The sequence below is a fragment of the Corynebacterium sp. LaCa_23 genome, assembly GCF_058182375.1.
Genome location: NZ_CP190825.1, coordinates 1,075,036 through 1,132,706, shown reverse-complemented (window position 1 = coordinate 1,132,706; position 57,671 = coordinate 1,075,036). Strand labels below are relative to the sequence as shown.

Sequence of the window (57,671 nt, the reverse complement as noted above, 5' to 3'; positions counted from 1 at the left end):
CAACGCCGTCCACGGGCACATGAAGTGGCTCCCCATCAACCATCAGCTCACGGATTCGACTGGCTTTGAATGCATGCTCCTGCGAGTCAGCCGGACGCTCTCGGCAGATCCAACAAGTCTCGATGTCACAGCGAGGAAAGGGGTTCTTTTGGGAATATTTAGGAGTCATGCCTCGCATCCTAGTAAGCAGCGCGGACACGGACCCCTAAACCACCCACAGCCCCTCGCCACGTCTGTTTCCGTGAAAAGCCCCACACCGCCACCAAATCCTTATCTGAAGTGTCCCAGGTTTTGTTCCGTTTGAGTAGATGGGAAAACCTGGACCACTTTATACCGCCGTGGACGTAACACGATTGAAAGCCAAAACGCTCTTCTCAAGAACGGGCGTATGGGGTTGGGCGACAAGAGTCGCAGTCTCGTGCGGGGATTCGCTAACGCGACCCTCGTGACTGCACTCGGCATCGTGGGTGTCAACATTCACCTGATTCAGAAGTTCCTTCGCCGAGTCGTATTCGACTTGAGTACGAATCCCAGCGACCCGGTTCCAACTCAGCCGTGTAAGCGAGTCTCCGACTGGAACACGTTCGGTAACGTTGCGCCACAAGCTCCCCCAGCCGCAGCCTAAAGACCAACGCCCGTACGGGCCGTGGTCTACAGGTCGTGGACAGCTGCCCATTTAGTCAAAATTTCGCTCGATCTCTGTTGCTTTAAGCGCCAGGAATCGGGAAAACAAATCAAAACCCGATTCTCATTGCCGAGAATCGGGATTACTTTTAACGGTTCGTAGTTTCGTGAACTTTGCAGGTCAGAAACGTGAAACCACCTATATTTGTACCCCGTACGGGATTCGAACCCGTGTTACCGGCGTGAGAGGCCGGCGTCCTAGGCCTCTAGACGAACGGGGCATAGAACTAGTGAGCCTGCTTTAAAAGCATTTTCACTGCTGGCCTACCAGGACTCGAACCTAGAATGGCGGTACCAGAAACCGCTGTGTTGCCAATTACACCATAGGCCATTTGCTCACTCGCTTGGAACCGCACCGTTACCGGCTGTGCTCCCTTGCTCGCTGCAACGTGTTATAACTATAATGATCGTTGCCCAATGCACCAAATCGCCAGTACAACCGACATTTTTAGACGTTTTCCTTGAGATAAAATAAAGCGGCGGATGACATCTGTGTAAGTTCGATGTTCATCCGCCGCTTTAGTGGGCTTTCTCCGTCAGGCTTCGGACGGTTCCGGTATTACTCGGCGGCCGGAACGTACGGAGTTACCTCACGAGCAGCGCGCAGGCGCGCCAAGGTGGACTCTTTGCCCAGAAGCTCCATGGACTCAAAGAGCGGCGGCGACACCTGAGCGCCGGAGATGGCTACGCGCAGCGCGCCGTAGGCCTTACGCGGCTTTAGCTCTAGATCCTCGATGAGCGCTTTGGACAGCGCTGCCTCGATAGCGTCGGTCTTCCACTCCTCTACCCCTTCAAGGGTGTCAATAGCCACCTCGAGCGGCTGGACGGCATCGTCCTTCAGGTTCTTCTTGGCAGCCTTCTCATCCAGGGTGAGCTCAGCATCGGGGGTGATAAGGAAGCTGAGTAGCCCGTAGGCATCGGCAAGCGTCTTAATGCGCGTTTGCACCAAGTCCGCGGCGAAGGCGAATTTCTCGCCGTCATAATCGGCTGGGAAGTCCGTGTACTCCGTCAGGTAGTTGCGCAGGCGGAAGGCGAACTCCTCGGGCTCGAGCAGGCGAATGTGATCGGCGTTGATGGCCTCGAGCTTCTTCTGGTCAAAGCGCGCGGGGTTACCCAGAACATCGTTGACATCGAAGTTCTCAACCAGCTCGTCCATGCTGAAGATGTCCTGATCCGCGGACAAAGACCAACCCAACAGTGACAGGTAGTTGAGCATGCCCTCCGGGATAATGCCGTTATCGCGGTGATTGAAGAGGTTGGACTGCGGGTCACGCTTGGACAGCTTCTTCTTCCCCTCACCCATCACGAAGGGAAGGTGTCCAAACTCTGGGGTAAATTCCGCGATGCCAATTTCCTTCAGCACCTCATACATGGCCAGCTGGCGCGGGGTGGATGAAAGCAGATCCTCGCCGCGCAGCACGTGGGTGATGCGCATCAGCGCGTCATCCACTGGGTTGACCAGGGTGTAGAGCGGGGCGCCGTTGGAGCGCGCCACCACATAGTCAGGCTGCGTTTCGGACTTGAAGGACATCTCACCGCGTACAAGGTCGGTCCAGGACCAATCCTTGTCCGGCATGCGCAGGCGCCAGACGGGCTTGCGGCCTTCGGCCTCGAAGGCATCGATCTGTTCCTGCGTCAGGTCGCGGTCGTAGTTGTCATAGCCCAACTTGGGATCGCGGCCGGCGGCCTTGTGCCGCTCTTCTACTTCTTCCGCGGTGGAGTAAGCGGGGTAGACATGTCCGGCATCGATAAGCTTATTGAGCACATCTTTATAAATGTCCATGCGCTGAGACTGCCGGTACGGTTCATGCGGGCCGCCTACATTGACGCCCTCGTCCCAGCCCAATCCGAGCCAGGTCAAGGAATCAATGATGGCCTGATAGGACTCTTCCGAGTCGCGGGCAGCATCAGTATCTTCGATGCGGAAAATCAACTTTCCGCCGGTGTGGCGGGCATAAGCCCAGTTGAACAGGGCTGTACGCACCATGCCAACGTGCGGGGTGCCAGTGGGAGAAGGGCAAAATCTAACGCGAACTTCAGTCATGGCCACCATCGTAGTGGAGGCGCGGGACACAGTCCGCACCAGCCCAAACCAGCGCCTCACTTACATACCTAAAAGTGTGCCCCGGCTACGTGAATACACGCAAAAGGGGGTAGACGATAATGGTATTCATTATAAACCCACAGGTAAACGGGAACCGGTTTCACTTGATTATCCAGTAATAGGAATCATTTTCTATAGTTTCGGGTGAACTACTGACAACTGCAGAAAGGTAACGCGCTGGTGGCTTCTCCTCGTATCCGCTTCATGGCCGCGCTCAGCACAATCGCGCTGATTACCCCGGCTACCGCCTACGCCGGTCCAGACGATGGCAAAAACATCGCGACCCAAACCCACGTCGACTCCCCCAAGAGCTTTTGGGAAAACGACAACTTCCTGCTGAAATCCGAATTTTCCGGTCAAACCCCGCTTATCGATGACACCGTTGCCTGGGTAGGCAAAGGCTATTCCCGCGAAGACGAAGACGGTAAGCGCCACCAGAACTTTATGTATTCCCTGCCCCAAAACGGTACGCAGGATTACATCGGCGACCCAGGCACCACGTACTACACTGCCCCGTACCAAGCCTCCGCCAACCAAGAGCCCATCTGGATCGGTTTCGGTGCAGACACTGGGCTTCCTGTGAAAGGTTTCCGCGATAACATCGCCTTTCTCGATCTTTTAAGCGTGGATGGCCCAGGTGACGTGGAGCTTTTTACCAATAAGGACGATAAGGACGGCGCCGAGCTCCATCGCATGCTGGGCTCCTTCCAAGGCTCGCCGCACTCTACGTATCTCAACGCCGGTACCCATACCCATAACGCCACGCTCTTTACCAAGCCCGGCCGTTATCGCTTGACCTTTCGCACCACCGCGCGCACGGCGGATGGGCAACTCGTGGCCAGTGAACCGCAGACCACCAGCTACCAAGTGGGTGGTCAAAAGCCAAAGGATGAAAAGACCCCGAGCCTCAAGGAACGTTTCGATAAATCCTCCTCCGGTGATGCCGCCGCTGCTGGCTACAGCCTGAGCATGGACAAAAAGCAGAACCTGGAAAAGGACGGTGACGATAAGCTCACCACCATTTCCTTTGATGCAAAGAATAAGGCATCCGGTACGCTTACGCTGCTTATCGATGGCTACTTCCTCACCGATCTGCCCGTCACCGATGGCCACGCCGAGTGGGATGAGTACATGGGCCCAGAATCGTCCAATATCCAGGCCGTCTTTACCCCAGAAGACGATGCACCGCGCTGGATTTCGCAGCAGGTGAAATTTACCCCCGGCTCTCCCGCCCACACCGATTCTTCCACTACCGAAGAGAAGTGGGAAGAAACCGAGAATCCGCGCCAGCTGGCTCCTACCGAAGAGGTAACGCTGCAAGAAACCGGCTATACGGTGCGGATGCGCAAACAGGGTGAAGAAGGAACCAAAATTATCATCGACATGGATGATAAAAACTTCAGCGGCGTAATGACAGGTGGCCTTTACAACCGCAAGGACCTCGAAAAACCCGATGGCCCGGTGGAAGCTCCGATTACCAAGGGGCACGGAGAAGCTACTATTACCAACAGTAAATACTTTGAGAACACGATTGCCAAAGTAAACGTCTTCCCGCACTCCACCGTCAAGGTCGGCCACGGCAGTACGGTGCTAGCCGAGCCCTTCGAATTCGGTGAAAACTACGAAGCGACAGGCGAGCTTTCTACCAGCGCAGATGAAAGTTCCGCGACCCCAGGCGAAAAGCCTGGGGCTGGCGATTCACCCGCGCCCAGCGATACGCCTGCGCCCGGCGATACGCCCGCCCCATCTCAACCGCCACAGGACGAGGAAGCTCAGCGCTGCAGCGAAAAGCAGGTACTTGACCGTGGGCACGTCGATATCAAGGCGCTTCCTACTGACGATGGCTTCCGCACCGTCCTTCGTGATGACACAGGACAAATTGATAAGAACTCGGTAGACCGCTCGCTGGATGACGTAGTGCTTGGCGTGCACAATAACGCGCTTACTCCTCGCGGCCAGCAGCTGGGTGATAAGAAATTCGACTTCCTTGGCAATATCGGTGACCGCTTCTACCACCTGCCACAAACGCAGAACCAAGCCATCATCTGGCCGGGGTATAACACCGAAAAATTGGACTACTCCAAGATGAAAGATGGCAAAGTCAATTTGAACCTCAAGCCCAAGCACACGCCAGAGGGCGCTGAATGGGGCGCATATATCGATAAGGACAGGGGTGTCGGATATGACATCCTTGCCAATTCTGCGGAAAACGACCACACGATCGAGACCACCTTCGCATCGCATAGGCATACCCATTGGGCTTTTACCAAGCCGGGCATCTACACGTTTGAGGCAACCTATACGGCAACTACCACCGACGGCAAAGAACTTGCGTCGGAGCCACAGACGTTGACCTTTGCCATTGGTGATGACGCGGTGAAGTCCTGTTCTACGGCCGCGCCATCCGATGCCCCATCGGATAAGCCTTCCGAGAAGCCGTCCGACAAGCCTTCGGACTCGGCAAAGCCATCCAAGCCCTCGAAACCTTCCAAGCCATCGAAGCCTTCTGAGCCGTCCAAGCCGTCTGCTCCCGCAGGCAACTCGTTTAACCCTTGGGCCTTGGTCTTGCCGGCGGTCCTTGGCATCACCTTCAAGGCCTTCTACAACTTCTTCCGCGACAACCAAGATCTCATTCGTGAGCGCTTTGGCTGGCGCATCTAATAACTAATCCGCAGCTAATGGGAACCCCACCCCAAACGCTTTAAAGGAATATCAACCATGGATACCAACACCACTTCGCGCACCAGAGCCCACAGGCCTGGCAGCCGCATCATCGCGGCGGTGATTACCGCCCTCATCGCGTTTTTCGTTCCGGCCACACCAGCCTTGGCCTTCGAGGACGTCTTTGACTCCGGCCATATCGATGCGTTCTACGTCACCGCGCCGGATGGCCAGCTGCACCTATCCATGCAGGAAGATGTCACTGGTTCACACGTCCAGCGTCCTGGCGATGACGTGCTGCTCCAGGTCGTGGAATCGGCATGGTCCGATGCCACCGAGGCCGTTCCCGAGATTGGTCAGTCAACCTACTTCCTGCCCCAGACCCAGGACCCGAATATCATCTGGCCGGGCTGGGATACGCAGCCAGCCCGCGATGGCGGCTTTACCAACATTGACTTCGAATTCACCAATATCTCCGGGCCGGGTTCGGTCTATGTCTTTGAAACCACTGGGTTTGGCAACGTCGGCGCCGTGACCAATTCCGGTTCGATGGAGCTGACCAGCGGCGAGGTTATTAACCAGCCGAGTCCTGCACACCGTCACGTTAACTGGGCTTTTAGTGAGGCCGGTACCTATGAGATGACAGTTCAGGCCTCCTCCAATGGCCAAACCAGTAATGCAGTGACCTATACCTGGCAGGTGGGCGAAGGCGGAGAGGCAGTCTCCGGTCACCGTTCTGCCGGCGGTTCTGGCGATGCAGACAACTCCGGCAATGACGCTGGACACGGCAATTCCGAGGGCGGCCAAGGCGGCAACGCTGCAAGCGGCGGACAGTCCACGGACCCAGAATGCCGTCCGGGTATTATCCCGAAGATTAAAGACGATACGGTCTCGCCACCGCAGTGGCGCGATGCCGATGGCGCGACTTTCTACCTCTCCGATAATTCCGGCGTCGAGCTGCCAGAAGATGTTGGACCCGTTTCGGCCGGCCAGGCGTGGATGATCGGTTCTACGCAGGTCGATGGCGTGCCGTGGCTTGGTGCGAATACCCAGAGCCCCTCCATGCGCGAGCACATTCCGGGCGACGTGACCTGGGAACTCGTAGACATGAAAGGCCCTGGTGCCATGATGGTCTACAGCCAGGGTGGCCTGGGCAAGATCGTCGGCGATGAATGGTTCCGGGGCGCCAACGGCGCCGTTGAAGGCAGCTACAATATCGCGCCCAATACCCACGTGCACCCTAACTGGGTCTTCGAAAAGCAGGGCGCCTATGACGTGACGATCCGCCAGGTGGCCCAAACCTCTGCCGGCAAGCAGGTGGCCGGCCAGGCAACGCTGCACTTTGTCGTCGGCGGTGGCAGGCCAGAGGGCTCCTTCGATAATGGCCACTTTGACCTGGGCGCGGAAGTGAACCCGGATGGCGGCGACTGTGGTGTTGGCGCCGCAGCCGGCGCGGGCTCTAATGGTTCCCGTTCTGGCCAGGATGGCGCTGGCGGTTCCGGTGCGAACGCATCCGGTAAGGGCGGCAACGCGGCTCTTGCCAATACTGGGACCCCCACCATGCCGCTTGGAATCGGTGTGCTCGGCCTGGGCATGCTGTTCCTTGGCCTGGGTATTGCACGCCTAGCTGTGGCGAGGGCAAAGAATTAATGCCAGTGCCCCACTACCGTTTCGTACCGCGCGGGCTGCAGGCCGTCGGGGTGCTCTTTAGCGTCTCCCTCCTTGCGGCAGGCTGCACGACCTCGGCAGCGGTGGATACCTCAGATCGCTTCAGCGTGGTTGCCACGACGCCCATTTTGGCGGATATGGCCCGCCACGTCGCAGGCGAGGATGCCTCGGTCACCGGGCTTATCCCGAGTGGAAAGGACCCGCACACCTTTGAGCCCACGCTGCGTACGGTGCGCAACGTGGCCAATGCGGATCTGGCCTTGAGCAATGGATACCTCTTGGAACCGCAATCGCTGATAGATACCTTGCACGAGTCCACGGACGCGCCCGTGGTGGAAGTCGCTGACTCCGCCTCCACCCGCGGCGCTACCCTCGTGCCGCTGGTAGAAGATGTCTCCCTGGATGCCATCTGGTTGGGCCTGCGCATCAGCGGTGCTGAACAGCGCAACTCCGGCGTCGATTTCCGCATGGTCTCTGCCGAGGGGCCAGGCGATGTCGCAGCCTACGTGGTCTCCACCTTCGGTACGCCGGAAGTGCTGTTTAATAGCGCCGATGGCATCGACGCCGGCGATGATGCGGTCACCCTCCCAGCCAATGCGCACACGCACGTCTCGTGGGGTTTTTCTGAGCCGGGCATCTATAAGCTTGGCTTTCAGGCCGATGGCACGGAGGTAGAGCACCTCACCGTCGCGGTGGGCGTGAACCCTCCGGAAGATATGGATGTCATTGATTCCGGCCACGTGGATATTGCCGCTGATGTGGCTAAGGGATCTATCGATCTGCGCGATCAAGACCAGCATTTTGATCCCGCGCATACCGCGGTAGCGGTCCCCTCCTCGGTCCTGCAGCCCATTCCGCCGGATCCCGCTTATCGCTTCTTGGGCACGCCCGGTGCGGATACGTACCTGCTCCCCCAGGCGGTCTTGGGTAAACACATCCACGGCGAGGTGGATCCGCACCTGTGGCACAACGTGGACAATGCCATTGCCTATGTCGATGTCATCGCTGAAGAAATGGCGAATGCGGATCCGTCCCACGGCGCCGATTACCGTTCCCGTGCCGAGTCCTATATCGCAGAACTGCGCGAGCTTGACGGGTACGTAGACCGCGCAATCTCTTCCATCCCGCAGAGCAACCGGCACTTGGTCACCACCCACCACGGCTATGCCTACTTAGAGCAAGGCTATGGCCTGTCGGTGGCTGGGTTCGTGACGCCCAATCCCGCCATTGAGCCTTCGCCGCGGGAGGTCATTGCCCTGCGCCGGACGCTGGAGAACCTCCACCTTCCCGCGGTCTTTGTGGAGCCGGTGGAACAGGCCAGCGCCAGCACGCTGAAGGAGGCCGCCGCGCAGCAAAACGTGGAGCTATGCCCCATTTACGGCGACACGCTTGATGATGCCGTGCCTACTTATATCGATCTCATGAAATTCAATGCTGACTCGCTGCAGCGTTGCCTACATCCTTCGAATGGAGATAACCATGCTTAACATTGCCTCTCGAACCGTTACCCGCGCGGCCACTCGCACGGCAGCCTGGATCGTCACCGCCGACTTGGCCGTATCCGCAGCGCCCGCTTGGGCCGGCGACCTCGCGCAGGTGGTCGGCGCGGATGAAACCGTGGCGCCAGAGGGCGAAGAAAAGGTCATCGATGCGGGCCACGTTGACATCGGCACGCTGCTTAATGGCTCTGATGCCGAGCTATTGGCCCGCGATGATGCAGGCGATTCCCCGGTGTGGCGTCACCTTGATGACCTGGTGTTCTCGGTGGGCGATGCGGCTCAGCAAACCCTGCCGGATACCGATGATTTTAGCTTTGTGGGTGCCCAATCCGGCGAGGATGTCTGGGTGGTACCGCAAACAGAACAGGTCGGCGTCCCGTGGCTGGGGTGGAATACCCAGGCGCCTTCGCTTGTCGATAATGCCGATCGCGGCGTCACCATGGAATTCCTCGGACACTCCGGCCCAGGGGATTTTTCCCTCTTCTTGCAAAACGGCGGCTTTGAGGCACCCCAGCTGCTGTGGTCTACGGCAGAAAAAGGCGAGTCTGAATTCTGGGTAGACCTTAATACGCACACCCACGCCAACTGGACTTTTACGGAGCCGGGCACCCACCAGGTGGGCATCCGGATTAAGGGCGAGACCACAGACGGCGAGGAGTTTAGTACCGACGGCGTGCTGACCTTCGCCGTAGGCGATGGCGCAGACATCCAGGCCGCCCAGGATGCGGAGTGGAACCCAGCAGACGCCACAACCGAGGATTCTTCCCTGCCGGTATGGGTGTATGTTTTGGTCGGCGGCGGAATCATCGTGCTGATCGCCGGTGTTGCCGTGCTCGCGAAATCCCGCAAGCGAGGCGATGGCCATGTCTAAGCCGTGCATTCAGGTGCGCGGATTGCAGGTAGCCCTATCTGGCCGCACCGTGATTGAGGACGCCAACCTCGAGGTAGGTACCGGTGAATTCATTGGGCTTCTAGGCCCCAACGGTGCTGGTAAGACCACGCTGATGCGCTCTATTTTGGGCCTCATCCCCTCCTCTGGCACGTGCACCGTCACCGGCTCTGTGGGCTATGTTCCCCAGCGCCACGAGGTGGAATGGGGTTTTCCCATCAACGTGTACCGCACCGTGCTCAGCGGGCGTACCGGGCTCATCGGGTGGTTCAAGCGCCCGAGGAAAAAGGATCATGCCGCCGCTGCAGAAGCGCTGCGCTTGGTGCATATGGAGGAATTCGCCTCCCGTCCCATCGAGGAGCTTTCCGGCGGCCAGCGCCAGCGCGTACTGATCGCCCGCGCCCTCGCCATCCAGCCAGAGGTCTTGCTGCTCGATGAACCTTTCACCGGGCTCGACGCCCCGAATACCGAGGCGCTTTTGGAGCTTTTCGCCGAGCTTGCGGAGCAAGGAAAATCCATCGTGATGTCTACCCATAACCTGTCTGAGGCGGCGCACACGTGCAAGCGCCTGGTGCTATTTAATCGCACGGTTATCGCAGATGGCCCCGCCGATGAGCTTTTGGCCGACAAGGATCCGTGGACCCGCGCGTTTGGCGTCAGTGCCTCGTCCCCGTTGCTCGCTGCGATTGGAGTGGCTGCATGATTGATATCTCATTTATCGATTTCCTGCGGGATTTAACCAATCCCCACCTCGATTTCCTCGCCCGGGCGGTGGGCATTTCGCTCATCGCCGCCATCGTGTGTGGAGTCATCGGTTGTTATGTGGTGCTGCGTGGCATGGCCTTTATTGGCGATGCCGTCTCGCACGCCGTGTTCCCGGGCCTGGCCATCGCCTTTGCGCTGCAGACCTCGGTCCTGCTGGGCGGGGCGGTTGCCGGTGCGGTCGTCGCGGTGCTCATCGCCGCGTTTTCGCAACGCAACCACGTGCGCGCCGATTCCATCATCGGCATCTTTTTCGCCGCAGCCTTTGCCTTGGGCATGGTGATTATTTCGCGCACGGATGGCTATAGCGCATCGCTGACCAGCTTCCTCTTTGGATCGCTGACCGGCGTTTCCCGCACAGATATCACCGTCGCGGCAAGCGTCTGCCTGGTGGTCCTTGCCGTAGTCGTGGCTTTTGGCCCGCAGCTAAATGCCACCTGCTTGGACCGGGAAACCGCCCGCGCCATGGGCCTGCCGGTCTTCGCCCTAGATATCATCCTCTACCTGTGCGTGACCGCCGCGGTGGTCATTTCCGTAAGCACCATCGGCAATATCTTGGTCCTCGCCCTGCTGATTACCCCGGCCGCCACGGCGCGCCTGCTGACGGCCAACCTCACCACGATGATGTTCCTCTCGGCCATCATCGGCGCAGTGTGCAGCTTCTTCGGCATCTATTTGGCGTGGGCCATCGATCTTCCCGCGGGCGCGACCATCGTGTTAACGCTCACGGTCCTCTTCCTCATTGTCTGGGCCCTGCATCCCTTCCTGCGCTCTCGCCGCAAACCGGGCCACTCTTCTCCTCGCGTGCCAGCTAACGCTTCCGAGAACACCCCACGAAAGGAAACCATCGAATCATGAAACCTTTGTGCCGTACCGCTCTTGCTCTAGGCACCGCCGGATTCCTCAGCGTGGGAACCCTCGCCGGTGTGGGTCTACCCTCTTCCGTTATGGCCACCGCGCATGCCGCAGAGACCTGCAGCGCCGAGGACTTTATCCGCATCACCGAAGGCCACCAAGACATGGCGCTCAAGGATGAAGGCGGGGATATCAGCTTTGTGGTCAAAGACGACCAAAAAGAAAAGGAATACCAGTCCGAAGAATTCGCGGTAGAGGTAGCGGAGAAGAACAAGCAGCGTATTTCTGATCTCAAGATCCCTTCCCTGCCCGACGAGGGATGGGTGCTCCCGCAAACCCAGATTAAAGACGTTCCGTGGTTGGGTTTTAATACCCAGGAACTCTCGGAGGAATACCTCGGCTCGAAGCAGACCGCGACCCTAAGCATGGCCATCGCGTCTGGTCCCGAGGATGGGCGCATCGTGGCCTTCCAGAATGAGGGCATCGGCGATCTCAAGATCCGTATGGACACCGAGGACGGCACCGCTTGGGATTATCCGGGCAGGTCCCACTCCCACCCTGCCTTCGCTTTTACCAAGCCGGGCACTTACGCCGTGAGCTTTACCTTTGAGCTTCCCGATGGCTCCCGCCACCACCTGCACGCCGGATTCCTCGTGGGCGATGACGCGGATCCAGCAGAGCTGTGCGGCGTGGACTACGACGAGTCCGATGATGCCGAAGGGAGCGTTCCTTCGGGCGGAACTTCCCGCCCAGATCAGCTGGCCAAGGACATTAAGGGAGTAGATAAGGCCATCGCGGGCCTGGATAAGGAGCTGGAAAATACTCTGAAGGAAGGCCAAAAATTCCTCGAGGGCGATAAAAAGAAGGACAAAGACTCCAAGGATAAATCTGGCGATAAGCCGTCTAAGCAGGGCCAGTCCGGTGGATCCGGCGGCTCCGGTGGAAAGGCCGCAGAGAAAAAATCTGGTTCGAAGCAGGGATCCGCCCAAGGCTCTAAGTCGGGGTCAAACTCCGGATCCAACAAGGGATCGGCCCACGGTTCTGGGGCAGGCTCTGGTGCTGCGTCGCGCAATTCGGGTGGGGGCTCATCGAAGGGATCATCGTCAAGCAGCGGCTCTCGCTCCGGTTCTAAGGCCTCGCAATCCAAGTCCGGCGGAAGTTCTGGCCAGAAATCCGCGGGCAAGTCCACCCCGCAGTCCAAGAGCAGCAAGTCTAAGGACAGCAAATCCAAGGGCACTAAGTCCGAGAACCGGAGTACGGCGCCAGCGCCCAACGCGTCCGCGGGCGGCAAGGGCCAGAACAATGAGGCGCTTGCCGATGCCGCCTATACCGCCTCGCTGACCAAGAGCAGCTTCTGGGCAGGCATCTTGGCTGGGCTCGGCGCATTCGCGCTGGTGCTAGGAATTGGCCTTTTGGTCTATGTCCAATTCTTCCGCAAGAAGGGCGCCGGCGAGCAGGCTGCACAGCCCGAGCAGCCAGCGCAATCTGTACCGCCGCAGGCCGATGATGCCACGACGCAGATCCCGCGCGTGCGCTAATGCTGCCCCGGGTTGCGCCCGGGCCGCTACACGCGGGTTTTAGTGGCTAAAAAGTCCCACACAATGTTTGCGGTATCCGGCTGCCAGAACCACGTGTGGTCGCCGGGTACTTTGTACAGTTCCACGTCCTTGGCGCAACCATTGAAGTTCAGCCGCTCGGAGTCACCGGCGGCGGGGCGGGCCTGAAAGGTCATATCGCAGTGGTTGCGGTGCAGATAGCCGCCTAAGACGGTGCGCACGGGAAGGTAGCCGGATTCATGGCGGGTGCCACCCTCATAGGTGAGCATTTTATCCCTGGTGCCGTGCATGATGAGCGTGTGCATCGGCGCATCAACGCAATTGGTTTCCACTGGGGTATAAAACGCTCCGGAGACCATCGCTACCGCCGCGAACATATCTTGGGCGTGGCAGCCCAATACTGAGGTAAAACCGCCCCCATTGGACATTCCCATGGCGTAGACGCGGTTGCGGTCCACGTGATAGTCCGCATCCACAGCATCTAAAATGCGCTTGATAAAGCGGATATCCTCGCCGTCGCGCGTCTTTGCATAGGGCGCTGGCTCCCAGGCGCGTTCGAAGCCTTCTGGATAGACGATGATCGCATCATCGGTGGCCTTAGTCGTTCCCATGCGCGCGTAGCCAGAGAACTCCTCCGGGGAATCTCCCCACCCACCAAATCCAAAGAGCACCGGTGTAGGAGCCTCGGGCGAGTAATTATCTGGGATGCGCAGGAGGTAGCGACGCTTTTTGCCTTCATGCTCCATCTCCAGCGACCGCATGTCCCCAGGAGCAATGGGCGGATGGGGGTTGATGCTGGCATCAGGCGCTGGGCGCGCCGGCGCCACGTCTGGGGCTGGGGCCGGCGCAGGTGCTGGCTGGTTCGGCGTGGATTCCTCAACGCCTTCTGGCAGCAGGTGGGAGTCATCCGGTGCCGGTTCCGGTGCAGGGGCGGGAGGGGCCGGTTTCTCGGGAGCTGCTGGCGTTTCTTGCGCAGAAGCCAATGCCGGGGCAGAGAACGCACCGCTAGCAATCAGGAGCGCTGCAAGGAGATAGCCGGCCCGTAGGGAAAATTTAGTAACATTAGCCACATTGTTAACACTAGCCACAGCCGCCGCGCCAACGGGTGCCCACACGCTTGGCGGAGGGCAATTTCTACCAACTTTTAATAAGGCACTAAGCTAGATCCTCATGCACGAAGACAGACCAAGCACCGCCCCCGATTTCTTGCTCTCCCGAGCAACGGGGTCTGTCCGTACCCAAGGTGCGCGGGCAACCTTTACCAGTGCCGAGGCCGCGGTTGACGCCTTGCGCCGCGGCGACGCCGAGATGGTAGTTGGTGCCATCCCCTTCGACTCCGATACCCCCGCCGCCTTGACCGTTCCAGAGTCAATCATCCGGGAAGACGGGCCGCTAGAACCCCACGCGTTCTACCGCAACCAATCGCTCAATTCCCGCGTCGTGGGCTTTGACCCAGAGCCCGAGGAGCACCTGCGCCGCGTGGAGGCGGCCATCGGCACCATCGAGACCTCCAAACTAGAAAAGGTGGTCCTCGCCCGCGCGGTCGATATCGAATTTGCCGCCCCCATCGACCCCCGGCTCGTGGCCGCGCGCCTTATCAATCTCTCCGTCAACCGCGACGGGTTCATTGCGGATCTCTCCCCCGCAGGCCGCCCAGGGGCCATGCTGGTTGGTTCCTCGCCGGAGGTACTCATCAAGCGCCAAGGCTCGACCGTGTCTGCATTCCCACTCGCCGGCTCCACGCCACGCCGAGCCAATAAAGCGGCAGACCACATTGCCAGCCAAGACCTCTTGCACTCCGCCAAAGATCTGCTCGAGCATTCCTTCGTGGTAGAACACCTGCGCAGGATATTAGAGCCGCTGTGCAGCAGCCTCGATATTCCCGAGACCCCGCAGCTCATACACACCAATGAGATGTGGCACTTGGGCACGCCGGTCACCGGCACGTTGCGGGATAAAGACCTCACCGCCCTGGAATTGGCAGAAGTAGTCCACCCCACCCCTGCAATCTGCGGCACGCCAACGGAAGCGGCGCAGGCGCTTATCGAGACCGCCGAGACCGACCGCGGCTTCTATGCCGGCACCGTCGGCTGGTGCGATAGCTCCGGCGATGGTGAATACATGGTAGCCATCCGTTGCGCAGAAGTTGCCGGTGATGGCCTCTCCGCCCGCGCGTGGGCCGGCGGCGGCGTGGTCGGTGCCTCCAATGCCCAAGCCGAGCTGGAAGAAACCACCGCCAAGCTCCAAACAATCCTTCGCGCGCTCAGCCTTTAAAAGCGCGGTGTGGCTTAGCGCCTCTTCGCTACCAGGACCACATCACTGGTGTGATGGGCGCCTGCGCCGCTAGTAACATGGCGCGGCGATCGCCGCAGGGTCTGCACCGTCAATTCGGTAAGATTTTCTGCCAGCCATTCCGGCCTAGCAATTTCTTCTGATTCCATGTCGTGGTGGACATAGAGCAAGGTTCCACCCGGGGCAACGAGTTTTTCTAGCAATGCTACTTCCCCTGCGGTGGCGCGGACGCTGCCGTAGTGGACTGTAACCAGATCAAAGGGGGCGTGGCTAAATTCATCAAAGGTGGCAACTTCGGCGGGGACTCCACGCGCCTTGGTCCGCGCTACGGCCGTGGGAGCAAAATCGATGCCGAGCACTTGCCAGCCACGCTCGTGTAACCACTGGGCGTCAGCGCCTTCCCCGCAGCCGATATCGAGGGCGGTACCGGCCGGAAGGTCGCTGACATGGTCCACCAGCGTCGCATTCGGGCTCCCTGACCACACCTGTGCGGTGGCGCGGTAGCGCTCCTCCATCTCCTGCGCGCTCGGCGCGGACCCGCGGTGGCCTTGATGCGAATGTTCCGGCACGCCGTTCTCCTTCTACCAGTACCTCACCAGCGGCAGCTGCATTGCAGTGAACCTACTGCGCCCTGGCAATCGTATTGCGCAGGGTGCCAACCCCTGGAATCTCAACCTCAATGGTATCGCCCGGCACCATTGGTGCGGTTCCTGCAGGCGAGCCGGTAGTGATGACATCGCCAGGCAGCAAGGTATAGGCGGCAGAAATCTCTTCCAAGATGCCGCCCATCTTGACGATCATCTGATCCGTATTGGAATCCTGCTTCTGCTCCCGGGAACCATCGTGGGTCAGGTACGCATTGATCTTCTGATCATCAAGATCCAAGCTCTCTAGGTCCGTTTCAATCCACGGGCCCAGCGGGCAGAAGGTATCAATGCCCTTAGCGCGCGCCCACTGGCCATCCTTAAATTGCAGGTCACGCGAGGAAACATCGTTGCAGATGGTGTAGCCCAAAACGTGGTCTTTCCAGTTTTCAGCCTTGATATTCTTCGATGGCTTGGAAATAACCACGGCCAGCTCGCCCTCAAACTCCACGTTGGTGGCGTAATCGGGAATCTTGATGGCCTCATTCGGGCCGATAACCGCGGTCGATGGCTTCAAGAAGATGGTTGGCGGCAGCGAATCCGAGGACTTCTTAAAGACCTCCGCGACGTGGTCGGCATAGTTCCGGCCGAGCGCTACGACCTTGGTAGGCAGGGTCGGCGCCAAGAGCCGCACCTCGCCCAGCTTCCATTCACGGCCGGTGGGCTCCGGTGGGGTAAATGGCGTGCCGGAGATTTCTTTAGCTACAAGCTCCTCCATCGGGGCATCTTTCGGCCCGTCAATGATGGCAAAGCAAATTCCTTCTGGGTGTGCAATTCGTCCTAAACGCATAACGGCCATCCTACTAAACGGTAGCCTTTACATGTGTGCAAAGTTTGCGGTGTTAATTTGCGAAGATCCTTTAGGTCCCCTCCGGAACCGGATTCGCACTCAGGATTCCTTACGCTTAAGCCTTCAGGCTCCCCGCGATGCGGTCTCCCACCTCGACGGTCTTGATTGGGGCATCGCCACGCTTGGCGATGTCCTCCGCCACCGCCTTTTCAATCTTCTGCGCATTGTCTTCATCACCCAGCTGCCGCAAGAGCATCGCCGCCGACAAGATGGCCGCGGTTGGATCCGCGATGCCTTGTCCAGCAATATCGGGCGCCGAACCGTGCACCGGCTCAAACATGGAGGGGTTCTTACCCGAGGCATCGATATTGCCCGATGCAGCCAATCCAATTCCGCCGGTAATAGCGCCTGCTAAGTCCGTTAAGATATCGCCGAAGAGGTTATCGGTAACGATGACATCGTAGCGGGCCGGATCCGTCACCATGTAGATGGTCGCGGCATCGATGTGGTTGTAGTCCACTTCCACCTGCGGATATTCTGCCGAGACTTCTTCTACCGTGCGGTGCCACAGATCGCCGGCATTGACGAGGACATTCGTCTTGTGCACCAGGGTCAGGTGATTGCGGCGCTGCGATGCCCGCTCAAAAGCCTCCCGCACCACGCGCTCTACCCCAAAGCGGGTATTTTGCGAAACCTCGCTGGCTACCTCGTGCGGCGTACCTTCCCGCAGCGTGCCGCCATTGCCGCAGTACAGGCCCTCGGTGCCTTCTCGCACCACGACGAAATCAATCTCGCCCGGGTTAGCCAGCGGCGAGTGGGCCGTGGGATACAAGATGGAGGGGCGCAGGTTCACGTGGTGATCGAGTGCAAAGCGCATCTTCAATAACAGGCCGCGCTCCAGAACACCTGGGGGGACCTCGCCGGGTGCACCAATGGCGCCCAGCAAAATGGCATCGTGCTCGCGCAGGCTGGCCAGGTCCGCGTCCGTTAAAAGCTCGCCATTGCGCAGGTAGCGCCGCGCGCCCAGGTCATAATCGGTGGTTTCAATATCGCTGCACACCGCCCGCAATACCTTCAGGGCTTCCGCCGTTACTTCTGGCCCAATGCCGTCGCCGCCAATAACCGCTAATTTCATTAGATAAGATTCCTTTCTCACATAGTGGATTAAACATTAGCCTACCAAAGGAAACCCGCCCATCGCAGCAGAAATCTGTGCGATGGGCGGGCACACGTACGCGGTTAGGCCACTCTCCTAACCTGCGCTGAGGTTATTCATCCATATCGAATTGCTGGCACGTAGCGCCAAGGGCCGAGTTGATCTCCTCGATGAGAGAATCTGGCACCTCGGACTCCACGCGCAAGATGAGCACGGCATCGGATTCCTGCTTGCCCTGCGTCAAGGCCGCGGCGATGATGTTGATACCTGCTGCACCCAGCTTGGTACCCACGGTACCCAGCGCGCCTGGGGCATCGGCATAGCGGAAGAAGAGGTTGCGGCCCTCAGCCCGCATGTCCACGCCGCGGCCATTGATGCGCACAAACTTTTCGGTCCCGTCGATGCCAATGAGAGCACCGGTAAGCGAAGACGTCACGCCCTCTGCGCTAATGACCTTGACCTGCAAGGAAGAACGGTGGCCCTTGGATTCTGGGTTGGTGGATACCGAAACCTCGACCCCGCGGCTTTCGGCAATCTTCATCGCGTTGACGAAGGTAACCGGCTCTGAGGTCACGCCGCTAAACAGGCCGCGTACGACGGAAAGGCCCAGTACGTCCACGTCCTCAGTGGACAGCTCGCCGCAAGCCTCGATCTCCACGGCGACGGGAGCCTGGTCCAACAGGCGTCCGGCCGTAAGGCCCAGCTTGCGGGCGAGGTCGAGCCAGCCGGCAACCTCTTCTCCCACCGTGCCGCCGGAGACGTTGACCGCATCGGGAACGAACTCGCCGGCCAGAGCCTTGAGCACAGATGCGGCGACATCGGTACCCGCGCGGTCCTGTGCCTCCACGGTGGACGCGCCCAAGTGCGGCGAGACCGTGACCTGCGGCAGCTTAAACAACGGGGAATCCGTGCACGGCTCCGTGGAGTAGACGTCAAAGCCCGCACCGCGGTGGTGGCCGGAGGTAATGGAATCCGCCAAGGCCTGCTCGTCTACGAGGCCGCCGCGGGCGGCGTTGATAAGAATCTGGCCTTCCTTTGCCTTGGCCAGAAGCTCCGCGTTGAACATTCCGGCGGTCTCGGGCGTCTTTGGCAGGTGAATGGTGACAAAATCTGCCTGCGCCATCAGCTCTTCCAGCTCGACCAATTCCACGCCAAGCGCTGCCGCACGCGCCGGATTGGCATAAGGATCGTGGGCAATAATCTTCGTTTCAAAGGCGCTTAACCGCTGGGCAAAAAGCTGACCGATGTGGCCGAAGCCGACGATGCCAATAGTCTTACCGTAAACCTCGACGCCCTTGAAGGAAGAGCGCTTCCACTCGCCCTCGCGCAGGGACTGATCCGCCGCAGGAATCTGGCGGGCAGTGGCCAAGAGCAGGGCAATCGCCTGCTCGCACGCAGAGTGGATATTGGAGGTGGGAGCGTTGACCACCATGACGCCCTTATTGGTGGCAGTGTCAATATCCACGTTATCCAGTCCCACGCCTGCGCGGCCCACAATCTTCAGTTTGGGCGCTGCTTCTAAAACTTCAGCGTCGACCGTGGTGGCCGAGCGCACGAGCAGCGCATCCGCCTCTGGAACCGCGGCAAGCAATTCCTCGCGGTTCGGGCCATCTACCCAGCGCACCTCGACGGAATCCCCCAAAGCCGTCACAGTGGATTGGGCCAATTTATCGGCGATAAGAACTACCGGCTTCGACATATCATCCTTCGTTTCACTTCGTTGTGCATTACGCGACAATAACCGCGTGTGAAGGAAGTGTAGTTCAGTTTGGGGTGCCCTGCCGTATTTTTTCCTTAAATTCTTTCACATGACCGAATTCCGGGCCCAAAGCGATAAGCGAGCCCTCATCGAGCCCTGCCACCATGGCCATACTCCGCTTATCTTCCAGCGGATCCGCCGTCGGCATCACCAATACCGAGCCACCATAGGCCGCGGCAGTAATGACATTGGCTACCGGACTATCCGCCGTGGCCACGATATTGGGCGCCATCTGGCCATCGCGCCGCGACTGTGCCGGGACGGCCGGCAGCTTTTTGCCATCATCGTCAGGTTCGCCCTCATAAGGAATCCAGGCAGGACGCAACTCAACGTAGGGTGTTTTATCCAGCCGCGCGATGTCCTTGACCACCTGGTTCGGCGAGGCAACCACCTTGGACTCGTACTGGAAGGCCGTAAAATCCCCCAGCGCTTCATGCGTTCCCGGATCCTTGATGACAGTGAAATCACCGCTGGATTGCGTCCACGGGATATCGCCCACGATGACGAGTCGTTTTACCTCCAAGTCTCCGACCAAGTTGAGGATGTCACCGCGGCGCGAAGGATCGTATTCCACGGCTGGCAAGTGCTGGTTAATCGCCAACGTTGCCGCGCGCAACACGGATTTATCATCGGGCGCAAAGAGCACCATGGAATCTGAATCATCGAAGAAGGCCCGCGCGGCGTCGATGCCACTCGGATCGTCGATGATGTCCAGCTTGCCGGCGAATTTGGGATCGATAAGGCGGTTTTGATTCTCTGACTTGGCGCGCTCAAGCTCAACATCGGACTCGGAGAGATCCGAAAGCCCACGCTTAACAAGCTTGGGCTCCTGCAAGGCATCACCGCAGCCAACAAGTACGAGGGAGGCTGCGATAACCACTGCAGCCGCCCGATACCTCTTAGCGGCCAAACGCATGTGGCCCCTCTTCACCGCCGGCCAGGTTTGCTTCATCGACATCTCGAATGACGGGAATGCCTAAGGTTTCTTCCACTAGATCCACGAAGCGATGGCGACGATCAGCCAAGAATTCCTGAATTTTTGACTCCCTCAGGTTAGCGACATCGAGGTCGTGCGATGCCAGGACGGCATCAAATTCCTCGTCTTCCATGATGGACTTGGACTGCACGCGAGGCAGGTAGCGGTTCGGCGCGAACCCATCGAGGACGACCTCTGTGCGCTTGCCCATCGGAGTGTAGTTCATGACCGAATGGGCCAAGACCGAATCCACCCCGTGGCGCTGGCACCAATTCAGTGGGAATACCGGGAAAAATCCGGGCTTCAATTCTTCAAAGGTGTGGCGAGTAAATTCGCTGCCCGTCCGCCAATCCTTCGCGCCGCGGGCCATAAGCAGGGCGTAGATTCCGTGCCACACCCCATCGTTTTCATCGACCGAAAGCAGGCGGGATTCCCGGAATCCTGCATCCGCGACCGTCTTGGGAACATCGTCGGTGGCCCCGGCAACCCACTCGGTCACCTCGTCCACGTCGCGCGCAGCGCGCAGCGGCACCGCGGAAGAACCGTAGAGCTCGCCAAAGACGCCACACCAGAACCACTGTTCAATGCGATCCCATGCCTGCTGGCTGGAAAGGGCCCCAGGCCGCTTGGCCAGGCGCGCGATGATGACCGCCAGCGGCACGATCTGTTCCGTATAAGGAACCTGATCGAGGCTTAAAATGCGGCGCTGCGCCAAGAATTCGGCAACCTCGTGGAAGGTAATGCGCAGGTCGTGCGCGGCCGCCTTGTACTCGGACAGGGACAGCTTCAAAATGTCTTCGCGCTGGCCGCCGGCATTGCCCTTCTCCCCTGTGACCAAGAGGGATACTGCGGAGAGGAATTCATTACGTCCGATGCCATCTAGCGCAGGAGAATCCCGCAGATCCTTTTCCACCTGCTGCCAATCGTTGGCAAGGTGGAAGGTCGGATCTTCGGAGGCAAAGACGGCGGTTAAGAGATCGAAGACATCCATCTGTAAGCCTGCGGAATTTGCCTGGGCAAAGATGGAACCGATTCCGGAGCGCTCCGTTTCGCGGGATAGCCGGATCATGGGGATATCGTAGCCCGCTAAGGGGCGCACGATGCGGTTATTGAACGCGGCAAGTTCGGCGCTGTATTGCTCGTGTGTGGCGGCGAGCTCGAAAAGCATGCTGGTGCCTTCCTCGCTGAGTAGCGAGGCCACGGGGATGCACATATTGTCCAGCCCATCCTGGCGGCAGGTAATAGCCCCATCAACGTCGGGGCCGAAGTGCGAGCAGATCTCGCCGTTTTGGTCGACGGCGAAAATGGCGTCATCGGCAAGCAAGTCCCCGCTTACCGCGGCGCGGACGTCGATGAAAAAGCGGCGGTGGACCTTCTTTTTCCGGAAGTCAGTGGTCTTGACAAAACCCTCGCCATTAAAGCAGTGGTACAGGGAGGTAAGGCGCTGTTGGCCGTCCAAGAGCAGCAACCCGGGCTCGACGCCAACCTCGGGCGCACCCGCCAGCACCCTGGGGCGGAAACGCATCTTTTCATTGCGGGTATCCAGGGCCATCAGCGCGCCGATGGGGTATCCACGCAGGACCGTAACGATAAGTGAGCGGATGCGGTCTTCATCCCAGGCGTAGCTGCGCTGGAAATCCGGAAGCTGGATATCGCCCCGGTCAATCCGCGAAAAAAGGTCCTTGAGATCATAGCTTGGCGTCGTAAAACCCATAGGGCCAATACTACCCGCAACATCTTCGCGATACCTCACGGGCGTAGCGCTGGAATCCAAGGTACAAGTAAGAAAAGCGGCCCACGGGGAGTTTCCCGCGGGCCGCACTGGATTCAGCTATTGACTAGGCAGTAGCGTCCAAAGGATTCTTGACCCAGCTCATGAGATCGCGCAGCTTGGTGCCGGTCTTTTCGATCTCATGCTGCGCAAATTCATCGCGCAGGTCTTCCAGTTCCTTGTTGCCGCCCTCAACGTTGGCGAGCAGGCGCTTGGTGAAGGTGCCGTCCTGAATATCGGACAGGACATCCTTCATGCGCTGCTTGGTATCGGCGTTGATGATGCGTGGACCGGAGATGTAGCCACCGAACTCAGCGGTATCAGAGACCGAGTAGTTCATGTTGGCAATGCCACCCTCGAACATCAAGTCCACGATGAGCTTCATCTCGTGCAGGACCTCGAAATATGCCATCTCTGGCTCGTAGCCGGCCTCGGTGAGGACCTCGAAACCGTTGCGGATGAGGAACTCGACACCACCACACAGGACGGCCTGCTCACCAAAGAGGTCGGTGACCGTCTCTGCCTCGAAGGTGGTAGGGATAACGCCGGCGCGGGCGCCACCGATGGCAGCGGCATAGGACAGGGTCAGGTCATGGCCCTCGTTCTTCGGATCCTGCTCAGTGGCAATCAGGCAAGGAACGCCCTTGCCGTCAACGAACTGGCGGCGGACCAAGTGGCCCGGACCTTTAGGTGCGACCATACCGACGGTGACGGACGCAGCCGGCTCAATCAGCTTGAAGTGGATATTCAGGCCGTGTCCGAACAGCAATGCATTGCCGTCCTCCAGGTTTGGGGCGATGTGCTCTTCGAAGATCTCCTTCTGGGAGGTATCCGGTGCCAAGAGCATCACGACGTCGGCCCACTTGGATGCCTCCGCGACGGACTTGACCTCGAAGCCGGCCTCTTCTGCCTTGGCTGCAGACTTGGAGCCCTCGCGCAGGCCGATAACAACCTCGACGCCGGAATCGCGCAGGTTCTGGGAGTGGGCGTGGCCCTGGGAGCCGTAACCGATAACCGCTACCTTGCGGCCCTGGATGATCGACAGGTCAGCATCGTCGTCGTAGTAGGTATCAATTGCCATTTCAAATCCTCAATTCTTTGGTAGGAAAAGCTGTAATGAAGCGTCCTAACGCAGAGTATATACCACTGCGCGAGACATTGTGTTCACATCGTGAGATTTTATTTACTTTTTGGGAGCCGTAGCCTTCGGGCCGCGCCCCAAGGCTACGTGGCCCGATTGCACGAGTTCGCGAATGCCGAAGGGCTCGAGGACCTCAAGTAGCGCCGCGAGCTTGCCCGGCGTACCGGTAGCCTCCACGATGACCGATTCCTTTGCCACGTCCACCACGCGGGCGCGGAAGATATTTACCGCATCCACCACCTGCGCGCGGTTAGAATTATCAGCCGCCACCTTTACCAACATGATGGCGCGGGCGACGGTGGAATCTTCCTTGAGTTCCACGACCTTGATGACCGGAATGAGCTTATTGAGCTGTTTGGTGACCTGCTCAATAATGACCTCAGAGGCATCCACGACGATGGTCAGGCGGTTAATCCCTGGGGTTTCCGTGTGTGCGGAGACCAAGGACACCAGGCTGTAGCCACGGCGGCTGAACATTCCCACCACGCGGGCGATGATGCTTTCTACATCCTCGACTAATACCGATAAGGTATGGCGAGTTACCTCGTTGTGCGTCATGGTTTATGCCTCCTGGATGGTTTCGTCGATCTCAGCCGGGGTTTCCGCGGCGGATTCAGCTTCATCAAAAAGCGGGCGCAGGCCGCGGGCGTACTGGATTTCCTCATTGGAGGCACCGCCGCCGATCATGGGCCAGACTTGCGCATCTTGGCCGACGATGAAGTCAATGACAACTGGCTTATCGTTAATTGCCTGCGCGCGCTTAATGGCCGGAACGACATCCTCTTCGCACGTGACCCGGATAGCTTCGCAGCCAAGAGCCTCGGCCAAGCGGACGAAGTCCGGGGTGAAGGCGTGTTCTTCGCGCAGCTTGGTGTGCGAATAGTGCCGATCATAAAACAGCGTCTGCCACTGCCGGACCATTCCCAGGTTGCCGTTATTGATGACGGCAACCTTAAACGGGAAGCCCTCCAAGGCTGCGGTGGTAAGTTCCTGATTGGTCATTTGGAAGCAACCATCGCCGTCGATGGCCCAGACTTCTTTATCTGGGCGCGCCGCCTTTGCACCCAAGGCAGCGGGAACGGCGTAGCCCATGGTTCCGGCACCGCCGGAGTTGATCCACGAACGCGGGTGCTCAAAGTCCAAGAACTGCGCGGACCACATCTGGTGCTGACCCACGCCCGCACAGTAGATAGCTTCCGGCCCAACGGTCTCGCTGAGCTTTTCTAGGACGAATTGTGGGTTCAACAGGCCATCATCGGTGGGCTCATAACCGCGCGGGAAACGCTCCTGCATACCGCGCAGGTAATCGTGCCACTGTTTCACATCGGCGGCAGGCTGCACGTCCTTCTTGCGGTACTCCTTGCTCAACGCGGTCAAGCACTTTTGCGCATCGCCGACGATGGGGACCGCAACTTCCCGGATCTTGCCAATTTCTGCCGGATCGATATCGGCGTGGATAACCTTCGCATTGGGCGCGAAAGTGGAGGTATCACCGGTCACGCGGTCATCGAAGCGGGCACCAATGGCGATGATGAGGTCCGCGCGCTGCATGGCCGCGACGGCTGGGACGGTGCCGTGCATGCCAGGCATTCCCAGATGCAGCGGGTGGGAATCTGGAAAGGAGCCCAGGGCCATCAAGGTGGTAACCACGGGGATATTCGTCAGCTCTGCAAACTCCAGCAGCTCCTGGGAGGCGTTGGCTTTCATGACTCCGCCGCCGACGTAGAGCACGGGCTTTTCCGCATGCGCCATCAAATCCACGGCCTGGGCCACCTGCCGGTGGTGCGGCTTGGTAACCGGCTTGTAGCCTTGCAGGTCAAGCGTTTCCGGAAAGTGGTAATCCAAAAAGCCGTTTTGCACGTCCTTCGGGATATCCACGAGCACCGGACCGGGGCGGCCGGTAGAAGCCAAGTGGAAGGCGGCCGAAATAGCGGAAGGGATCTCTGCGGGATCCGTCACGATGTAGTTGTGCTTGGTAATCGGCATGGTGACACCGCGGATATCGGCCTCTTGGAAGGCATCGGTGCCCAAAAGGTTGCTGCCCACCTGGCCGGTGATGGCGACGATGGGAACGGAGTCCAGGTTGGCATCGGCAAGCGCGGTAACCAGGTTGGTCGCACCAGGACCGGAGGTAGCGATGCACACGCCCACCTTTCCGGAGGCCTGCGCATAACCCTCGGCGGCGTGGCCGGCGCCTTGTTCATGGCGGGTTAGCACATGGCGCAGCTTGGTTGAACCATGCAGTGCATCGTAGAGCGGAAGCACGGCACCGCCTGGAATACCGAATACGAGATCGGTGCCCAGATCTTCCAGCGTGCGGACAATAGCATGAGCCCCACTCATTCGCTCCGTGGGCGCAGCGGTAGTCGCAGCGGCCGCGGAACTAGGCGTGGGCGAGGATGTCGTTACCACGGTGTATGTGCTCCTTGGGTTGGTCTGTCATGGAAACTGATCATCGGAAAACGCCCTAGTTACAACTAAAGCCCCCGCGGGCCGGTGGTCTGCGGGGGCGAAAGCGTCGACGTTCAGGAAACGCCGCGGTCACCGCCGCGCTCGCACCACCTGAAGTCGAATAATGATCATATTTCCAACTATATACCGATAGAATTATATCTGGAAGCGGTTACCCCCTTTTGGAAAAACTTTCCCACATGTTGAAACGCGGCGGAAAAATGGTTCGCTTCCCCACCGCATGGTCAATTAGGCTGGCTGATTATGACCCCACCAGCACAGGACAAACAACCTCGTCAGTCCACCTCCCAGGCAGAGGTCTTCACCCCTTCCCGCGACCACATCTTGGGCATTTTAATTCTGTCCACGATCGCCTTGTTGAGCATCGGCTGGGCGCCCAAATACCTGGGATGGCTGCTCATTATCCCCGTCATCGGCCTATGGTGGGTCCTCAAGGCCCGCACGAGGGTCTCTGAGAAGGGCATCTCCATTTCCTATGCATTCCGCAAGAACGTCTCCATTGCGTGGGATGACTTCGCCGGGATTGGGTTCCAGCGCGCCCGGGCCTTCGCACAGACTAAAAATGGTGCGAAGCATAACCTACCTGGCGTAACCTTCAACTCACTGCCCCGCTTGGCACAAGCATCCCGCGGACGCATTCCCGATGCCCTCACCCAGGGCCGCGAGGCAGCCGATGACAAGGTCGTCATCGTGCACCGCGACGGGCAGCAGATCCTCTTAAGCAAAGAGGAATATGCTGCATACCTAGAAAAACACCCCGAGCTTAAAGATTCGGCAGATAATTAAATTTACTTTCTCCTCCTCCCCATCTGATTAATCTATAAGGAATGGTGACTTAAACCATGTTCCCGCTGCGCTCTAAAGTAACTACCGTCGGACGCCAAGCCTCCGGTGCGCGTGCCTTGTGGCGCGCTACCGGCACCAAGGAAAATGACTTTGGCAAGCCGATTGTCGCCATCGCCAATTCTTATACGCAGTTCGTGCCTGGCCACGTGCACCTGAAAAACGTCGGCGATATCGTCGCCGATGCCGTCCGCGAAGCCAGTGGCGTGCCCAAGGAGTTCAACACCATTGCTGTGGATGACGGCATTGCCATGGGACATAGCGGCATGTTGTACTCTTTGCCTTCGCGCGAGATCATCTCCGATTCCATCGAGTACATGGCCAATGCGCATACTGCCGATGCCCTCGTCTGCATCTCCAACTGCGATAAGATCACCCCGGGCATGCTCAATGCCGCGATGCGCTTGAATATCCCCACGATCTTCGTTTCGGGCGGGCCGATGGAGGCCGGCAAGGCCGTCGTGGTCGATGGCGTTGCCCATGCACCGACCGACCTGATTACCGCAATCACCGCATCCGCGAACGACAGCGTTAGCGATGCCGGTTTGGCCCAGGTCGAAGAATCCGCCTGCCCCACCTGCGGTTCCTGCTCCGGCATGTTTACCGCCAACTCCATGAACTGCTTGACCGAGGCTCTCGGCTTGGCGCTTCCGGGCAATGGCACCACCCTGGCTACCCACAGCGCGCGCCGTGAGCTCTTTGAAAAGGCCGGCTCCACCATCGTGGATATGTGCCGCCGCTACTACGGCGAAGAAGACGAGTCCGTCCTCCCCCGCAATATCGCCACGAAGGAAGCCTTTACCAATGCTATGGCCCTCGATATGGCCATGGGCGGATCCACCAACACCATCCTGCACACCCTCGCCGCAGCGCAAGAGGGCGAAGTGGACTTCACGCTGGATGATATTAATGACATCTCCTACCGCGTGCCTTGCCTGTCCAAGGTCGCGCCCAACGGCACCTACCACATTGAGGATGTGCACCGCGCCGGCGGCATTCCGGCCATCTTGGGCGAGCTGCGCCGCGCGGGCCACCTCAACCTCAAGGTGCACACCGCCCTCTATGACAATGCGGAGCAGTGGCTCGATGATTGGGATATCCGCAATCCCCGCGTAACCGATCAGGCCCGCGAGCTGTACTACGCCGCCCCCGGTGGCGTGCGCACGACGGAGCCGTTCTCCCAGTCCAACCGGTGGGATGAACTGGATACTGACGCGGTCAATGGCTGCATTCACGATGCCGACCACGCCTTTTCATCCGACGGCGGACTGGTGGTCTTGCGCGGCAACCTAGCGCCGGACGGGGCCATCGTCAAGGCGGCCGGCGTGGAGGAAGAACTGTGGACCTTCTCGGGCCCAGCCCGCGTGGTGGAGTCCCAGGAGCAGGCCGTGTCCATCATCTTGAATAAAGAGGTCCAGCCCGGCGATGTCGTCGTCATTCGCTACGAGGGCCCATCCGGCGGCCCCGGCATGCAGGAGATGCTCCACCCGACGTCCTTCCTCAAGGGCGCAGGTTTAGGCAAGGCGTGCGCCTTGATTACCGACGGCCGCTTTTCCGGCGGCACCTCCGGGCTCTCCATCGGCCACATCTCCCCGGAGGCCGCCCACCAGGGCCTTATCGGACTCATCGAAAATGGCGATACCATTTCCATCAATATCCATGAGCGCGAGCTCACGCTCGACGTAGACGATGATGTTCTGGAGCGCCGCCGCGCCGCGCAAGAACAACGCGAAAAGCCGTGGACCCCGGTGGACCGCAACCGTCCCATTACCAAGGCGCTGCGCGCCTACGCCGCAATGGCGACCTCCGCGGACCGCGGCGCGGTGCGCGTGGTAGACGGCTTTGTGAACTAGCACAATTGGCTGCTAAATCGCTGTGACCTCGGTGGGGGTGCGAGCTCTGTAGTTAAAAATCGCGTAGTTTGTATCGCGATGAAATTCGCTCGTACCCCGTTATTCCGATATACCGTGGCCCTGCTGGGGTTCCTTTTCGGCGCCTGGAAGGTCGTTGAAGACACCTGCATCACAGACTTCCCCATCGATATGGTGGTCTACCGCGAGGGCGTCAAGGCCTTCCTCGAGCACCGCTCCGTCTATAGCGCGCCGATGCCCGCCGGCGATATTCAGCTGCCCTTCATTTATCCGCCCTTTGGCGCCTTGGCGATGGTACCGCTGACGGCCTTCGACGCCATCGACCACACCCTGGCCGGCAATATCATGGTTATCCTTTCGGATCTCCTTGTGCTCGTGTGCCTTTACTTCGTTTTCAGGGCGGTGCTCAAGAAGCCAGAATTCCTCTTACCCGTAACCGCCATTACCTGGGCCATTGTCTTACACTTTGAGCCGGTTGACCTCAATAACAACTATGCCCAAATCAATATAGTGGTCATGGCGCTTGTTATCCTCGACCTCGTTCCGCGCAAGCAATTCCTGCCGCAGGGAATCCTCATCGGCGGGGCGGCCGCCATCAAGATCACGCCTCTGGCGATGCTGCTGTACTTCCTTGTGCGCAGGGAATGGAAGCAGATTGCCACCGCGTTGCTCTCCGCCGTAGCGGCCACTCTTCTTGCCGCGGCCTTCCGCTGGGAGGCGTTCGTGGAGTTCTTCAGCTCCACACTGCTCGACATGGGCTCCGGCCGTGACTTCGGCGTGGGAACCGACTATCAGTCAAATAGCTCCATCAAGGGCGCCATTCAGCGCATCTATCCATCCACCGAATCCATGGAGGCGAATGGCCTGACGATAGGCCTCGCGTGGATCGCGGCGTCCCTTATTGTCATCATCGTTGCGGCATGGCTCATCAAGCGCTTATGCGCGGAGCAGTTGCTTGTCGATGCCCAATTGGTCACCGCCCTCACCGTCCTGCTCATCTCCCCTGTTTCTTGGTCCCATCACTGGGTCTGGCTCACGCTCATCATCCCAGTCTTCGCCTACCGCGCGTGGAGCTGGCTTTCTACCGGATGGGCTGCCCGCAGCCTCCTGGCCGTGCTCATCGCCTGGGCAGCCCTGCTGCTCACCGTTCCACCGAAGTGGTGGTGGGGAGATCAAGTCGATATCCATGCCATGAACCACTTCCAGAAATTCTGGATGGATGACTTCGTCTGGCTCACCGTGTTTACCGTAACGCTGTATACAGCCGCGTTCATTGCCGCCCAGCGCAAGCAGACCACACGTAGCGCTACTCCTGCTCCGCTAGCGACTTAAGCGCGGCGAGGTGGGCATCGAATGCGGACTTGCCGGTAGCGGTGAGCATAACCCACACGGTGTCCTTATCGCGGGAAGACCCGTACTCGCGGAATCGGCTGATATAGCCTTCCTTTTCTAGGGCGGTTAATTGTTTGGATAAGGTGGCGGCCGATTGCCCCACCTCTTCCCGCAGCGCCGCGAAGCGCATTTCGCGGCGCACCTGTCCCTCCACCGCACCTCGCGCGTTTAATACCGCACAGATTTTGAAGCGATTGAGCGGATAGATAACCGGGTCAATATCACTGAGCACTACGGCCCTCTCCTTGCCGCGCTGCAACGTCCAAGGCTCGAGATTGCAGCACCCAGACCATTGCCACTGCCCACACCGCGATGAAGATTACCAGAGCCCACATGTGCTCACGCAGCATGTTGGTGACAAAGATCGGGATAAGTATTACTGCCATCCCCGCGTAGTATTTCTTATCGGCCTTGGGCTGGGTATACGGATCCTGGCGATAGCTGGTCCGCACCTTGCCCTGGTAATGAAGTAGCGCCCACACCATGAGTCCTATAAGGACAAAGTAGAAAATCAGAAACGCGACGGGGTGCATTATCTCTGCGAATACGGTCATTCCCACATAGAACGCTGCCAATGCGATCACTAGGAGGATATTTTGCACAAGCCGCTTTCGCTCAGCGCCTTGATCCTGCAGGCTGTCATTAAACTCGAGCGACTTCTTTAGCTCATCTTCCATCTTCTACCACCATCTCCAAAATCCAGGATTCCATACTTTCCGTTATGGCAATTCTTTCACTTTCCATAGCGGAAAGCAAGGGTGGAAGGAAATCCCCACCGCATTAACTGCGGCGGGGATTCACTTACACGGTAGCGAGTAACAGGCTAAGCAATGGGGTTTACTGCCGCGCCAAAGAACCACACGGCAACCAAGATGGCGATACCGACCACCACAAAGACCCACGACGTACCCAGTGGGCGCCGCGCCCAAGAGCGGCCAAAGTCCAAGGAAATAAAACCAGGACCGGTAAATTGCAGGCCAATCGCGACCACAAAAAGTACCAGCGATAGCCATACCGAGTCCGGCCAGTCAAAGACCTCCAGACCAGCACCCGATTCCGCCAGCTCGTGCAATGCGGTGAAACCGGTAACGACCAAGCCAAGCATGGCCGCAAGCGGGCTAATCAGGCCCAAAAGGAGGAATGCTCCGGCGATCAGCTGCACGGTCGGCACCGCTAGGGCAAAGGAATTAGCCCAAGCGTACTGCGAGTAATCGCTTTCCAAGCCGGAGACTCCGGCGCCATCGCCCAGCGAGAAGAACGTGGCTACGCCGGCAATCATAAGATAGGCGCTCATAGCCAAGCGGACAAAAAAGAGACCAAAGTAAATGGTGCCACGACGCCCATAGCGCTTATAGCCTTCCTTATCCTCCTGCTCCTGCTGAAGCTTGCGCTCTTGTTCCGCCAGCTCTTCAGGGGTTAGGGAAACATCTTCTGCCGCAATACCTTCGGTCTGCGCCGCCGCTGCGGGATCCAATACCGCGGTATCCTCACCTGCGGATTGCTGGTTTCCCTGCTGTGAAGCCCCATTAGCGGCAGGGTTGGACAAAACTTCCGTCTCCGCCGCCTCTTGCTTCTGCGGCCGAATTTCTTGCGGTTCGGCGCGCCCTGCGCGGGCAAAGACATCGGGGTTATCCTGCCGCATGGAATCGTAGGCTGGGACATTAAGATCCTCGTCTAAGGGATTGGCTTTATCCGGTTGCTGCTTATCGCTCATATGACCAATTTAAGACAGTTGCCTGCAGTTTTGCGGTACCGTTAACGGCGCGCCGCAATTGTTCCCGCACCCCTCTTCCCCTAGCTCCCATCTTGTCGTAATATCAACAATGTCATATAGTTGACGTATAAACATTAATTGTCGGCGGGATACTTCCCCCGCCTTATGAATCCACCAGAATTGGGAATGACTCGATGACTTCACACGACTCCGACTGGGCAGGAGATGCCCGCAATGCGTCACCAGATGGCGAGTTTATTCGCGATACCACCTATATCGAAGACCGCATTTCACCTGAAGTATCCGAGGTAACCGCGCAGGACGATGGTACCTTTTATTGGCCCATGGAGGCTGGCCGTTACCGCCTGGTTGCAGCCCGCGCTTGTCCGTGGGCGCACCGCGCGGTCATCGCTCGCCGCCTGTTGGGCTTAGAGGACTCCATTTCCTTGGCCCTCGCCGGGCCCGTGCACGATGCGCGGTCCTGGACATTCGACCTAGACGAGGGCGAAGTAGACCCGGTTTTGGGCTACAAGCGCCTGCAGGAAGCCTACTTCGAGCGCTTTCCGGACTATCCCCGCGGGATTACCGTGCCCGCCCTAGTCGAAGAATCTACGGGCCGGGTGGTCACCAATGATTACCCCTCTATGGTGCGCGATTTTATTGAGCAGTGGACCAACTTCCAGGCAGAAGGCGCCCCCGATCTCTTCCCTAAGCAGCACCGCGAGGAGATGGAGGAACTCAACGAGTACATCTTCCACGGCATCAATAATGGCGTGTACCGCTGCGGTTTTGCCGGCTCGCAAGAAGCCTACGAAGAGGCCTATGACCAGCTGTGGGAGGCGCTCGACTGGGCCGAAGAGCGCCTGGGCACCCAGCGCTATATGGTTGGCGAACACATTACCGAGACCGATATCCGCCTGTTTGCCACCCTCGTGCGCTTCGATCCGGTGTATTACTCACACTTCAAGTGCTCACGCCACAAGATCCAGGAACTGCCCAACCTGCGCGGCTACCTGCAGGAACTATTCCAGCTACCGGGCTTTGGTGATACCACCGATTTCACCGAGATCAAGCAGCATTACTTTGCCACGCACACGGAAATCAACCCCACCCGCATCGTTCCGGTGGGACCGGATATGTCTTGGTTAGCAGAGCCCCATGACCGCGATCGCTTTGGCGGCCAACCCTTTGCCCCCGGCGTGCGTCTCCCGGGTCCCATTCCCTCCGGCGAGGAAGTAAAGAATCCGGAAGACTTGCAGCTTAAGCTCTTCCCAGCCCCGCAGCCGCGTTAATCACGGACCGCGTCAGATCGCTTAAGACCTCAGATTCTAGGCGCCAACGCTGCCAGTAGAGGTCGATGTCGAGCTGGCGGTCATCGAGAAGCAGCAGCTCTTTCGATTCCACCAGTGGCTGAGCCTGAGCCTGCGGCAATAGCCCCCACCCCAGGCCCACGCGCACGGCCTCCAGGTAACCTTCCGAAGAAGGAATCTGCGAAACCCTGGCGCGCACGACGTGAGAATCAATAAAGCGCTCGCGCATAGCATCATCGAGCACCTGATCATTGGGACCATAGCCCACCAGCGGCATCGTCTCCCAGGTAAACCGCCCTGAATGAAAGCCCTCCGCGATATGCGGGGCGGCAACGGCGAAATAGCGCATGGTCCCCAAGAACGTGGAATCGCACCCGGATACCGGCGAATGCTCCCTCGTTACCGCACCCAAGACATCGCCGCGCCGCAGCATCGCGAGCGTGCGGGCCTCATCCTCAATGCGGATGCGCAGGGCAACGTCTCCCCGCTGCGCGGTATCGCTTAATACCTGCGTAAACCAGGTGGCGAGCGAGTCGGAGTTGATGGCCACCGACAAGGGCACGCGCGCTAGGCGCTGGCCCAACCGGGCATCGGTTTCCGCCTGCACCAACGCCATACGCCGTGCCGCCTGCACCAGGATCTCCCCGGCTTCCGTCGCCCCCACCGGATTCGCCCGCCGCACCAGCACGCGGCCGGTGCTCGCCTCCAACGCCTTGATGCGCTGGCTTACCGCAGACGGAGAAATCCCCAGGACCGAGGCGGCGACCTCAAAGCTTCCTTCTTCCACGATAGCCAGCAAGGTTTCCAAATGTACCGGGTTCATGAAGCTATTCTAAACCATATGAAGATAGATTAACTGGACTTATTTACCGCTTAGATTCACACTAGAGGCATGTCCATCGTGCTTGCTGGTTTTGTGCTTGGTTTGTCCCTCATCGTGGCCGTCGGCCCCCAAAATGCGATGCTGTTGAAATACGGCATCCGCCGCGATCACATCGGGCTCATCATCGTGGTGTGCGCGCTTTCCGATGTCATCCTCATTACCTCCGGCACCGCCGGTGTCGGCTACCTGGTTGAGCGCTTTCCCAATGCGCTTGAGGCGCTCAAGTACATCGGCGCAGCATACCTCGCCTTTTTCACCTTCACCTGCTTCCGCGATGCCTTCAAAACCAAGGGCGAGGCCATCGACGTGGAATCTACTTCCCCGAATTCGACCGAGGAAGTAGCGACCTTCGACGGCGACGGCGACAGCACGGGTGGGGCCGGCACCGAGCACGGTTCTGTCGCCACCGCTACCGCCACCCAACGCCAAGAGATCAAGCGCTCGCCCTCTTGGGTCAAGCCGCTTCTTACAGCGCTGGCGCTAACCTGGCTCAACCCTGGTGCCTATGTCGACGTTTTGGTCATGCTCGGCGGCATCGCCAACCAGTATGGCGACCCCGGCCGGTGGCTGTTCGCCGGCGGTGCCATCGCCGCCAGCTTTACATGGTTCCCCGTCATTGGCTTTGGCGCTGCCCGCTTCTCCCACGTTCTCTCCCGCCCCGAGGTATGGCGCTGGATCAACGTTGGCATCGGCGTCATCATGATTGGCCTGACCCTCAAGCTCCTCCTGCTGTAATCCCCTAGCCCAGCTCCAGCCCCAAGCGTTAAAAGGGGGCATCGGCAAGCACAAGGTATAGAAAATCCCTCCCCCGGGAAATCCAGGGGAGGGAAATTTATTGCTCTAAGGCGAGATTACTTCTGGGAGCTTTCGGCTTCAGACGACTCATCGTCTTCCTCTGGGTCACCGATAGCACCGGTTTCTTCGATCCACTTTTCAATCTCTTCCGGCGAGCGGTCGTGCTCTACGCCCTCGCGTTCGATGTAGTAGGTGTGATCGTCCTGGTTTTGCTTCTCAAATTCTTCCTTATCAAAGTCCACATCGTCATCACCGTCGAGCTTTTCCGTCACCTCGGTCACGAGCTCTTCATAGAGGGACTCACTATCCATATTGGAATCCTCGAGGTGCTGGCCAATCTCGTCGTCGTAGCGATCCGCGTCGTATTCCTTGTTCGGATTCAGCTTCAGGTGCATCAGCGAACGCACGCGCTCGCGGCGCAGCGCCTCGTCCTGAATCTTGGACTGGCTGCGGAACCATGCAAAGACCAAAACGGCCACCATCGCAATACCCATGTAACCGATGACCGGGTAGACGTACTGCATCAAGGTCTTGAAGCCGAAGAAGGAGACGCCGAAGCCCGCGAAACAGCCAGCGATGAAGATAACGCGGAACTTGGCCTCATTGCCCGCGGAAAGGCGCTTACCCAATGCGTAGAACATACCGATGGCGGTATTGAAAATCATCAGGTAAATAACGATGGCCATGATCCCGCCCAAGACTGGGTTGACGCTATCGACCAAGGACAGCATCGGGATATCGGAGCCCTCGATCTCCTCGGCGTTCATCAACAGCGCAAAACCTGCCAGGCCCATCATGACGGAGTAGACGATGCCACCAAAAATACCGCCCCAACCGGCCTCGCGCGGGCTAATATTATCGCCGCCGATAACCAGGGACATGGATACCGCCAGCATCAAAGCCAGACCGTTGTAGTTCAGCGCGGAGACCAACCAGTTGCCAATCGGGGTATCGATTTGGCTAGAGGCTTCCATCGCTGCGCCAATATCGTCCGGCATATGGAACATGGTGTAGATGGCCACGCCAATGACGGCGATGATGATGGACGGGGTGAGCATACCGATGACCTTGGACACCTTATTGACGTCCATCATGCCGACGGCAATCACGAGCCCCAGCATCAGCGTCGAGCCGATCCAAGCCGACCAACCAAATTGCTGCTCCATATTGGAACCTGCACCGGCCAGCATCACGAAGCCGATGGCAAAGAGCGTGATGATAACGGCCACGTCCAATAGCTTGGACACGATGGGATGGGTGACTTTGCGGAAGACCGTGTTGTGCTCAGTGGCGTGGAAATAGCTGCCCAATTGCAAGAACACGGTGCCCGCCAGCGTCATAATGGCCGCTGCGACAATAATGCCGGCAATACCCCAGGAGCCGAAGGCGGTGAAATATTGCACGACCTCTTGGCCCGTAGCAAAGCCTGCGCCTACCAGCAGGCCCACGAAGGACATGGCCATGGCGAGAATATTTTTATAAGACACAGTTGCCTAACTTTTGTAGCGGATAATTTTCACACACCAGTGCGCGAGTTCCAGGCCCCCTCCTTATCCCCCGACGCATGCAGGGAGGCGCGGCGCAGGAGTGTGCTCCTGTGCACATGGTACGTAAGCCAATAACGAAATCCTACTTGCACGTGCGTGAAATACAATACAACATCTTTTGTCGATGAAGTAGCTTACATACTTAATCCGCGAAAGTTTCTGTATCAATGACGAAGCGGAACTTTACATCACCGGCGACAACCCGCTCATAGGCTGCGTCAACGTCATCAACGCCCACCTTTTCGATGACCGCGCCAATACCGTGTTCTGCACAGAAGTCCAGCATCTCTTGGGTTTCGGCAATGCCGCCAATATTGTTTCCGGTCAATACCTTGCCGCCACCGACGAGGTTGCCCATGGTGATTCCCAATTCCTCTGGGGGGCAGGCCGACCACAGACATGATCCCCCGGGGCTTCAACAGCTGCAGGTAGTCATTGAGGGAATAGGAGGCGGAAATGGTAGACAAAATCAGATCGAACTCGCCCTTGTAGTTAGCAAAGAAATCGGGGTCCTCACCCGATGCCAGTACCCGCTTCGCGCCGAGCCCATAGGCTTCTTGTTCCTTGCGCAGGGACCGGGAAATGACGGTGACCTCAGCCCCCTTGGCGGCGGCGATCTGCACACCCATGTGGCCCAGTCCGCCAAGGCCAACGATGGCTACCTTATCGCCTTCCTTGACCTGCCACCGGGCCAAGGGCGAGTAGGTGGTAATACCGGCGCACAAGAGCGGGGCGGCAACATCAAAGTCGAGGCCTTCTGGAATCGTCAACACGAAATTCTCATTGACCACGACCTTTTGCGCATAGCCACCCTGGGTAATGGTTCCATCAACGTCTTCAGAGTTATAGGTTCCCACCGAGCCGTTCAGGCAGTTTTGCTCCTGCCCATTGCGGCACTGCTCGCACACCCCACAGGAATTGACCAAGCAGCCCACACCCACGCGGTCGCCCGCCTTAAACTTGGTGACCTTGTCCCCTACCGCTTCGACCACGCCGGCGATCTCGTGACCCACCGTCAGCGGGAAGTGGGCCTCGCCCCACTCATTGCGAATGGTGTGAATATCCGAGTGGCAAATTCCGGCCGCCTTGATATCGATGACGACGTCATCCTCGCGCGGATCGCGGCGTTCGATTTCTACGGTGCGAAAGGGTGCATCTGGGCTCGTTTTTTGCAGAACTTTAGATTTAATTGGCATGTCACATAGTCTACGCTTTACCGCCCTGACCTGCCCAAATGAAAACTATGGTCAATTTAAAACCGCGAAAGCCAGCCTCCGACCCCCTGTGGAAGCAGGGACGAAGACTGGCTCGGTCAGTGGCGTATTAGCTCAGCTTCTCCGCGATCAGCTTATTAACCTGGCCCGGATCCGCCTTGCCCTGCGTCGCCTTCATCACGGCACCGACAATCGCGCCGGTCACCTTCTTATTGCCGGCGCGGTACTTCTCCACGATGTCTGGGTTAGCGTCAAGGGCATCATCTACTGCCTTTTCAATGGCACCGTCATCGCGCACGACCTCGAGGCCGCGCTTGGCGACGACCTCGTCAACGTCGCCCTCGCCCGCCAGCACGCCATCGACGGCTTGGCGCGCCAACTTGGTGGTCAGTTTGCCTTCCTTGACCAAGGCGATGACGCGGGCAATGTGGGCTGGGGTGATATCCAGTTCGGCCAGGGTCTTGTCCTGCTCATTGGCCTTACCTGCAAGATAAGACACCCACCAGGAACGAGCCTCGTCCGGCTTCGCGCCGGCTTCGACCGTCTCCACGATGAGGTCCAGTGCGCCCGCGTTGACTAGGTCGCGCATCTCCTCGTCCTTAATGCCCCACTCCTTTTGGATGCGGGCGCGGCGGACCCACGGCAGCTCCGGAAGGGTTGCGCGCAGCTCTTCTACCCACTCGCGCGGGGCGATGACCGGCGGCAAATCCGGGTCATTGAAGTAGCGGTAGTCTTCCGCAGTCTCCTTCGGGCGCCCCTTGGAGGTAGAGCCATCGGTTTCTTGGTAGTGGCGGGTCTCCTGTTCGATGCTGCCGCCATCTTCCAGTACCTGTGCCTGGCGCTGCATCTCAAAGCGCACGGCCTGCTCTACCGAGCGCATGGAGTTGATGTTCTTCGTCTCGGTACGGGTACCGAATTCTTCTTGGCCGATAGGGCGCAAGGAAAGGTTGGAGTCCACGCGCATGGAACCTTGGTCCATGCGGGCATCGGACACGCCCAATGCCGCGACGAGCTCGCGCAGCGCCGATACATAGGCCTTCGCCACCTCGGGGGCGCGCTCGCCGGCACCGATGATGGGCTTGGTAACGATCTCAATGAGCGGGATGCCCGCGCGGTTGCAGTCCACCAGGGATGCGGTAGCGCCGTGGATGCGGCCATCGGCGCCGCCCAGGTGGGTCAGCTTACCGGTGTCTTCTTCCATGTGGGCGCGCTCGATTTCCACGCGCCATTCCGTGCCGTCTTCCAGCACGACGTCGAGGTAGCCGTCATAAGCAATCGGCTCATCGTACTGGGAGATCTGGTAGTTCTTTGGCTGGTCCGGGTAGAAGTAATTCTTGCGGGCAAAGCGCGAGGATTCCGCGATGGAGCAATTGAGCGCCAGGCCGATTTTGATTGCGCCCTCCACGCCCTTGGAATTAACCACGGGAAGAGCCCCGGGAAGGCCCAGCGATACCGGATCGGTATTGGAGTTAGGGGCTGCGCTGAAGTTCGTGGCAGAAGTGGAAAACATCTTGGTTTCCGTATCCAGCTCCACGTGGACTTCCATGCCCATTACCGGTTCATATTTGTCGAGGACCTCGTCGAAGTCCATCAGGTCATACATCGCAGCAGTCATGCGTGCCATCTTAATACGTCCGTGCACTCTCGTGCGCTAGCCCCTAGGGTGACTGTCATGACGACTCCACATACAGTAGACACTTCGCTTGTCGATGCCCCACTCATCAACATCGCCGTCTTTTCCACCGCCCCCTCTACCGAAGAGATCAAAGAGGCCATTACCGGCACGTTTTCGGGGCGTGCCGGCGAGATTACTCCCGGCAAGAACCCGGGCAGCCTCGTCGTTCCTATCGATGGCGCGTTTGTCCTGCACTACCAGACCATCGATTCCGCACCCACCCCAGATAGTTACGGCCTCCACCCCATCTTGAGCGCCGATGCCGGCGACCTCAACACCGCGGGAACCCAGGTGCTGGTCTCGGTCCTTCCGGATAATCAGGAACACGACCTCTCTCACCAATTCCGCGAGCCGCGCCGCGAGCACCTAGAGCTGCTGTCCCAGGCGACGACCGCGGTAGCCCAGCACCCCAACTGCCTTATCATCCACAACCCACGCGGCAACGTCTCCATCTCCCCCGCGATGTTTAATGATGCCGTGCGCAATAACCTCGCCCCCATGCACATCGCGCCGGTGTGGATTACGCAATCGGGTGGCGAGCTCCGCGGCTACTCCATGGGCCTAGTCCAAGCGGGTCACCCGGAAATTCAGGCGCGCACCAGCTCGATGGATCCCACGGACCTCTATTACAAGTTGGCAAATATCGCCGACCACATCCTGCAAGGCGCCACCGTCAAAGGCGGCGATACCTTAGCCTTCGAGGAAGGCCAAGCCCCACTAACCATCACGGAGGAGCCCTGGTTCGTAGACCAGAACTTCCCCGCTGTCACCATTCATTTTTAGCTGGCTTTGGCCTTGCGGGCATCGCTAAAGCGGCACAGGGCAGCCAAGATCGCGCCGGACAAGTTGTGCCACACAGAAAAGACGGCGCCGGGCAAGGCGGCCAGTGGGCTCATATAGGAAGAGGCAAGGCTGGTGGCTAACCCGGAATTCTGCATTCCTACCTCCACAGCCATGGTGCGGCGGACCGGAACCGGCTGGCGGGTAAAAAGGCCTGCGAGGTAGCCCAAGCCATAGCCGCACGCATTGTGAATGACCACAGCGGCAAAGACCAGCGCACCGGCGGTGGCTATATTGTCATGTGCGCCACCAACAACAATGCACACGATCAAGGCAATCGCGGTAACGGAGATCCACGGCAATGCCGCCTGAATCTTTGCCACGAGCCGTGGAAGCAGCATGCCGATGATAATGCCCGCGATGACCGGAACGAGCACCACCTTGACGATGGACCACGCCATCGACGCCGCGGAGACCGGCATGTATTCGCCCGCCAACCACAAGGTCAAAAGCGGGGTGAGGATGGGCGCCAAGAGCGTGGAGATGGAGGTCATGGTCACCGAAAGCGCGACATCGCCGCGCGCTAAGTAGGACACCACGTTAGAGCTCGTGCCGCCTGGGGCGCAGCCGACCAAAATCACTCCGGCCGCAACCGCCTCTGGCAGGTCCATGACTGCCACCACGGCGAGCGCGATCAGCGGCATAATGACGAACTGTGCCACCACGCCAAGCACCACCGGCAGCGGCCGTCGCACCACGAGCACAAAATCGACAGGCTTGAGGGTAAGCCCCATGCCGAACATGACGATGCCCAGCAGCGGGGTTACCTGCGGGGCAAAGGATGCCGCAGTATTCGGGGCGATGTAGCCAATAATGCCACCGATGATAACGAGTATGGGAAAGCCCAGCGCCGCGATGAGCGCCTGCCGTTCTTCCTGTTTTTCTGTAGCGCTATTGGTACTCATAAACAAAAGAATACCCTCCCACCATGTGAGAGGGCGATCTTAATATTCGAGACGGCGGAGGTTTAACGGGCCTTAACCGAAGAGGGCCTGCGCATTGCGGTAGCGGGCATCGGGCACCGTCTTCAGCGTACCCACGGCCTCTTCCAATGGCACGAGGTCGATATCTTCGCCGTGCAGGGCAACGCACATTCCCGAGTCCCCATTGTGCGCCGCGCGGGCAGCGTGCACGCCGTAGCGGGTCGCCAGGACGCGGTCATACGCGGTGGGCGTTCCGCCGCGCTGGATGTGGCCCAACACGGTGGTACGCACGTCATAGCCGGTGCGTTTATTGATTTCATCGCCAATGACCTGGCCAATCCCATTGAAGGTTTGGTGGCCAAACTGGTCGACGCCACCGGCTTCAAACTCCATGGTGCCCTCCTTTGGCAGGGCACCTTCGGCCACGCAAATGATGCCGTACTTCTCGCCCATCTGGAAGCGGCGTTCCATCGCCTTGGTAATCTCCGCGATATCGAAGGGCTCTTCTGGAATCACGGTGTAGTGTGCGCCGCCGGCCATACCTGCGTGCAAAGCAATCCAGCCCACGTGGCGGCCCATGACCTCCACGATGAGGATGCGGTTGTGGGACTCCGCCGTCGTGTGCAGGCGGTCGATCGCATCCGTTGCCACCGATACCGCGGTATCGAAGCCGAAGGTATAGTCCGTGGCGTTGACGTCATTGTCAATGGTCTTCGGCACGCCTACAACGGGGATGCCATTATCGTTGAGCCACTTAGCACCCTTGAGCGTGCCTTCGCCGCCGATGGCAACGAGGGCATCGACCTCGGCCTCGCGCATATTCGTCTTGATCTGCTCCAGGCCGGCCTTAAATTTATCGGGGTGCAGCCGACCGGTGCCCAAAATGGTGCCGCCGCGCAAGAGAATCCGGTCGATACCGGCATCGTCGTAAAGATCGCGCCGGCGGTCTTCTAAGAGTCCAACCCACCCGTCTTCGTAACCCACGACGGTATCGCCGAATTCGTTGGATGCGGTTCGCACAACCGCACGGATTACAGCATTCAAGCCGGGGCAATCGCCACCGGAAGTCAGTACAGCAAGACGCATATCCCCCAATTTAGCGCAGGATTTTTATCCATGCAGCGTGTCCACGTAGCGCAGTGAGGAGATAAGTCCCACTACCAGTGCGATGACAATCATAAGGAGCGAATTGATGATCGCCGTGGTCGGATTACCCGTTTGCATCACGGCGGAAACTAGGGCCACGCCCACCACGGATCCCACCTGGCGGGAGGTGTTATACGCCCCCGACGCCGCGCCCATGTGGTGAGGTGAAATATCGCGCAGCGTCGTTGCCGCATTAGAGCCCCAGATAAAGGACTGGCCAATTCCTAAGACGGCGATGGGCGGGGCCAGCCACCACGGGTTGGCATCGGCATGCATGACCCACCAGGCCAAACACAGTGAGGCGATCATCAGGCTAAAACCCACTAGCCCCATCAGGCGCGGATTCACCGCGTCCGTGAGGATGCCTGCGATGGGCGACATCAGCATTGAGACCAGCGCCATGGGAGCCACGATGATGCCGGCCTCACCGGCAGATAGCCCCTTGACCGATTGCAGCCACAACATCACCGGCAACATGACCGAAGCCGCCATAAAGCCCATGGTCAAAATGCCCACGGAGCCGGCCGCATAGTTGCGGTTGTGGAAGAGCTCCACCGGAAACAGCGGCGTGGAACCGCGATCCTGCGCGCTAGCCTGCAGGCGCACGAAGGCAATGCTTGCGGCAATGCCGATGGCAAGCACCACCAATACCCGCCAATCCCAGTCCAGCTCTGGGCCTTGTTGGATGCCGAAGACGATGGACCCTAACGCAATGAGCGAGACTATGGCCGAGGGCTTATCGATGTCCTGGGCTGTGGTCGGCAGTTTCGGTATCCACAGCAGAGCCAGCACGATGGCGGCAATGACAAATGGTACGTGCACCCAAAAGGCCGCTTGCCAGCCAAAATAAGCCACAAGGAATCCGCCGAGGAGCGGCCCGGCCAAGGATCCCACCGAACCGATAATCCCCCACACCCCCAGCGCACGCCCACGGCGCTCGCGGGCGAAGACCCGGTTAATAACGGACATCGTCTGTGGCATTTCCAGCGATGCTCCCAAGCCCTGCACGATGCGCGCGACGATGAGCACTTCTATCGACGGCGCCAGCGCGCACGCTACTGCGCCGATCCCAAACAGCCCCACGCCGATGCAAAATAGGGCGCGCTGGCCGAGGACATCGCCAAGCCGCCCCGTAAAGAGCAGCGGCACCACCACGGCAAGCAAATAGGCGGCCGAGACCCACAAGATTTCATTGACCGTGGCGCCTAAATCCACCTGAATCTCCGGCAGGGCGATGGCCACCATCGACTGATCCAACAGGGACACGAAGAAGCCGAGGGATAGCGCGAACATGGCGCGCCATGCTTGGCGCTCAGGTGGCAGATTAGTCTCCACAGTCATGGCAGGAATTCTAGCGGGGCGCACAAATCAGGCCTAGACTGGCCACCATGTCCATGATTGATATCAAAAAACCACAAGACGTATCCACCGCCACCACCGTTACCCTCGGCCTCATCGGTGGTTGGGTCACCGCCCGCGAGACCGGCATTCGCCCACTCGGCGGCGTCATCCTCGGCGCTGCGGGCCTGTGGGCCGGCCGTTCCTGGGCAAAGAAGACCAACCCAGCCACGACCGCTGGCCTGTCCGCCCTGTACGTCGGCGCGTTCGGCGCTTCCCACCCATTGGCAAAGAAGATTGGTTCCTGGCCAGCAGTCCTCGCCGTGACGGCCGCCTCTGCGGGCGCCGCCTACGCGCTTTCCGATACCAAGTAGTCCACCCCACCACATACACAACAGCACCATGGTCCCCCGCCAAGGAGGATCATGGTGCTGAGTGATCTTGTGAGTATTTACTCTACGACGTTGAAGACAACGGCGTTGTCCTCAGTGCCCAGTGCGGCCTGGCCGTCAGGCAGGGCATAGAAGGAAGGCTCGGACTCGAGGACGTCACGCAGGGAATCAGAAAGCGCCTGGGTGTGGTCATCGCATGCCGCCATAGTGGAGGCGAAGTCACCTACGTGGATGGTGCCATCCTTATCCACATCGTAGGAGGTGGTGTAGGTATTGCAGCCATCGTTGAGGACCAAGGACTGATCCTTGTCGAACTGCACGGTGAACTTGCCGTCTTCCTTGACGGAGTGCAGCTCACCGGTGATGGTCTGGCCCTCGATATTCGGCACCAGCTTGTCAGCGTCTGCCGGCAGGGATTCCACCAAGTCGCTCTTGGCGGTGGAGTCTGCTACCTCGGTACCGGGCTCAACCGGTGCGGGGTTTTCTGCTGGTTTGGGAGTTGCTGCGGGCTGTTCAGCGTTTGCTACGCCCATGGCCATGAGCGCAGCTGCGGAGACGGACATCGTCGCGGTTGCAATCTTTTTCAAAGTCATACCCAGTAATTTACCCCTGCCGGATGGGCATCCGACAGGGGTGTAAACGAATCGTTATCTAATCCGCAGCTATTTCACAGTGACAACTATTTTAAATAGCGCGGCTAGTTTTGGCGCTTCGCTTCGTAGGCCGCACCCACCTTGTACAGGCGATCATCCTGGAAAGCCAGTGCCATGATCTGCAAACCGGTAGGCAGGTTGGTATCGGCTGCCATGCCGGAAGGCACGGACATGCCGCACAGGCCGGCGAGGTTGAGCGGCAAGGTGCACAGGTCGAAGTTGTACATCGCCATGGGGTCTTCGGCCTTCTCCCCCAGCTTGAACGCGGTGGTCGGGGTGGTCGGCGAGACCAGCACGTCAACCTGCTCGAAGGCGCGGGCAAAGTCCTGGGCCACGAGGGTGCGCACGCGCTGCGCCTGCAGGTAGTAGGCATCGTAGTAGCCCACGGACAGCGCATACGTGCCCAGCATGATGCGGCGCTTGACCTCGGGGCCGAAGCCCTCTGCGCGCGACTGGGACATGACCTGCTCCGCGGAGTGGGATCCGTCATCGCCAGCACGCAGGCCATAGCGCATGCCATCGAAGCGGGCCAGGTTGGACGAGACCTCACACGGCATGATCAGGTAGTAGGCAGCCAATGCCTCGTCGAAGTGCGGGCAGTCCACCTCGACGATTTCCGCGCCCTGCTCGCGCAGCTGTTCCACGGCGGCGTGGTAGTTCTCCATCACGCCGTCCTGCCAACCATCGCGCTCGAATTGCTTGATAAGGCCAACCTTGACGCCGCTCAGATCGCCATTTGCGCCTTCGCGGGCGGCCTCCACCACGGGGGCAACCGGCTTGTCCACAGATGTGGCGTCGAAGGCATCGTGACCGGCAATAACCTCGTGCAAGAGCGCGGTATCCAGGACGGTACGACCACAGGGACCCGCCTGGTCCAGAGAGGACGCGGCCGCGATCAGGCCGTAGCGAGACACCGTGCCGTAGGTGGGCTTTACGCCCACGGTATTGGTGAGCGCCGCCGGCTGGCGGATGGAACCGCCGGTATCGGTACCAATGCCCAGTGGAGCCTGCCCCGAAGCCAGCGCCGCTGCGGTACCGCCACCGGAACCGCCCGGGGTGCGCTCGGTGTCATACGGGTTGTGAACCGGGCCAAAGGCGGAGTTCTCATTGGACGAACCCATCGCAAACTCGTCCAGGTTCGTCTTGCCCAGGATCGGGATGCCGGCCTCGCGCAGACGCTTGGTCACCGTCGCGTCATACGGAGACATGTAGCCCTCGAGCATCTTGGATGCGGCGGTAGTGGGGGCATCGGTAGTAACCAGCAGGTCTTTTAGGGCCAGCGGCACGCCGGCCAATGCCGATGCGGGCTTTTCGCCGGCATCGAGGGCCTTATCCACGGCATCGGCAGCCGCCAATGCTTCCACCTGCCCCACGTGCAGGAAGGAGTTAAGTTCGGGATTGGTTTCCGCAATGCGGTCCAAAAAGGCCTGGGTAACCTCGCGGGAAGTCACCTCGCGCGCGTGAATCTTGTCCGCCAGCTCGGCGGCGGTCAAAGAGGTCAGTCCCTCCGCAGGTACAACAACGTTGGTCATTTACTCTCCTCCCAAAATCTGCGGCACGACGAATCGCTCATCTTCCACGGCCGGCGCTTGGTCCAAGGCCTGCTCGGCGGTAAGGGTGCGCACGATAACGTCTTCGCGCATCGGTGCATCCACGGAGTGCGGGTGGCTCATCGGTTCCACGCCTTCAGTGTCCACGTTCCGTACTGCGGAAACGGAATCAACAATTTCATCAATCTGGCTTGCGAATTGGGCTAGCTCTTCATCGCTTAATGCCAGGCGGGAAAGCTTGGCAAGGTGGGCTACCTCATCACGCGAAATCTCAGACACGCGAACTCCATCCTTTTTCCATAATCGACGCGCAGGTGAAAATTATTTTCCCGCGCGTACTATGTAAATTGCTAAGGCTCCATAATACTGCACCAACTCGCGCGGTTGCCGAGTCACCCCGAATTATTGCCCCTTGAACGCCGCACTGTGACCCAGGTATCGTAAATGGGACTACAAGCTACTGAAAGCGTGCGACTTAATGTCTTACCTAATCCGTGTCCTGCTTCCCGATACCCCTGGTAGTTTGGGCCAGCTTTCGGAGGCCTTCGGGCTGGTTGACGGAAATATCCAATCGGTTGACATCGTAGAATCCTTCCCGGATGGCACCGTCATGGATGACATTGTCATTGAGCTTCCCGCAGACGCTATGGCCGATGCCTTAATTACCGCCGCCGCCTCTGTTCATGGCGTGGAAGTAGATTCCATTCGGCCCTTCAGCGGCCGCGTGGACCGGCGCGGGCAGATCGAGTTATTAGCGCGCGTTGCCGCCAATGCCTCCAATGTCACGGCAGCGATGGAGGAAGTCGTCGCGGCCATCCCGAAGGCGGCGACCTCCACGTGGGCCATCGTCATTGACAATAATGAGCCCATTCACCGCGTGGCCTCCTCAAACGCGGCCCCTGCCGATGACGATACGATTCCGGTCGATCTCAACATCGACAGCGCGCGCACCTTGCACCCCGATAAGGACGAATGGGTGCCAGAAAGCTGGGCGCTGCTCGATTCCGCCCTGGCCGCCGCTCCCCTGGGAGATACCGGGATGGTCATCGCCATGGGCCGCACCGGCGGGCCGGAATACCTGGCCTCTGAGGTCGAGCACCTCGGCCACATCGGCACGATTTTGGGTGCCTTCCTCAAATAAGCCCGGCGCGGTGTGTCTACACCTCCCCAGTGTTTAAGAGCGTGTGGAATTGCTCCTCATTCAAGATAGGCACGCCAAGGTCGCGGGCCTTGTCCTCCTTGGAGCCGGCATTGGTCCCAGCGACGAGGTAGGAGGTTTTCTTCGATACGGACCCGGTTGCCTTTCCGCCGCGGCTGATGATGGCTTCCTTGGCGGAATCGCGCGTGAAGTCTTCGAGGCTGCCGGTGACAACGATGGTCAGGCCCTCTAGGGTCTGTTCTTTCCTGTCCTCGGCGGCTACCTCCATAGCGAGGCCAGCCTCCGCCCATTTCTCAACGATGGTGCGGTGCCAATCCACCTCGAACCAGGCGTGGAAGGATTCCGCAATGACCGCGCCCACGCCATCTACCTCTGCAAGCTCTTCGGTTTTCGCCGCGCGCAGCTTGTCCATGGAGCCGTAGCGCGCCGCGAGTGCCCGCGCCGCGATGGGACCCACGTGGCGAATGGATAGCGAGACCAGCACGCGCCAGAAGTCGCGGTCTTTGACCTCTTCTAAGTTCTGCAGCAGGTTCTTGCCCGCGGTATTGACCTTGACGTTGCCCTCTTTTTTGCTGCGCTTATCCTTCGTATCGCGTTTGGCCGTATAGACATCGGAAGCAAGCAGCTTTTCTTCCGTTAGCTCAAAAAGCTCGGATTCATCGGTGAGGATACCGTTTTCGATGAGATCCATGGCCCCCTTCTCCCCCAGTGCCTCGATATCGAGGCCCTTGCGGGAGGCGAGGTATTCCAGGCGCGCGGAAAGCTGGGCTGGGCAGGATTGGGTATTGGGGCATCGCCAGTCAGCATCGCCGTCCTTTTGCGGAGCGAGTGTCGTCCCGCAGGCTGGGCACTGCGTGGGGAAGGACCATTCGTATTCGCTGCCATCGCGCTGTTCGCGCACGGGGCCTAGTACCTCAGGAATGATTTCCCCGGCCTTGCGGATAATAATGGTATCCCCGATAAGCACGCCCTTGCGCTTGACCTCGGACTGATTGTGCAGGGTGGCCATGGATACCGTGGAGCCGGAGACAAAGACCGGTTCCATGATGGCAAAGGGGGTAACGCGCCCCGTACGTCCTACACCGACCTCGATGTTTTTCAGCTTCGTCGTGACCTCTTCCGGCGGGTACTTATAGGCAATGGCCCAGCGGGGTGCGCGGGAGGTCGCCCCGAGCTGGCGCTGTGAGCCCAAGTCGTCCACCTTGACCACGAGCCCATCCATTTCAAAAATCGCATCGTGGCGGTGTTCGGCCCAGTAAGATACTTCCTCTTGTACTTCTGCGGCGGAGTGGACCTGCCTGGTATAGGGCGAGACGGGCAAGCCCCATGCGGCGATGGCCTTATAGGCGTCGTGCTGGGAGGAGGGGGAAAATCCCTCGCGCGCGCCTAGGCCGTGACACACCATACGCAGGCGGCGTTTTTTCACCTCGGCGGGATCCTTCATGCGCAGTCCGCCGGCCGCAGCGTTGCGGGGATTGGCAAACCGCGCCTTGCCGTCTGCCGCGCGCTCCTCATTGATTTCTTCGAAGTCCTCGGGGCGCATATAGACCTCGCCGCGGATTTCAATGAGTTCCGGGACTGGGTACTCATCGGTGCCTGTAAGTTCGTGCGGGATATCAGAAATAACCCGCGCATTGGCGGTAATTTCCTCGCCCACGGTGCCATCGCCACGGGTAGCAGCGGTATCTAAGCGCCCGTTGCGGTAGACCAAGTCGATGGAGAGGCCATCGATTTTCAGCTCCGTCAGGTAGGTTTTGGCGGGCGTCCTATCCAGCCAGTCCTGCATCTCACCGGCGCTAAAGACATTGTCGAGGCTCATCATGCGCTCGAGGTGCTCAATATCCTCGCCGGCGTTCGGCGCAGCACCTACCTGCTGGGTGGGCGAATCCGGAACCGCCAGCTCCGGATGCTGCTTTTCTAGGTCCATCAGGCGCTGGAAAAGCGCATCAAAGTCGGCATCGGGAATCGCAGGTTCACCGTTGTAATACAGGTTGCGGTGGCGGCGCACTTCCTGCGCTAGGTCGTTCCATTCACGTTGCACATCAGCTGGATTAGTCACGGTATCCAAGTCTAGCGATCCCCCATGTCCGGGCTAGCTACTAAGGTATGGACCATGAACTTCGACGCCTCCCGCATGCTCGCCTTCGACCTTGAGACCACCTCAGCCAACCCCAAAGACGCCCGCATCGTTACCTCTGCCCTAGTCCGAATTGACGGTCGCGATGTCCAGAAGGTGGAGCACCTTGCGGATCCTGGCATCGAGATCCCCCAAGCCGCCACCGACGTGCATGGGATCACAACGGAAAGGGCCCAGGCAGAAGGCCGCCCGCACGAGGAGGTCCTCAAGGACACGGTTGATGCCATCAAGGCAGCGTGGGACGACGGCCTGACGCTCATCGTGTATAATGCGGCCTTCGACCTCACCGTGCTGCGCAGTCTCACCGGCGATTTCACGGTCACAGGCCCTGTCTTTGATCCGTACGTCATTGACCGCGTGAGCGATAAGTGGCGCAAGGGCAAGCGCACCCTCGGCGCGGTGTGCGAGCACTACGGCGTGGAATTGGGCAATGCGCACGAGGCTACTGCCGATGCCCTCGCTGCCGCCCGCGTGGCCTGGAAGCAGGTGCGCCAGCACTACCCTAACCTCGCGCAGATGGACGAAAACGAGCTCATGGAGTTCCAGGCGGTCAAGTGGTACGAGGACCGCGTCGCCTTCAAAAAGTACCTAGAAGGCAAGGGCCGCGATGCCTCCGATGTTTCGACGGCGTGGCCGCTCATTTCCTAATCCCCTTGCCATATTTCTAGAGTTTTGGAATTCTAGAATTATGGATTCCTTAGAATCGCGCATTGCCCATCTCGAGGCTCGCGTCACAAAACTCGAAAACCCCGCCCCTGACCCCGTCGAATCATCCGCGGGAGAATCCACCATGTGGCTCGCGGATGCGCTTGAACCTTCTGACCAACTTCCTGAAGGGTCCGTCATTTTTGGCGGCAATATCACCACCGGCCTTGGTTCCTATGTCTACCAATGGCAGCGCCCAACAAACACGGTGACCGCTGGAGACTGGTCCGACAATCTCGACCGCCTCGCCGCATTGGCGCACCCCGTGCGCGGTGAAATCCTGCGCCGCCTCCTTAGCGCACCAGCCACCGCCACAGAACTGGTGGAAGAGGAAATCGTCACCTCCACCGGCACCGCCTACCACCACCTCAGTGCGCTTACCAGTGGTGGCTGGACCACCAAGACACACGGGCAATACTCAATCCGAGCGGCCCGCGTCATCCCCCTGCTCACGATCATTACCGCAAGCGAGGATCACTAATGCGAAAGCGAAACATGGCGCTAGCCATCACCGCCACCTTTATGTCAGCGGCCCTCTTACTCGTGATTGGACCCCAGCGGATCGCTGTGGCCACCACGGAAACCGGCAATGCCGAACTTTCCGCCACACTGCGCAAACACACCGAGGCGGGTTTCAATAATCTCACCGCCTTCACGCTGCACGATGGGAAAGCCACCTTCGCAGGACTTGGCGCGGATGAACACACCGAGGTAGAAATCGGTTCTGTGACCAAGATGTTCACCGCAGAATTAGCTCACCAGCTTGTGGAAGAAGGAAAGATAAGCCTTGATACCACCGTGGGCGAAGTCCTGGATGTTGGCCAAGCACCCATTTCCGAGGTCACGGTACAAGAGTTGCTCAACCACACCTCAGGATTGCCCCGGCTAGCACAAGGGAATATTTTCGCTGATGCAATCATGGCCGTCACAGGTGCTAATCCCTACGCAGGAGAAACAACCCAAGATATCCTCGATGCCGCCACCGAAGCGGATCTTAAAGATCGTGGAACAGAGTCTTATTCCAATATGGGGTATGGACTGCTCGGCCACCTCCTAGAAACGGCAGCCGATACATCCTATGAAGAACTGCTCCACGAGAGGATCTTGCAACCTGCCGGAATGACGGAGACTTACCTCATGACCCCAGGATCTGTCCCCGATGATGCCCCACGGGGCCTTACTGCCACCGGCCGGGAGGCCGATCCATGGGAGATGGGAGGCAGCAATGCCGCAGCGGGCGCACTACGGTCAACCGCACATGACATGGCAGCTTTCGCCGAGTGGATTATGGATAACGGCGATATGGCCTTTGGCTGGCAAAAAAGTGAAGACAACCAAAGCTTCTGGCACGACGGCGGAACGGGTGGCTACTCGACGATGCTCATCATCGACCCGAAAAATAAGCGCGCAGCCTTCGCCAATAATGACACCCCGGCGTGGACTAGTGACCTCGCCCAAGCGCTATTCGATGGGATTTAAGGAATTACATTGATTACTACCCTAATCTTTGCCGCCATCACAGCATCCGAAATCTGGGGCACGTGGAAAGCGCTCAAAAAACCATCTTCCCCGGGGATGCTGATCGCGTCAGCGATAATCAGCATCGTCATAATCGCCTTCATTGGTAACGCGGCTCCGTGGTACAGCCTAGTCAATTATGGCTGGTGGTACGCCCTCGTAACCGCTTGCTCCCTACACATGGGCGCCGTCGCCTGGCGTATATACACAGACCGCAGTGAAAAGTCTCTGAAGACCGTTAGCCTCGGGCGCGCAGCTTAAAGGTCGCCCGCATCGCGAGTGAGGATCGCGGCGGTCTCGGTTACAGAGCGCAATGAGCTTGCCGATGCCCAAGCCGGAAACACATCAAACTGGTCCACGAGCAGCTCACGCGGCATACCGATGCGATCCAGATGGCGGGCAAGTGAAATCGCCTCGTCCCGCGCGTTAGTGCCGGAAAGTGCGACGCCGACCCGGCGGCCTTCGGACAAGTGCTCGCCCATCCCGTCGAAATGCTTAGGGGTAGAAAGGCGGTCGCGGTAGCGCGCATCAACGAGGAATGTCTTCGCAGCCCCAGCCACCGACCACAGCGGCGGAGCATGGAGATAATCCGCCTCAAAGCGCAGGAGGGTCTCGAGTGCCACCTCATCAGGGACGGCGGGGATCGAATCAAAGTCGGTGGTTCCTGGAATGCGGCCGACGATGACATCGGCAAGCAGTGGCTCATCCAGTTGCACCACGACCTCGCCGTGGAAGCGGCGTGCGACGTCGGTGGCGTGGGTGCGGATACCGTGCAGCAGGGCATCGGAAAGCTCCGCAAAGGCACCGGAATCAGTGAGGACGCGGTGGCCATCGGCAAGCTCGATGCTGGCCGCCAGTGACCATGGGCCGAGCGCCTGCACCTTGATGCGAGGGACGGTCTCTCCCCATACCTGCTGCACCTCGTCAAGATCGCGCTCGAGGCGATCCCACGCGCGGCGGGTAAGCAGCTGGGGGCGAGCCGTCATGCGCCACGAACGAGGGCCGCGGTCGATGGTGATGGCCTCGAGCATGCTGGCGGTGCGCCCTACCGAATCGGAGCCCAGCCCGCGTTCCGGCAGCTGCGGGATGGCGGGAAGCTCGGTCTCGCCCATGATGATGTCCGCTGCCTCCGCCATGGACGTGCCGGGCATGGGCCCGAGTGCGAATCCGGTCATTTACACGGTCTCGCAGATGGTGCCGGAACCGATGACGATATCGCCGAGGTCATCTGGGGAAGGCAGGTACAGCACCGCGGCCTGTCCACGGGCAACGCCGGACAGTGGCTCCTTGAGCTCTAGGCGCATCGAATCCGCCGCGCGGTCCACGTGGGCGATGCACGGCACAACGGAACCGTGCGCGCGGACCTGTACCTCGCACTCGAAGTCGCCATCCATGCCAGGGTGCAGGTACTTCAGGCGATCGGCGCGAATGGCGGTGACCGCCAGGTCCTCGCGCGCGCCGACGGTCACCGTGCCCGTTGCAGCATCGATATCGGTGACGTAGCGCGGGCGGCCATCAGCGGCCGGGGCCTTGATGTCCAAGCCCTTGCGCTGGCCGATAGTGTAGTTCCACGCGCCATCATGTTCCTTAAGCTCCGTGCCCTCTTGGTCCACAATCATGCCGGGCCGAAGCCCGATGCGCGATCCAAGGAACTGCTGGGTATTGCCGTCTGGAATGAAGCAGATGTCATAGGAATCCGGCTTCTTCGCCGTGGAAAAACCGTGCGCCGCAGCCTCTTCGCGGATTTGGGGCTTGGGGGTATCACCGATGGGGAAAAAGCAGTGGTCCAACTCCTCGGCGGAAATGACGCCGAGCACGTAAGACTGATCCTTATTCTCATCCTTGGAGCGGCGCATATAACCGTCATCATCAAGCGTGGCGTAGTGGCCGGTCGCAACGGCATCAAAGCCCAGGGCCATACCCTTTTGCAGCAATGCGCGGAATTTAATCTTCTCATTGCAGCGCAGGCAAGGATTCGGGGTTTCACCGCGGGCATAGGAATCCACGAAGTCCGTGATGACCTCTTCCTTGAATTCCTCCGAAAAGTCCCAGACGTAAAACGGAATGCCCAACTTATCGCAAATGCGGCGGGCATCGGCGGAGTCCTCCAGCGAACAGCAGCCGCGGGCTTTTTCGCGCGTTTGCTGCGCGTCCTTATGCAGCGCCAGGTGCACGCCGACGACATCGTGGCCAGCCTCCACCGCACGGGCGGCGGCGACAGATGAGTCCACGCCGCCAGACATTGCTACCAATACTCGCATTGCATTCCCCTTTAAATACCTCGACTACAGGCCCGAAAGTGTACTCCCTTGCCCCAACGCAGCTTAAATCGATTCCATTCCCTAAGCTTGAACCCCATGGGTAGAAAGCGAGCCGCGAACAGGTCAGGCATCACCGGCACCTACGAGATCTCCACCGGCACCGCCGAGGTTGTGCCGGATGAATTCCGCGACGGGGCCTATATCCTTAACGTCAATGGCGTTCCTAGCAGCCATATCGTGCTGGGCGAGCCGCAGGAACTCGACTTTGAGTACATGCGCTGGATCGCAGCGGCGGTAGAACAGCTTAATGCGGTCTCGCCCAATAAACTGCGCGTTACCCACCTCGGCGGGGCAGGTTGCTCACTCCCGCGCTATTTTGCCGACCTGTGGCCGGACAGCCGCCATACGGTGGTCGAGCTCGATGCCAAACTAGGCGAATTAGTCCGCGATCTTTTCGATGTCCCCCGTTCCCCCACCGTCAAGATCCGCCCCGGCGATGCCCGAAAGGAAACCGAAGGTTTTCTGCCCGCCAGCCGCGATATCATTATCCGCGATGTCTTCGCTGGGGATAAAACCCCGAAAGACCTAACCACTGTGGAGTTTTTCCAAGCGGCTAAAGCATCCCTGTCTGCCGGCGGCCTCTACGTGGCCAACTGCGGCGACCACTCAGATCTCCAGCTGGCGAAGCAAGAATTGGCCGGACTCTCTGAGGTATTCGATCACCTCGCCGTCATCGCCGACCCACCCATGCTCAAAGGGCGCCGGTATGGAAATATCATCTTGCTGGCCTCAGATACAGAACTGCCAGCTGAGGGCTCGGTCCAAGCCGCTCAGCTGGCAAAGGCACTCTTAGGCGGGGCCGTCCCAGCTCACTTTAAGGATGAAAGCTGGACCCGAAGATTCTTTGCGGGAGCTACTTCAGCACACGATTGAGCAGCTCGGCCACCTGATTAGCGTCGAAGTCGGGGACATCGGCACCGGCCTTCTTCGCCGCATCCTTGGCTTCTTCTACCTGAGCTCCAGAGACCTCGCCTGCGTCGACGCCATTGACATGGCCAGCGTTTTCTAGCAACATCGCCAAGTCACCGACGGTGAAGTCACCGACTGCCATCTTGCCAAGCTGCTTGAGAGGCAGAGCGTCCTCGTCTTCCAAGGTCTTCACAAAGGCTGCCAAGCCCTCAGCAGCTTGGGCATCGAGGCCGGCGTCCTTGGCGGCATCGGCAAGCTGGGGCATTGCAATAAGGCCAGCCGCAAGGGCAAAGATTGCACCAATCAGCGGAGTGCTATCGGCGCTCAGATCGACGCCATCATCAAGCACGAGGCTATCGAGCGCGCCGCCGATATCGACGTAATTGCCGCCACTAAAGGAATCAAGCTGCTGCTTCGTGCCATTGAAGAGGTTCAAATCCACATCGGTTGGAATACCTGCAACCTTGCCCGATCCGGAGCGCTGCCAGAAGGACAGGTTCTTCCACCCACCCACTGGATCCGGCGCTTCATCCTGGTATGCCGCCAACCACAGTGGCATATTGGAGAACTTCTGGGAGTTATTCATCTCACCGATCCAGAAGTACTTATAGGTATAAATCATTGGCGTGCGGTTGGTCAGGCGCTTGAGCTCTCTGGTAAATTCCTCGATCCAGCTCTCCAACTGGGAGGCGGACTTGCCCTCGGAAACCTCGATATCGAGCACCGGCGGCAACGTCTGATTCGGCGCCAATGCAATCTGCGTGGCAAAGTTTGCGGCCTGCGTCTTCGCATCGCCAGCTGGACGCGCATAGTGGTATGCGCCGGTCTTCAGGCCATGCAGATTGGCGGCTTGAATATCTTTGACGTAGTGCGGGTTAATCCAGTCCCCACCCTCAGTTGCCTTCACAAAGGCAAAGGACTGGCCATCAGACTTCACCTTATTCCAGTCAATAGGCATGCCACCTGGGTGCTGGTGGGCAGCAATATCAATACCTTTTGGTGCGCTGGTTCCCAATGCTGCCTGTGCGGCAGCGGTCCCGCTTACCGTGACTGCAACTGCAGCGATAACCGCGATGATGCTCTTGCGGAGTGCCCTCATAGTTGTCATGCGCGAGAGTTTAACAATCATTCACACTAACCACATTTGCAACACACGCACCTTAGAGACAAATTTTTCACTCGCGTAGACAAACTCGTTGGAAATGTACTATTTAGAACATATTTTCGCTTTTCGGCTTGCGAGGGTTGAGTGAGCGGCTTATGGTGGAGCTATGGAAATTAGAAACTTAGTGCGAAATTCGGGGGATAATCGCCGTGGAGCCCTACTACCTCATCACTGACCCACACGATGACATCGCGGTTAGTGCCACCTGCAATAGAAAGTCCGACTACCTACTCTGGAAGGAAATTAAACCAAGCCTAGAAGACGATTTCGATATCTCGTGCCATACCTTGGCGGGTCGCACCGGCTTAAGCGAGAGGCGCACGAGGGATATCACCATGGCCCTGTACCGCTTAGAGGAATTGCCACGCACCCAACTGCTGCAGGAAACCTACTACTTCCTCGATTTCTCTCGGCTTATCACCATTGATGCGGTCTTGAGCAAGCTGGGAGAAGTAGACAACAGCGTCCTCCAGCGCATAGACGCCGAACTGGAAAAGTACCTCACTCCCACAAAGCCGGGCCAAAGTTTTCCATCGAACGCTGCCCTGCGTCGAAAGCTCAATGGGCTCATCACGATGGAATCTCCGGACACTACGGGAGACAAGGACTCCGAGGAAGAGGACGCGCGAAATGAATCCTATTTCATCTACCCCACCGCGGGCGGACGAGCAGGGTTAAACGTAGAGTTCGACGAAGACGCGCTCATCCTCATTGACGAGGTTGTTCAGCGCACAGCGGAAGAACACGGAATCAGCAAGGCCGATGCCCTGGCCCAGCTGATCCTCGGAACCGTCGAGGATAAATCTCAGGTGCACCTTTATATGTATCGCGCCAGCGATATAAAAGCGGCTCCCGGTTTTATCCGGGGCTATGGCTGGGTTCACCCAGATACCGCAGACCGGCTAACCCCGACTACGACACGGGATATGGACCAAGCGGCAACAAGGGTTAGCCCGGCCTACTCCACGCCGCCGCTCATCGGTGCCTATGTAGAGGGCCGCGATGGTGTGTGCCGCTGGCCGGGGTGCAACCGCCCGGCCTACAGGTGCCAGAAGGACCACCGAATCGATTTCTCAAAGGGAGGAAAGACGACGGCGGGAAACTTGGCCTCGCTGTGCCAGCACCACCACAACGTGAAGACGGATAAAAGTGCCTTTTACATCATGGATCCGCACAGCGGGGACATTATCTGGCTCTTCCAAGATGGGCGGTGGGAATACGATGAACCGCAGGGGCCGCTAGCGGCGAAGAATAAGAACTGGGCGCTCACCGTTGCCCAGGCAATCGCCGCCCGGCGCAATGCTGCCAAAGAAAGGGCTGATACTTAAACCGTGCGGGCCTGGGCAATGACATCCGGCAAATGCGCGAGAGCGTAATCCACATCGTCTTCAGAGGTAAGGCGTCCCAAGGTGAACCGGAGTGATCCGATTCCTTCATCCTCGCTAACGCCCATTGCAGAAAGCACGTGGGACATGCGGTTGACGCCTGCGCTGCAGGCACTGCCAGTCGATGCCTCAATCTGTAGCGAATCCAGCAGCATGATGAGGCTGTCGCCATCAGTGCCGGGGAAAGAAACGTGTAGGTGCGACGGCAAGCATGGCTCGGTGGAATTCACCACGACGTTGTCAATGGAAGAAAGGATCCCATCCCGCAGCTTGTTCCGGAGTCCAGCGATGCGCTCGCCCTCGGCAGCGCTTTCGGCGATCGACTCCTCCAAGGCAGCGGCGAGCGCCGAGGCGCTGGCTACGTCCACCGTGCCTGGGCGAAGTCCGCGCTCTTGGCCGCCGCCATAGGAAATCGGCTGTGGCGCTGGGGTGCGCTTGGCCAATAGCACGCCGATACCGCGCGGGCCGCCAAACTTGTGGGCGCTGGCGGCGAGCGTCGTGATGCCCAATTCCGCAAAATTGATGGGCAGCTTGCCCGCTACCTGCACCGCATCCACGTGCATAGGAATACCGGATTGTTGCGCGAGGGAGGCAAGCTCCTCGATGG

General features: G+C 59.1%; 50 protein-coding genes, 2 tRNA genes and 1 pseudogene (2 of these 53 only partly in view). 21 read left to right on the top strand and 32 right to left on the bottom strand.

The window, feature by feature from the left end; translation table 11 throughout:
* From ACP8IT_RS05545 to gltX, 4 genes are all read right to left on the bottom strand, one after another.
* Positions 1-169, bottom strand: the start of a protein-coding gene (locus tag ACP8IT_RS05545) for a hypothetical protein (RefSeq protein ID WP_039885585.1). 875 nt of this gene lie to the left of the window's left edge; 169 of the gene's 1,044 nt are visible here — the first part of the coding sequence; it begins with the start codon at positions 167-169; its stop codon lies off the left edge, out of view.
* A gap of 663 nt (positions 170-832) precedes the next feature.
* Positions 833-905: transfer RNA gene (locus ACP8IT_RS05540), tRNA-Glu, on the bottom strand.
* Between the two features lie 38 nt (positions 906-943).
* Positions 944-1,015: transfer RNA gene (locus ACP8IT_RS05535), tRNA-Gln, on the bottom strand.
* A gap of 228 nt (positions 1,016-1,243) precedes the next feature.
* Complete coding sequence (gltX, locus tag ACP8IT_RS05530) at positions 1,244-2,737, bottom strand: glutamate--tRNA ligase (protein ID WP_284623117.1); 1,494 nt, start codon at positions 2,735-2,737, stop codon at positions 1,244-1,246.
* A gap of 231 nt (positions 2,738-2,968) precedes the next feature.
* Between gltX and ACP8IT_RS05525 the strand changes: the two genes are divergently transcribed.
* The 7 genes from ACP8IT_RS05525 to ACP8IT_RS05495 are packed head-to-tail and all read left to right on the top strand — an operon-like array spanning position 2,969 to position 12,660.
* Positions 2,969-5,449, top strand: a complete 2,481-nt coding sequence (locus ACP8IT_RS05525) for a choice-of-anchor M domain-containing protein (protein ID WP_490290550.1) — start codon at positions 2,969-2,971, stop codon at positions 5,447-5,449.
* 57 nt (positions 5,450-5,506) lie between these two features.
* Positions 5,507-7,099, top strand: coding sequence for a choice-of-anchor M domain-containing protein (locus ACP8IT_RS05520; protein ID WP_474896456.1), 1,593 nt, complete (start codon positions 5,507-5,509; stop codon positions 7,097-7,099).
* Positions 7,099-8,604, top strand: a complete 1,506-nt coding sequence (locus ACP8IT_RS05515) for an anchored repeat ABC transporter, substrate-binding protein (RefSeq protein ID WP_237799732.1) — start codon at positions 7,099-7,101, stop codon at positions 8,602-8,604. The genes ACP8IT_RS05520 and ACP8IT_RS05515 overlap by 1 nt, the downstream gene beginning before the upstream one ends.
* Positions 8,597-9,487 carry a choice-of-anchor M domain-containing protein gene (locus ACP8IT_RS05510; RefSeq protein WP_490290549.1) on the top strand — a complete coding sequence of 297 codons (891 nt, stop codon included), beginning with the start codon at positions 8,597-8,599 and terminating at the stop codon, positions 9,485-9,487. The genes ACP8IT_RS05515 and ACP8IT_RS05510 overlap by 8 nt, the downstream gene beginning before the upstream one ends.
* A complete protein-coding gene (locus ACP8IT_RS05505; RefSeq protein ID WP_084539226.1) occupies positions 9,474-10,208 on the top strand; it encodes an anchored repeat-type ABC transporter ATP-binding subunit in 735 nt (244 codons plus the stop codon). Before ACP8IT_RS05510 ends, ACP8IT_RS05505 begins: the two co-directional genes overlap by 14 nt.
* The gene (locus tag ACP8IT_RS05500) at positions 10,205-11,125 is read left to right on the top strand and encodes an anchored repeat-type ABC transporter permease subunit (protein ID WP_005280265.1); all 921 of its coding nucleotides are present in this window, start codon (positions 10,205-10,207) and stop codon (positions 11,123-11,125) included. The genes ACP8IT_RS05505 and ACP8IT_RS05500 overlap by 4 nt, the downstream gene beginning before the upstream one ends.
* Positions 11,122-12,660, top strand: a complete 1,539-nt coding sequence (locus ACP8IT_RS05495) for a choice-of-anchor M domain-containing protein (protein WP_284623084.1) — start codon at positions 11,122-11,124, stop codon at positions 12,658-12,660. The genes ACP8IT_RS05500 and ACP8IT_RS05495 overlap by 4 nt, the downstream gene beginning before the upstream one ends.
* A gap of 26 nt (positions 12,661-12,686) precedes the next feature.
* Here ACP8IT_RS05495 and ACP8IT_RS05490 read toward each other — a convergent pair whose 3' ends face one another.
* Positions 12,687-13,748 carry a CE1 family esterase gene (locus tag ACP8IT_RS05490; RefSeq protein WP_284623085.1) on the bottom strand — a complete coding sequence of 354 codons (1,062 nt, stop codon included), beginning with the start codon at positions 13,746-13,748 and terminating at the stop codon, positions 12,687-12,689.
* 100 nt (positions 13,749-13,848) lie between these two features.
* Between ACP8IT_RS05490 and ACP8IT_RS05485 the strand changes: the two genes are divergently transcribed.
* Positions 13,849-14,952, top strand: a complete 1,104-nt coding sequence (locus tag ACP8IT_RS05485; protein WP_284623086.1) for an isochorismate synthase — start codon at positions 13,849-13,851, stop codon at positions 14,950-14,952.
* 14 nt (positions 14,953-14,966) lie between these two features.
* Here ACP8IT_RS05485 and ACP8IT_RS05480 read toward each other — a convergent pair whose 3' ends face one another.
* The 9 genes from ACP8IT_RS05480 to ACP8IT_RS05440 form a co-directional block, all read right to left on the bottom strand.
* A complete protein-coding gene (locus ACP8IT_RS05480; RefSeq protein WP_284623118.1) occupies positions 14,967-15,485 on the bottom strand; it encodes a class I SAM-dependent methyltransferase in 519 nt (172 codons plus the stop codon).
* Between the two features lie 106 nt (positions 15,486-15,591).
* On the bottom strand, positions 15,592-16,404 hold the full coding sequence (locus ACP8IT_RS05475) for a fumarylacetoacetate hydrolase family protein (protein WP_023017826.1): 813 nt from the start codon (positions 16,402-16,404) through the stop codon (positions 15,592-15,594).
* 115 nt (positions 16,405-16,519) lie between these two features.
* Positions 16,520-17,539: a 3-isopropylmalate dehydrogenase gene (locus tag ACP8IT_RS05470; protein WP_126318872.1), complete on the bottom strand. Its 1,020-nt coding sequence runs from the start codon at positions 17,537-17,539 to the stop codon at positions 16,520-16,522.
* Positions 17,540-17,672: 133 nt separating this feature from the next.
* Positions 17,673-19,259: a phosphoglycerate dehydrogenase gene (gene serA / locus ACP8IT_RS05465; protein WP_005280258.1), complete on the bottom strand. Its 1,587-nt coding sequence runs from the start codon at positions 19,257-19,259 to the stop codon at positions 17,673-17,675.
* Positions 19,260-19,323: 64 nt separating this feature from the next.
* On the bottom strand, positions 19,324-20,235 hold the full coding sequence (locus ACP8IT_RS05460; RefSeq protein ID WP_023028713.1) for a hypothetical protein: 912 nt from the start codon (positions 20,233-20,235) through the stop codon (positions 19,324-19,326).
* Positions 20,219-22,009 (bottom strand): GmrSD restriction endonuclease domain-containing protein, encoded by a 1,791-nt coding sequence (locus ACP8IT_RS05455; protein WP_490290548.1) that lies wholly within the window; start codon positions 22,007-22,009, stop codon positions 20,219-20,221. The genes ACP8IT_RS05460 and ACP8IT_RS05455 overlap by 17 nt, the downstream gene beginning before the upstream one ends.
* Before the next feature lie 124 nt (positions 22,010-22,133).
* On the bottom strand, positions 22,134-23,147 hold the full coding sequence (ilvC, locus tag ACP8IT_RS05450) for a ketol-acid reductoisomerase (protein ID WP_005282520.1): 1,014 nt from the start codon (positions 23,145-23,147) through the stop codon (positions 22,134-22,136).
* Positions 23,148-23,249: 102 nt separating this feature from the next.
* Entirely contained in the window at positions 23,250-23,765 is a 516-nt protein-coding gene (gene ilvN / locus ACP8IT_RS05445; protein ID WP_126318868.1) for an acetolactate synthase small subunit, read from the bottom strand.
* A gap of 3 nt (positions 23,766-23,768) precedes the next feature.
* A complete protein-coding gene (locus ACP8IT_RS05440; RefSeq protein ID WP_490290547.1) occupies positions 23,769-25,619 on the bottom strand; it encodes an acetolactate synthase large subunit in 1,851 nt (616 codons plus the stop codon).
* Between the two features lie 303 nt (positions 25,620-25,922).
* Here ACP8IT_RS05440 and ACP8IT_RS05435 point away from each other — a divergent pair, with 303 nt between their 5' ends.
* The 3 genes from ACP8IT_RS05435 (at position 25,923) to ACP8IT_RS05425 (ending at position 29,725) form a co-directional block, all read left to right on the top strand.
* Positions 25,923-26,465, top strand: a complete 543-nt coding sequence (locus tag ACP8IT_RS05435) for a PH domain-containing protein (RefSeq protein ID WP_005280251.1) — start codon at positions 25,923-25,925, stop codon at positions 26,463-26,465.
* Positions 26,466-26,521: 56 nt separating this feature from the next.
* Positions 26,522-28,375 carry a dihydroxy-acid dehydratase gene (gene ilvD, locus ACP8IT_RS05430; protein ID WP_490290546.1) on the top strand — a complete coding sequence of 618 codons (1,854 nt, stop codon included), beginning with the start codon at positions 26,522-26,524 and terminating at the stop codon, positions 28,373-28,375.
* Positions 28,376-28,453: 78 nt separating this feature from the next.
* Complete coding sequence (locus tag ACP8IT_RS05425; RefSeq protein WP_490290545.1) at positions 28,454-29,725, top strand: glycosyltransferase 87 family protein; 1,272 nt, start codon at positions 28,454-28,456, stop codon at positions 29,723-29,725.
* On the opposite strand, the gene ACP8IT_RS05420 is transcribed toward ACP8IT_RS05425, so the two are convergent.
* From ACP8IT_RS05420 to ACP8IT_RS05410, 3 genes are all read right to left on the bottom strand, one after another.
* Entirely contained in the window at positions 29,700-30,017 is a 318-nt protein-coding gene (locus ACP8IT_RS05420; RefSeq protein ID WP_005280248.1) for a transcriptional regulator, read from the bottom strand. The two genes, ACP8IT_RS05425 and ACP8IT_RS05420, sit on opposite strands and share 26 nt — an antisense overlap.
* Positions 30,007-30,462, bottom strand: coding sequence for a hypothetical protein (locus ACP8IT_RS05415; protein WP_023017819.1), 456 nt, complete (start codon positions 30,460-30,462; stop codon positions 30,007-30,009). Before ACP8IT_RS05415 ends, ACP8IT_RS05420 begins: the two co-directional genes overlap by 11 nt.
* Positions 30,463-30,608: 146 nt before the next feature.
* The gene (locus tag ACP8IT_RS05410; protein WP_490290544.1) at positions 30,609-31,499 is read right to left on the bottom strand and encodes a DoxX family protein; all 891 of its coding nucleotides are present in this window, start codon (positions 31,497-31,499) and stop codon (positions 30,609-30,611) included.
* Between the two features lie 194 nt (positions 31,500-31,693).
* On the opposite strand from ACP8IT_RS05410, the gene ACP8IT_RS05405 reads away from it, so the two are divergent.
* On the top strand, positions 31,694-32,791 hold the full coding sequence (locus tag ACP8IT_RS05405; protein WP_490290543.1) for a glutathione S-transferase family protein: 1,098 nt from the start codon (positions 31,694-31,696) through the stop codon (positions 32,789-32,791).
* Here the strand turns inward: ACP8IT_RS05405 and ACP8IT_RS05400 are convergent.
* Positions 32,760-33,632, bottom strand: a complete 873-nt coding sequence (locus ACP8IT_RS05400; RefSeq protein ID WP_023017816.1) for an ArgP/LysG family DNA-binding transcriptional regulator — start codon at positions 33,630-33,632, stop codon at positions 32,760-32,762. The genes ACP8IT_RS05405 and ACP8IT_RS05400 overlap by 32 nt on opposite strands.
* A gap of 69 nt (positions 33,633-33,701) precedes the next feature.
* On the opposite strand from ACP8IT_RS05400, the gene ACP8IT_RS05395 reads away from it, so the two are divergent.
* On the top strand, positions 33,702-34,427 hold the full coding sequence (locus tag ACP8IT_RS05395; RefSeq protein ID WP_023028699.1) for a LysE/ArgO family amino acid transporter: 726 nt from the start codon (positions 33,702-33,704) through the stop codon (positions 34,425-34,427).
* Between the two features lie 116 nt (positions 34,428-34,543).
* Here ACP8IT_RS05395 and ACP8IT_RS05390 read toward each other — a convergent pair whose 3' ends face one another.
* From ACP8IT_RS05390 to gatB, 3 genes and pseudogenes are all read right to left on the bottom strand, one after another.
* On the bottom strand, positions 34,544-35,974 hold the full coding sequence (locus tag ACP8IT_RS05390) for a YkvI family membrane protein (RefSeq protein ID WP_005282500.1): 1,431 nt from the start codon (positions 35,972-35,974) through the stop codon (positions 34,544-34,546).
* Between the two features lie 202 nt (positions 35,975-36,176).
* Positions 36,177-37,230 (bottom strand): annotated as a pseudogene (locus ACP8IT_RS05385) (NAD(P)-dependent alcohol dehydrogenase).
* A 127-nt stretch (positions 37,231-37,357) separates the two neighbouring features.
* On the bottom strand, positions 37,358-38,863 hold the full coding sequence (gene gatB, locus ACP8IT_RS05380) for an Asp-tRNA(Asn)/Glu-tRNA(Gln) amidotransferase subunit GatB (protein WP_034653655.1): 1,506 nt from the start codon (positions 38,861-38,863) through the stop codon (positions 37,358-37,360).
* 57 nt (positions 38,864-38,920) lie between these two features.
* On the opposite strand from gatB, the gene ACP8IT_RS05375 reads away from it, so the two are divergent.
* Positions 38,921-39,706 (top strand): DUF4261 domain-containing protein, encoded by a 786-nt coding sequence (locus tag ACP8IT_RS05375; RefSeq protein WP_023028695.1) that lies wholly within the window; start codon positions 38,921-38,923, stop codon positions 39,704-39,706.
* Here the strand turns inward: ACP8IT_RS05375 and ACP8IT_RS05370 are convergent.
* From ACP8IT_RS05370 to ACP8IT_RS05360, 3 genes are all read right to left on the bottom strand, one after another.
* Complete coding sequence (locus ACP8IT_RS05370; protein WP_490290542.1) at positions 39,703-40,668, bottom strand: bile acid:sodium symporter family protein; 966 nt, start codon at positions 40,666-40,668, stop codon at positions 39,703-39,705. The two genes, ACP8IT_RS05375 and ACP8IT_RS05370, sit on opposite strands and share 4 nt — an antisense overlap.
* A gap of 72 nt (positions 40,669-40,740) precedes the next feature.
* Positions 40,741-41,772 carry an ATP-dependent 6-phosphofructokinase gene (locus tag ACP8IT_RS05365; protein ID WP_005280236.1) on the bottom strand — a complete coding sequence of 344 codons (1,032 nt, stop codon included), beginning with the start codon at positions 41,770-41,772 and terminating at the stop codon, positions 40,741-40,743.
* A gap of 24 nt (positions 41,773-41,796) precedes the next feature.
* Positions 41,797-43,173 carry a DHA2 family efflux MFS transporter permease subunit gene (locus tag ACP8IT_RS05360; RefSeq protein WP_490290541.1) on the bottom strand — a complete coding sequence of 459 codons (1,377 nt, stop codon included), beginning with the start codon at positions 43,171-43,173 and terminating at the stop codon, positions 41,797-41,799.
* Between the two features lie 47 nt (positions 43,174-43,220).
* On the opposite strand from ACP8IT_RS05360, the gene ACP8IT_RS05355 reads away from it, so the two are divergent.
* On the top strand, positions 43,221-43,544 hold the full coding sequence (locus ACP8IT_RS05355) for a hypothetical protein (protein WP_490290540.1): 324 nt from the start codon (positions 43,221-43,223) through the stop codon (positions 43,542-43,544).
* Between the two features lie 77 nt (positions 43,545-43,621).
* Here ACP8IT_RS05355 and ACP8IT_RS05350 read toward each other — a convergent pair whose 3' ends face one another.
* The 3 genes from ACP8IT_RS05350 to gatC all read right to left on the bottom strand — a co-directional run bounded on the left by ACP8IT_RS05350 (position 43,622) and on the right by gatC (position 46,044).
* On the bottom strand, positions 43,622-44,155 hold the full coding sequence (locus tag ACP8IT_RS05350; RefSeq protein WP_023031067.1) for an META domain-containing protein: 534 nt from the start codon (positions 44,153-44,155) through the stop codon (positions 43,622-43,624).
* 104 nt (positions 44,156-44,259) lie between these two features.
* Positions 44,260-45,747: an Asp-tRNA(Asn)/Glu-tRNA(Gln) amidotransferase subunit GatA gene (gene gatA, locus ACP8IT_RS05345; protein ID WP_490290539.1), complete on the bottom strand. Its 1,488-nt coding sequence runs from the start codon at positions 45,745-45,747 to the stop codon at positions 44,260-44,262.
* Positions 45,748-46,044 carry an Asp-tRNA(Asn)/Glu-tRNA(Gln) amidotransferase subunit GatC gene (gene gatC / locus ACP8IT_RS05340; protein WP_005280231.1) on the bottom strand — a complete coding sequence of 99 codons (297 nt, stop codon included), beginning with the start codon at positions 46,042-46,044 and terminating at the stop codon, positions 45,748-45,750.
* A gap of 199 nt (positions 46,045-46,243) precedes the next feature.
* Here gatC and ACP8IT_RS05335 point away from each other — a divergent pair, with 199 nt between their 5' ends.
* Positions 46,244-46,906, top strand: coding sequence for an ACT domain-containing protein (locus ACP8IT_RS05335; RefSeq protein WP_005280230.1), 663 nt, complete (start codon positions 46,244-46,246; stop codon positions 46,904-46,906).
* A 16-nt stretch (positions 46,907-46,922) separates the two neighbouring features.
* On the opposite strand, the gene ligA is transcribed toward ACP8IT_RS05335, so the two are convergent.
* Positions 46,923-48,992 carry an NAD-dependent DNA ligase LigA gene (gene ligA / locus ACP8IT_RS05330; RefSeq protein WP_490290538.1) on the bottom strand — a complete coding sequence of 690 codons (2,070 nt, stop codon included), beginning with the start codon at positions 48,990-48,992 and terminating at the stop codon, positions 46,923-46,925.
* Positions 48,993-49,037: 45 nt separating this feature from the next.
* On the opposite strand from ligA, the gene ACP8IT_RS05325 reads away from it, so the two are divergent.
* From ACP8IT_RS05325 to ACP8IT_RS05315, 3 genes are read left to right on the top strand one after another with little or no spacing between them, the layout of a single operon-like run.
* Positions 49,038-49,709 (top strand): 3'-5' exonuclease, encoded by a 672-nt coding sequence (locus ACP8IT_RS05325; RefSeq protein WP_034653645.1) that lies wholly within the window; start codon positions 49,038-49,040, stop codon positions 49,707-49,709.
* Between the two features lie 40 nt (positions 49,710-49,749).
* On the top strand, positions 49,750-50,247 hold the full coding sequence (locus ACP8IT_RS05320) for an ArsR/SmtB family transcription factor (protein WP_237799715.1): 498 nt from the start codon (positions 49,750-49,752) through the stop codon (positions 50,245-50,247).
* Positions 50,247-51,245, top strand: coding sequence for a serine hydrolase domain-containing protein (locus ACP8IT_RS05315; RefSeq protein WP_490290537.1), 999 nt, complete (start codon positions 50,247-50,249; stop codon positions 51,243-51,245). The genes ACP8IT_RS05320 and ACP8IT_RS05315 overlap by 1 nt, the downstream gene beginning before the upstream one ends.
* 296 nt (positions 51,246-51,541) lie before the next feature.
* On the opposite strand, the gene ACP8IT_RS05310 is transcribed toward ACP8IT_RS05315, so the two are convergent.
* Complete coding sequence (locus ACP8IT_RS05310; RefSeq protein ID WP_490290536.1) at positions 51,542-52,459, bottom strand: uroporphyrinogen decarboxylase/cobalamine-independent methonine synthase family protein; 918 nt, start codon at positions 52,457-52,459, stop codon at positions 51,542-51,544.
* A complete protein-coding gene (gene mnmA, locus ACP8IT_RS05305) occupies positions 52,460-53,545 on the bottom strand; it encodes a tRNA 2-thiouridine(34) synthase MnmA (RefSeq protein WP_023017799.1) in 1,086 nt (361 codons plus the stop codon).
* A 96-nt stretch (positions 53,546-53,641) separates the two neighbouring features.
* Here mnmA and ACP8IT_RS05300 point away from each other — a divergent pair, with 96 nt between their 5' ends.
* The gene (locus ACP8IT_RS05300; protein ID WP_490290535.1) at positions 53,642-54,478 is read left to right on the top strand and encodes a spermidine synthase; all 837 of its coding nucleotides are present in this window, start codon (positions 53,642-53,644) and stop codon (positions 54,476-54,478) included.
* Here the strand turns inward: ACP8IT_RS05300 and ACP8IT_RS05295 are convergent.
* A complete protein-coding gene (locus ACP8IT_RS05295; protein ID WP_034667045.1) occupies positions 54,459-55,622 on the bottom strand; it encodes a glycoside hydrolase family 25 protein in 1,164 nt (387 codons plus the stop codon). The genes ACP8IT_RS05300 and ACP8IT_RS05295 overlap by 20 nt on opposite strands.
* Before the next feature lie 206 nt (positions 55,623-55,828).
* Between ACP8IT_RS05295 and ACP8IT_RS05290 the strand changes: the two genes are divergently transcribed.
* Positions 55,829-57,007, top strand: coding sequence for an HNH endonuclease signature motif containing protein (locus tag ACP8IT_RS05290; protein WP_490290534.1), 1,179 nt, complete (start codon positions 55,829-55,831; stop codon positions 57,005-57,007).
* Here the strand turns inward: ACP8IT_RS05290 and ACP8IT_RS05285 are convergent.
* Positions 57,004-57,671: the 3' portion of a cysteine desulfurase family protein gene (locus ACP8IT_RS05285; protein ID WP_490290533.1), read on the bottom strand. It continues 448 nt past the right edge of the window; the window shows 668 of its 1,116 coding nt (coding positions 449-1,116); the start codon falls outside the window, past its right edge; the stop codon is at positions 57,004-57,006. The two genes, ACP8IT_RS05290 and ACP8IT_RS05285, sit on opposite strands and share 4 nt — an antisense overlap.

Coding starts and splice junctions, on each gene's coding strand:
- ACP8IT_RS05375 (WP_023028695.1), top strand. CDS start 38,921: ATGACGACTCCACATACAGTAGACACTTCGCTTGTCGATGCCCCACTC.
- ACP8IT_RS05315 (WP_490290537.1), top strand. CDS start 50,247: ATGCGAAAGCGAAACATGGCGCTAGCCATCACCGCCACCTTTATGTCA.
- ACP8IT_RS05370 (WP_490290542.1), bottom strand. CDS start 40,668: ATGAGTACCAATAGCGCTACAGAAAAACAGGAAGAACGGCAGGCGCTC.
- ACP8IT_RS05410 (WP_490290544.1), bottom strand. CDS start 31,499: ATGAGCGATAAGCAGCAACCGGATAAAGCCAATCCCTTAGACGAGGAT.
- ACP8IT_RS05480 (WP_284623118.1), bottom strand. CDS start 15,485: ATGGAGGAGCGCTACCGCGCCACCGCACAGGTGTGGTCAGGGAGCCCG.
- ACP8IT_RS05350 (WP_023031067.1), bottom strand. CDS start 44,155: ATGACTTTGAAAAAGATTGCAACCGCGACGATGTCCGTCTCCGCAGCT.
- serA (WP_005280258.1), bottom strand. CDS start 19,259: ATGTCGAAGCCGGTAGTTCTTATCGCCGATAAATTGGCCCAATCCACT.
- ACP8IT_RS05415 (WP_023017819.1), bottom strand. CDS start 30,462: ATGGAAGATGAGCTAAAGAAGTCGCTCGAGTTTAATGACAGCCTGCAG.
- ACP8IT_RS05495 (WP_284623084.1), top strand. CDS start 11,122: ATGAAACCTTTGTGCCGTACCGCTCTTGCTCTAGGCACCGCCGGATTC.
- ACP8IT_RS05310 (WP_490290536.1), bottom strand. CDS start 52,459: ATGACCGGATTCGCACTCGGGCCCATGCCCGGCACGTCCATGGCGGAG.
- ACP8IT_RS05460 (WP_023028713.1), bottom strand. CDS start 20,235: ATGCGTTTGGCCGCTAAGAGGTATCGGGCGGCTGCAGTGGTTATCGCA.
- ACP8IT_RS05485 (WP_284623086.1), top strand. CDS start 13,849: ATGCACGAAGACAGACCAAGCACCGCCCCCGATTTCTTGCTCTCCCGA.
- ACP8IT_RS05395 (WP_023028699.1), top strand. CDS start 33,702: ATGTCCATCGTGCTTGCTGGTTTTGTGCTTGGTTTGTCCCTCATCGTG.
- ACP8IT_RS05295 (WP_034667045.1), bottom strand. CDS start 55,622: ATGACAACTATGAGGGCACTCCGCAAGAGCATCATCGCGGTTATCGCT.
- ACP8IT_RS05400 (WP_023017816.1), bottom strand. CDS start 33,632: ATGAACCCGGTACATTTGGAAACCTTGCTGGCTATCGTGGAAGAAGGA.
- ACP8IT_RS05325 (WP_034653645.1), top strand. CDS start 49,038: ATGAACTTCGACGCCTCCCGCATGCTCGCCTTCGACCTTGAGACCACC.
- ACP8IT_RS05425 (WP_490290545.1), top strand. CDS start 28,454: ATGAAATTCGCTCGTACCCCGTTATTCCGATATACCGTGGCCCTGCTG.
- ACP8IT_RS05470 (WP_126318872.1), bottom strand. CDS start 17,539: ATGAAATTAGCGGTTATTGGCGGCGACGGCATTGGGCCAGAAGTAACG.
- ACP8IT_RS05300 (WP_490290535.1), top strand. CDS start 53,642: ATGGGTAGAAAGCGAGCCGCGAACAGGTCAGGCATCACCGGCACCTAC.
- gatA (WP_490290539.1), bottom strand. CDS start 45,747: ATGACCAACGTTGTTGTACCTGCGGAGGGACTGACCTCTTTGACCGCC.
- ACP8IT_RS05435 (WP_005280251.1), top strand. CDS start 25,923: ATGACCCCACCAGCACAGGACAAACAACCTCGTCAGTCCACCTCCCAG.
- ilvN (WP_126318868.1), bottom strand. CDS start 23,765: ATGACGCACAACGAGGTAACTCGCCATACCTTATCGGTATTAGTCGAG.
- ACP8IT_RS05515 (WP_237799732.1), top strand. CDS start 7,099: ATGCCAGTGCCCCACTACCGTTTCGTACCGCGCGGGCTGCAGGCCGTC.
- ilvC (WP_005282520.1), bottom strand. CDS start 23,147: ATGGCAATTGATACCTACTACGACGACGATGCTGACCTGTCGATCATC.
- ACP8IT_RS05520 (WP_474896456.1), top strand. CDS start 5,507: ATGGATACCAACACCACTTCGCGCACCAGAGCCCACAGGCCTGGCAGC.
- ilvD (WP_490290546.1), top strand. CDS start 26,522: ATGTTCCCGCTGCGCTCTAAAGTAACTACCGTCGGACGCCAAGCCTCC.
- ACP8IT_RS05500 (WP_005280265.1), top strand. CDS start 10,205: ATGATTGATATCTCATTTATCGATTTCCTGCGGGATTTAACCAATCCC.
- ACP8IT_RS05360 (WP_490290541.1), bottom strand. CDS start 43,173: ATGACTGTGGAGACTAATCTGCCACCTGAGCGCCAAGCATGGCGCGCC.
- gltX (WP_284623117.1), bottom strand. CDS start 2,737: ATGGTGGCCATGACTGAAGTTCGCGTTAGATTTTGCCCTTCTCCCACT.
- ACP8IT_RS05510 (WP_490290549.1), top strand. CDS start 8,597: ATGCTTAACATTGCCTCTCGAACCGTTACCCGCGCGGCCACTCGCACG.
- gatB (WP_034653655.1), bottom strand. CDS start 38,863: ATGACTGCTGCGATGTATGACCTGATGGACTTCGACGAGGTCCTCGAC.
- ACP8IT_RS05475 (WP_023017826.1), bottom strand. CDS start 16,404: ATGCGTTTAGGACGAATTGCACACCCAGAAGGAATTTGCTTTGCCATC.
- ACP8IT_RS05355 (WP_490290540.1), top strand. CDS start 43,221: ATGTCCATGATTGATATCAAAAAACCACAAGACGTATCCACCGCCACC.
- ACP8IT_RS05505 (WP_084539226.1), top strand. CDS start 9,474: ATGGCCATGTCTAAGCCGTGCATTCAGGTGCGCGGATTGCAGGTAGCC.
- mnmA (WP_023017799.1), bottom strand. CDS start 53,545: ATGCGAGTATTGGTAGCAATGTCTGGCGGCGTGGACTCATCTGTCGCC.
- ACP8IT_RS05455 (WP_490290548.1), bottom strand. CDS start 22,009: ATGGGTTTTACGACGCCAAGCTATGATCTCAAGGACCTTTTTTCGCGG.
- ACP8IT_RS05365 (WP_005280236.1), bottom strand. CDS start 41,772: ATGCGTCTTGCTGTACTGACTTCCGGTGGCGATTGCCCCGGCTTGAAT.
- ACP8IT_RS05335 (WP_005280230.1), top strand. CDS start 46,244: ATGTCTTACCTAATCCGTGTCCTGCTTCCCGATACCCCTGGTAGTTTG.
- ACP8IT_RS05320 (WP_237799715.1), top strand. CDS start 49,750: ATGGATTCCTTAGAATCGCGCATTGCCCATCTCGAGGCTCGCGTCACA.
- ACP8IT_RS05405 (WP_490290543.1), top strand. CDS start 31,694: ATGACTTCACACGACTCCGACTGGGCAGGAGATGCCCGCAATGCGTCA.